Origin of the sequence: Microvirga sp. M2 (assembly GCF_047497095.1) — a bacterium.
Lineage (GTDB): Bacteria > Pseudomonadota > Alphaproteobacteria > Rhizobiales > Beijerinckiaceae > Microvirga.
This window is the reverse complement of the sequence record NZ_CP134064.1, coordinates 295,515-353,185: the sequence shown is the minus strand read 5'-3', so window position 1 is coordinate 353,185 and position 57,671 is coordinate 295,515. Positions and strand designations below refer to the sequence as shown.

Annotated in this window: 52 protein-coding genes and 1 pseudogene (2 of these 53 cut by a window edge); 22 read left to right on the top strand and 31 right to left on the bottom strand. The window is 62.5% G+C overall.

All coding sequences use genetic code 11. The features are described from left to right. Positions 1-740, top strand: partial view of an ABC transporter ATP-binding protein gene (locus RE429_RS21420; protein WP_414475876.1) — the final stretch only. 1,078 nt of this gene lie to the left of the window's left edge; the window shows 740 of its 1,818 coding nt (coding positions 1,079-1,818); its start codon lies off the left edge, out of view; the stop codon is at positions 738-740. Between the two features lie 264 nt (positions 741-1,004). After that, entirely contained in the window at positions 1,005-1,451 is a 447-nt protein-coding gene (locus RE429_RS21415; RefSeq protein ID WP_414475363.1) for a DUF1801 domain-containing protein, read from the top strand. Positions 1,452-1,742: 291 nt separating this feature from the next. On the opposite strand, the pseudogene RE429_RS21410 reads toward RE429_RS21415, so the two are convergent. Continuing rightward, positions 1,743-2,042, bottom strand: a pseudogene (locus tag RE429_RS21410) (GntP family permease); the annotation flags it as partial. Between the two features lie 596 nt (positions 2,043-2,638). Here RE429_RS21410 and RE429_RS21405 point away from each other — a divergent pair. Continuing rightward, on the top strand, positions 2,639-3,493 hold the full coding sequence (locus RE429_RS21405; RefSeq protein WP_414475362.1) for a universal stress protein: 855 nt from the start codon (positions 2,639-2,641) through the stop codon (positions 3,491-3,493). A 141-nt stretch (positions 3,494-3,634) separates the two neighbouring features. Here the strand turns inward: RE429_RS21405 and RE429_RS21400 are convergent, their stop codons facing one another. The 3 genes from RE429_RS21400 to acnA form a co-directional block, all read right to left on the bottom strand. Further along, a complete protein-coding gene (locus tag RE429_RS21400; RefSeq protein ID WP_414475361.1) occupies positions 3,635-4,555 on the bottom strand; it encodes a GntR family transcriptional regulator in 921 nt (306 codons plus the stop codon). 117 nt (positions 4,556-4,672) lie between these two features. Next, complete coding sequence (locus RE429_RS21395) at positions 4,673-5,593, bottom strand: Bug family tripartite tricarboxylate transporter substrate binding protein (protein WP_414475875.1); 921 nt, start codon at positions 5,591-5,593, stop codon at positions 4,673-4,675. Positions 5,594-5,692: 99 nt separating this feature from the next. Continuing rightward, positions 5,693-8,383, bottom strand: a complete 2,691-nt coding sequence (gene acnA / locus RE429_RS21390) for an aconitate hydratase AcnA (protein WP_414475360.1) — start codon at positions 8,381-8,383, stop codon at positions 5,693-5,695. 635 nt (positions 8,384-9,018) lie between these two features. Here acnA and RE429_RS21385 point away from each other — a divergent pair. After that, positions 9,019-9,447, top strand: coding sequence for a nuclear transport factor 2 family protein (locus RE429_RS21385; protein WP_414475359.1), 429 nt, complete (start codon positions 9,019-9,021; stop codon positions 9,445-9,447). A 105-nt stretch (positions 9,448-9,552) separates the two neighbouring features. Here RE429_RS21385 and RE429_RS21380 read toward each other — a convergent pair whose 3' ends face one another. From RE429_RS21380 to RE429_RS21365, 4 genes are all read right to left on the bottom strand, one after another. Beyond that, a complete protein-coding gene (locus RE429_RS21380; protein WP_414475358.1) occupies positions 9,553-10,098 on the bottom strand; it encodes a hypothetical protein in 546 nt (181 codons plus the stop codon). A 101-nt stretch (positions 10,099-10,199) separates the two neighbouring features. Then, on the bottom strand, positions 10,200-10,799 hold the full coding sequence (locus tag RE429_RS21375) for a hypothetical protein (RefSeq protein ID WP_414475357.1): 600 nt from the start codon (positions 10,797-10,799) through the stop codon (positions 10,200-10,202). Positions 10,800-10,939: 140 nt separating this feature from the next. After that, positions 10,940-11,632 carry a hypothetical protein gene (locus RE429_RS21370; RefSeq protein ID WP_414475356.1) on the bottom strand — a complete coding sequence of 231 codons (693 nt, stop codon included), beginning with the start codon at positions 11,630-11,632 and terminating at the stop codon, positions 10,940-10,942. Positions 11,633-12,489: 857 nt separating this feature from the next. Then, positions 12,490-13,500 (bottom strand): YeiH family protein, encoded by a 1,011-nt coding sequence (locus RE429_RS21365; RefSeq protein WP_414475355.1) that lies wholly within the window; start codon positions 13,498-13,500, stop codon positions 12,490-12,492. A 453-nt stretch (positions 13,501-13,953) separates the two neighbouring features. Between RE429_RS21365 and RE429_RS21360 the strand changes: the two genes are divergently transcribed. From RE429_RS21360 to RE429_RS21320, 9 genes are all read left to right on the top strand, one after another. Further along, complete coding sequence (locus tag RE429_RS21360; RefSeq protein WP_414475354.1) at positions 13,954-15,900, top strand: methyl-accepting chemotaxis protein; 1,947 nt, start codon at positions 13,954-13,956, stop codon at positions 15,898-15,900. Between the two features lie 4 nt (positions 15,901-15,904). Further along, entirely contained in the window at positions 15,905-17,386 is a 1,482-nt protein-coding gene (locus tag RE429_RS21355) for a chemotaxis protein CheW (protein ID WP_414475353.1), read from the top strand. Further along, positions 17,383-18,480, top strand: a complete 1,098-nt coding sequence (cheB, locus tag RE429_RS21350) for a chemotaxis-specific protein-glutamate methyltransferase CheB (RefSeq protein ID WP_414475352.1) — start codon at positions 17,383-17,385, stop codon at positions 18,478-18,480. The genes RE429_RS21355 and cheB overlap by 4 nt, the downstream gene beginning before the upstream one ends. Beyond that, complete coding sequence (locus tag RE429_RS21345; protein WP_414475351.1) at positions 18,477-19,334, top strand: CheR family methyltransferase; 858 nt, start codon at positions 18,477-18,479, stop codon at positions 19,332-19,334. The genes cheB and RE429_RS21345 overlap by 4 nt, the downstream gene beginning before the upstream one ends. After that, the gene (locus RE429_RS21340; RefSeq protein WP_414475350.1) at positions 19,327-21,318 is read left to right on the top strand and encodes a chemotaxis protein CheA; all 1,992 of its coding nucleotides are present in this window, start codon (positions 19,327-19,329) and stop codon (positions 21,316-21,318) included. Before RE429_RS21345 ends, RE429_RS21340 begins: the two co-directional genes overlap by 8 nt. Beyond that, complete coding sequence (locus tag RE429_RS21335) at positions 21,315-21,584, top strand: hypothetical protein (RefSeq protein ID WP_414475349.1); 270 nt, start codon at positions 21,315-21,317, stop codon at positions 21,582-21,584. The genes RE429_RS21340 and RE429_RS21335 overlap by 4 nt, the downstream gene beginning before the upstream one ends. Before the next feature lie 102 nt (positions 21,585-21,686). Then, positions 21,687-22,070 (top strand): response regulator transcription factor, encoded by a 384-nt coding sequence (locus RE429_RS21330; protein WP_414475348.1) that lies wholly within the window; start codon positions 21,687-21,689, stop codon positions 22,068-22,070. Position 22,071: 1 nt separating this feature from the next. Then, on the top strand, positions 22,072-22,710 hold the full coding sequence (locus tag RE429_RS21325) for a chemotaxis protein CheX (protein ID WP_414475347.1): 639 nt from the start codon (positions 22,072-22,074) through the stop codon (positions 22,708-22,710). Positions 22,711-22,758: 48 nt separating this feature from the next. After that, the gene (locus tag RE429_RS21320; RefSeq protein WP_414475346.1) at positions 22,759-25,524 is read left to right on the top strand and encodes a PAS domain-containing protein; all 2,766 of its coding nucleotides are present in this window, start codon (positions 22,759-22,761) and stop codon (positions 25,522-25,524) included. Here the strand turns inward: RE429_RS21320 and RE429_RS21315 are convergent. Continuing rightward, on the bottom strand, positions 25,521-26,429 hold the full coding sequence (locus RE429_RS21315; protein ID WP_414475874.1) for an IS481 family transposase: 909 nt from the start codon (positions 26,427-26,429) through the stop codon (positions 25,521-25,523). The genes RE429_RS21320 and RE429_RS21315 overlap by 4 nt on opposite strands. A 59-nt stretch (positions 26,430-26,488) precedes the next feature. Between RE429_RS21315 and RE429_RS21310 the strand changes: the two genes are divergently transcribed. Then, positions 26,489-27,529, top strand: a complete 1,041-nt coding sequence (locus RE429_RS21310) for an MFS transporter (RefSeq protein ID WP_414475345.1) — start codon at positions 26,489-26,491, stop codon at positions 27,527-27,529. 533 nt (positions 27,530-28,062) lie between these two features. On the opposite strand, the gene RE429_RS21305 is transcribed toward RE429_RS21310, so the two are convergent. The 4 genes from RE429_RS21305 to RE429_RS21290 form a co-directional block, all read right to left on the bottom strand. Beyond that, entirely contained in the window at positions 28,063-29,454 is a 1,392-nt protein-coding gene (locus RE429_RS21305; protein WP_414475344.1) for an MmgE/PrpD family protein, read from the bottom strand. 80 nt (positions 29,455-29,534) lie between these two features. Further along, complete coding sequence (locus RE429_RS21300; protein ID WP_414475343.1) at positions 29,535-30,455, bottom strand: transporter substrate-binding domain-containing protein; 921 nt, start codon at positions 30,453-30,455, stop codon at positions 29,535-29,537. Positions 30,456-30,502: 47 nt separating this feature from the next. Beyond that, entirely contained in the window at positions 30,503-31,255 is a 753-nt protein-coding gene (locus RE429_RS21295) for an amino acid ABC transporter ATP-binding protein (RefSeq protein ID WP_414475873.1), read from the bottom strand. 63 nt (positions 31,256-31,318) lie between these two features. Continuing rightward, on the bottom strand, positions 31,319-32,236 hold the full coding sequence (locus RE429_RS21290) for an amino acid ABC transporter permease (protein WP_414475342.1): 918 nt from the start codon (positions 32,234-32,236) through the stop codon (positions 31,319-31,321). Positions 32,237-32,429: 193 nt separating this feature from the next. Between RE429_RS21290 and RE429_RS21285 the strand changes: the two genes are divergently transcribed. Both RE429_RS21285 and RE429_RS21280 read left to right on the top strand, forming a co-directional pair. Further along, positions 32,430-32,756 (top strand): helix-turn-helix domain-containing protein, encoded by a 327-nt coding sequence (locus tag RE429_RS21285; protein ID WP_414475341.1) that lies wholly within the window; start codon positions 32,430-32,432, stop codon positions 32,754-32,756. Between the two features lie 242 nt (positions 32,757-32,998). Beyond that, positions 32,999-33,286 carry a hypothetical protein gene (locus RE429_RS21280; protein ID WP_414475340.1) on the top strand — a complete coding sequence of 96 codons (288 nt, stop codon included), beginning with the start codon at positions 32,999-33,001 and terminating at the stop codon, positions 33,284-33,286. A gap of 151 nt (positions 33,287-33,437) precedes the next feature. On the opposite strand, the gene RE429_RS21275 is transcribed toward RE429_RS21280, so the two are convergent. The 8 genes from RE429_RS21275 to RE429_RS21240 all read right to left on the bottom strand — a co-directional run bounded on the left by RE429_RS21275 (position 33,438) and on the right by RE429_RS21240 (position 40,796). After that, complete coding sequence (locus tag RE429_RS21275) at positions 33,438-34,811, bottom strand: MmgE/PrpD family protein (RefSeq protein WP_414475339.1); 1,374 nt, start codon at positions 34,809-34,811, stop codon at positions 33,438-33,440. 63 nt (positions 34,812-34,874) lie between these two features. Further along, positions 34,875-35,696, bottom strand: a complete 822-nt coding sequence (locus RE429_RS21270) for an HpcH/HpaI aldolase family protein (protein WP_414475338.1) — start codon at positions 35,694-35,696, stop codon at positions 34,875-34,877. A 47-nt stretch (positions 35,697-35,743) separates the two neighbouring features. After that, positions 35,744-36,622, bottom strand: a complete 879-nt coding sequence (locus RE429_RS21265; RefSeq protein ID WP_414475337.1) for an isocitrate lyase/PEP mutase family protein — start codon at positions 36,620-36,622, stop codon at positions 35,744-35,746. Positions 36,623-36,676: 54 nt separating this feature from the next. After that, entirely contained in the window at positions 36,677-37,471 is a 795-nt protein-coding gene (locus RE429_RS21260) for an HpcH/HpaI aldolase family protein (protein ID WP_414475336.1), read from the bottom strand. Between the two features lie 66 nt (positions 37,472-37,537). Next, positions 37,538-38,287, bottom strand: coding sequence for an ABC transporter permease (locus tag RE429_RS21255; protein ID WP_414475335.1), 750 nt, complete (start codon positions 38,285-38,287; stop codon positions 37,538-37,540). 50 nt (positions 38,288-38,337) lie between these two features. Beyond that, positions 38,338-39,156 carry an ABC transporter ATP-binding protein gene (locus RE429_RS21250; RefSeq protein ID WP_414475334.1) on the bottom strand — a complete coding sequence of 273 codons (819 nt, stop codon included), beginning with the start codon at positions 39,154-39,156 and terminating at the stop codon, positions 38,338-38,340. A gap of 79 nt (positions 39,157-39,235) precedes the next feature. Continuing rightward, positions 39,236-40,255 carry an ABC transporter substrate-binding protein gene (locus RE429_RS21245; protein ID WP_414475333.1) on the bottom strand — a complete coding sequence of 340 codons (1,020 nt, stop codon included), beginning with the start codon at positions 40,253-40,255 and terminating at the stop codon, positions 39,236-39,238. 232 nt (positions 40,256-40,487) lie between these two features. Continuing rightward, entirely contained in the window at positions 40,488-40,796 is a 309-nt protein-coding gene (locus RE429_RS21240) for a DDE-type integrase/transposase/recombinase (RefSeq protein WP_414475332.1), read from the bottom strand. Positions 40,797-40,843: 47 nt separating this feature from the next. On the opposite strand from RE429_RS21240, the gene RE429_RS21235 reads away from it, so the two are divergent. Next, a complete protein-coding gene (locus tag RE429_RS21235) occupies positions 40,844-40,981 on the top strand; it encodes a hypothetical protein (protein WP_414475331.1) in 138 nt (45 codons plus the stop codon). Further along, complete coding sequence (locus RE429_RS21230) at positions 40,978-41,142, top strand: hypothetical protein (protein ID WP_414475330.1); 165 nt, start codon at positions 40,978-40,980, stop codon at positions 41,140-41,142. The genes RE429_RS21235 and RE429_RS21230 overlap by 4 nt, the downstream gene beginning before the upstream one ends. A 453-nt stretch (positions 41,143-41,595) precedes the next feature. On the opposite strand, the gene RE429_RS21225 is transcribed toward RE429_RS21230, so the two are convergent. From RE429_RS21225 to RE429_RS21180, 10 genes are all read right to left on the bottom strand, one after another. Continuing rightward, on the bottom strand, positions 41,596-42,474 hold the full coding sequence (locus RE429_RS21225) for an isocitrate lyase/PEP mutase family protein (RefSeq protein ID WP_414475329.1): 879 nt from the start codon (positions 42,472-42,474) through the stop codon (positions 41,596-41,598). A gap of 4 nt (positions 42,475-42,478) precedes the next feature. Beyond that, complete coding sequence (locus tag RE429_RS21220; RefSeq protein ID WP_414475328.1) at positions 42,479-43,654, bottom strand: ABC transporter ATP-binding protein; 1,176 nt, start codon at positions 43,652-43,654, stop codon at positions 42,479-42,481. Further along, positions 43,647-45,413, bottom strand: coding sequence for an ABC transporter permease (locus tag RE429_RS21215; RefSeq protein WP_414475327.1), 1,767 nt, complete (start codon positions 45,411-45,413; stop codon positions 43,647-43,649). Before RE429_RS21215 ends, RE429_RS21220 begins: the two co-directional genes overlap by 8 nt. A 241-nt stretch (positions 45,414-45,654) precedes the next feature. Further along, a complete protein-coding gene (locus tag RE429_RS21210; RefSeq protein ID WP_414475326.1) occupies positions 45,655-46,770 on the bottom strand; it encodes an extracellular solute-binding protein in 1,116 nt (371 codons plus the stop codon). A gap of 196 nt (positions 46,771-46,966) precedes the next feature. Next, on the bottom strand, positions 46,967-48,181 hold the full coding sequence (locus tag RE429_RS21205) for a M24 family metallopeptidase (RefSeq protein WP_414475872.1): 1,215 nt from the start codon (positions 48,179-48,181) through the stop codon (positions 46,967-46,969). 132 nt (positions 48,182-48,313) lie between these two features. Next, entirely contained in the window at positions 48,314-49,060 is a 747-nt protein-coding gene (locus RE429_RS21200) for a creatininase (protein ID WP_414475325.1), read from the bottom strand. 361 nt (positions 49,061-49,421) lie between these two features. Further along, the gene (locus tag RE429_RS21195; protein WP_414475324.1) at positions 49,422-50,123 is read right to left on the bottom strand and encodes an IS6 family transposase; all 702 of its coding nucleotides are present in this window, start codon (positions 50,121-50,123) and stop codon (positions 49,422-49,424) included. Positions 50,124-50,410: 287 nt separating this feature from the next. After that, entirely contained in the window at positions 50,411-50,713 is a 303-nt protein-coding gene (locus RE429_RS21190; RefSeq protein WP_414475323.1) for a LuxR C-terminal-related transcriptional regulator, read from the bottom strand. A gap of 125 nt (positions 50,714-50,838) precedes the next feature. Then, complete coding sequence (locus tag RE429_RS21185) at positions 50,839-51,849, bottom strand: helix-turn-helix domain-containing protein (protein WP_414475322.1); 1,011 nt, start codon at positions 51,847-51,849, stop codon at positions 50,839-50,841. A 549-nt stretch (positions 51,850-52,398) separates the two neighbouring features. Further along, positions 52,399-53,943: a flavin-containing monooxygenase gene (locus RE429_RS21180; RefSeq protein ID WP_414475321.1), complete on the bottom strand. Its 1,545-nt coding sequence runs from the start codon at positions 53,941-53,943 to the stop codon at positions 52,399-52,401. 136 nt (positions 53,944-54,079) lie between these two features. Between RE429_RS21180 and RE429_RS21175 the strand changes: the two genes are divergently transcribed. The 4 genes from RE429_RS21175 to RE429_RS21160 form a co-directional block, all read left to right on the top strand. Beyond that, positions 54,080-54,550 carry a hypothetical protein gene (locus tag RE429_RS21175; protein ID WP_414475320.1) on the top strand — a complete coding sequence of 157 codons (471 nt, stop codon included), beginning with the start codon at positions 54,080-54,082 and terminating at the stop codon, positions 54,548-54,550. Beyond that, positions 54,547-55,887, top strand: coding sequence for a GAF domain-containing protein (locus RE429_RS21170; protein ID WP_414475319.1), 1,341 nt, complete (start codon positions 54,547-54,549; stop codon positions 55,885-55,887). Before RE429_RS21175 ends, RE429_RS21170 begins: the two co-directional genes overlap by 4 nt. Before the next feature lie 417 nt (positions 55,888-56,304). Then, positions 56,305-56,775 carry a MarR family winged helix-turn-helix transcriptional regulator gene (locus tag RE429_RS21165; protein WP_414475318.1) on the top strand — a complete coding sequence of 157 codons (471 nt, stop codon included), beginning with the start codon at positions 56,305-56,307 and terminating at the stop codon, positions 56,773-56,775. A 134-nt stretch (positions 56,776-56,909) separates the two neighbouring features. Continuing rightward, positions 56,910-57,671, top strand: the 5' end (the start) of a protein-coding gene (locus RE429_RS21160; RefSeq protein ID WP_414475871.1) for an MFS transporter. It continues 807 nt past the right edge of the window; only the first 762 of its 1,569 coding nucleotides appear in the window; the start codon lies at positions 56,910-56,912; its stop codon lies beyond the right edge, outside the window.

The window sequence follows — 57,671 nt, the reverse complement described above, 5'->3', positions numbered from 1 at the left end:
CCTTCCACTATGCAGGCCACGATACACCCCTCTACAGGGATCTGTCGCTGACCATTCGCGCTGGCGAGCGTGTGGGGCTTGTGGGGCCGTCCGGGTCGGGCAAGACCACGCTCGTCAAGCTGATCCAGCGCCTCTATGATGTGAATGGTGGCGAGATCCTCATTGATGGGCGCAACATCGCCGATATGCACCAGGCGTCCCTGCGTTCGCAGATCGCGATCGTACAGCAGGAGCCGATCCTGTTCCATCGCTCGCTTTCCGAGAACATCGCCTATGCCAAGCCCGGGGCGGGCATGGAGGACATCGAGCGCGCGGCTCGCCTTGCCAACGCGCATGATTTCATCACCGGCCTGCCGAAGGGCTATGCGACGCTTGTCGGCGAGCGCGGGGTCAAGCTCTCGGGCGGCGAGCGCCAGCGCGTCGCCATCGCGCGGGCGTTTCTCGCCGACGCGCCGATCCTCATCCTGGACGAGGCGACCTCGGCGCTCGACTCGGAGCTGGAGGTGCAGATCCAGCAGGCGATGGAGCGGTTGATGGTGGGGCGAACCTCCATCGTCATCGCGCATCGCCTGTCCACCGTGCGGAGCCTCGACCGGATTCTCGTGTTCGAGAGGGGGCGGATCGTGGAGGAGGGCAACCACGACAGTCTCTATCGCAGAGGCGGCCTCTACCGTCGACTGTGCGAACATCAGGGGCTTGACTTCGCAGGCGGCAAGCCGGCGGAGCTTGCGGCGGAGTGAAGTGGTGTCGCATGGTGGGGCTGGAGAGCGCCTTGTCCTCTGAATGGATTCGGTCAGACACTGCTGCTACGAGTTGAACGAAGGAATGTCATTCTTGCGTGACCGCAATGGTGCTTTCCTTGAGGGGCACGATGCCTCCGCTCACAAGTGGGTACAGGTGGGGGCGCTGATGCGGCGCTTGCGCAAGAGGGCCGTAGGGAAGGGGTAAGCAAGGTGACTGACAAGATACATGAGAAGTCGACAAGGCGCGCAAAAGCAACTGCGATGGAGACAGACAAACTGCGCAAGATGAGGCCAAAGCCGCTGTCCGGTGAGGTTGTGCTTCTCTCAGGCGGCAATCCCCAAATCGCCAAGGGATACGGCGACGCTCCGGTGCGAGCCTACATCGCGGCCATGCCGGGTTGGAAAAGCGACATTGGGTGTCGCCTCGACGCCCTCATCGAGCGCACCGTTCCTGGAGTGAGCAAGGCCGTTAAATGGAATTCGCCGTTCTATGGCATCGAAGGCAAAGGATGGTTCCTCAGTTTTCATTGTTTCACAAAGTATATAAAGGTCGCATTCTTCAATGGCGCGTCGTTGAACCCTCTTCCGCCTGGAAAGTCATCGCAAAGGAGAGTGCGCTACCTCGATATCTACGAGGAACAATTCGATGAAGCGCAGTTCGCCAACTGGGTGAAGCAAGCCAGCGAATTGCCGGGCGAAGAAATGTGAGCGACCAGATGCGCGCATTTCCATTGGTACTACAGCATCGGACGCGCGATCGAGCCCACATCGGATGCTGTAAGCCTATGGTTTCGCGCAGCTTTTCACGCGAACCGGTTCCCACTTCCTGCGTTCGATGCTCTGTTCTATCGTGGGAGCATCATTCCCGTCATGCCCGGCCTTGACCCGGGCATCCACGTCTTCAAACCGCAATGGCTCCCAAGACGTGGATGGCCGCAACGGGTGCGGCCATGACGAAAAGGGATGACGAGAGGTGCGTTGTGACCATCTCCCGCGCCCTCAGAAGGTGCCAAACAGTGAGCCGAGGCCGATCACCGCGGCCAGCGCCAGAAGCGAGCTGACGATCCCGACCATGACGATGTCGAAATAGCTCTCGCGGTGGCTCGAGCCGCATAGGGCGAGCAGGGATACCACCGCGCCGTTGTGCGGCAGGATGTCGAGCATGCCGGAGCCGATGACCGCGACGCGATGCAGGAGGGCGGGATCGATGCCGAGCTGCGCGGCCAGGTTCATGTAGGTCTCGCCGAGGGCGTCGAGCGCGATCGTCAGACCGCCCGAGGCGGATCCGGTTGCTCCGGCGCCGCCTCATCCACTCGTCGAACGGCAGTCCCGTGTCCACCGACGGACCGCACCGGCACCGGCCGCCTGCAAGGCGAGCGAGGAGCTTGACCTTTACCGCTCGCTTTGGCTACGGGGAAAACTCCGAACTCGTGCGGTGAAAACACGGGGGCCGAGCCGGTTTTGTCCCTGCCAGTGCAGGCCTGTCGGTGCTTGGGCTTTGCACCCGTGGCATTCGTTCTTTTCCTCGTCGCCCGGCTCTGGTCAGTGCAGAAAGAGTCCGGTCCGCTTCGACGCCTCAAAGCTGACCCGGTTGTGTGGTCGGACTGTGAAAGCTTGCTCCTGACCCCCATTTTGGAGCCTCTCTTCGGATTCTGGTCGGGCAAGACGTCGCCGCGAAGGGGATATTGACCTACAGTTCTTCAGTCCTGAAGAACGATGCGCCACAGCTGCCAACGGCAGCGATAGGATGATACCGTCCCAAGCGCATCGAACGCGGGAAGTGGGAACCGGTTTTGCGGGGTGAGATGCTCAAGATCATAGACCGACTGCATCGGATGCGGGCTCGATGCCACGTCCGATGCTGTGGATGAGCCGAAACCATAGGAGACGGACCCATGCACATCCTCGCGGCAACGGACTTCTCGACCCGCTCGCAGCTGGCTGTGCGGCGGGCTGGCCTTCTGGCGCGGGACAATGGTGCCGAAATCACCCTTGTGCATGTCGTCGACGACGATCAGCCGCAGGACCTCGTCGCGCTCGAAAGGCGTGAGGCTGAACGGATCCTTGGCGAACAGATCGGCGCGATCGCCGAGCTGAGCGGGATTCGCTCGCACGCTCTCGTCGTCGCAGGCGACCCCTTCGACGGTATCCTGCGCGCTGCCGCATCGACGAGGGCGGACCTCGTCGTCATGGGAGCTCACCGCAAGCAGCTTCTGCGCGATATCATGGTCGGAACCACCATCGAGCGTGTGATCCGAACCGGCCCGTTCCCGGTCCTGATGGTGAACCGGGAGGTGGATCAGACTTACCGCACGGCCTTGGCCGCAGTCGACATGTCCGAGCCATCCCTCAACGCCATCAAAACCGGCATGGCTCTGGGATTGCCCGGCAAGGCTCAGCTCGCGCTTGTTCATGCCTTTCTGCCGCTGGCGAAAGGGAAGTTGTCTTATGCGGGACTCAGCCGGGAGACGATTGAGAGGTACGTTGCCGACGCGCGCGTCCGGGCCACCAAGGAGCTGATCGCGTTCCTGGATGCGAACGGGCTTGATGATCACCGGCGATCGATGCGTATCGAGGAGGGCTCCCCGTTCGAGGTGATTGCCGCGGTCGTGGAGCAATCGAAGCCTGATGTTCTGATCGTTGGAACGCACGGTCGCTCAGGCATCGCCAAGATGCTCCTGGGAAGCGTGACCGAGGAAGTCCTGCGGTCGCTCGATATCGACATCCTCGCCGTTCCGCCCCTCCGCTGAGGTTCAAGATGCCGACGCGTGAGCGGGTGTCCCGGCTTGCGCTTGCGGGAAACCCGGCGGCAACGACGGCTGTCCAGGACCCGTCGGGCGCAGACCGCGACCGCCCGCGTGATGCGCTTCGGAACCGACCCATCCGCCGGGTCAGGGCTCCAGGATCGGCCTGATCTTCTGGAGGTTGCCGATGGTGTGCTGCAGATGGCGGCGCAAGGCCTGCGACGCCTCTTCGTTTTTTCGCTGCTCAAGCAGGTCGAGGATCTCGAGGTGCTCCTCGCATTGCTGGCGGTAGCGCCGGCGGTCGACCATCGAACGATACGACAAAAGGCGCCGGACGCGGTTGATGCGCCGCACCGCCTCCAGGAAGAAGGGATTGCCGGACGCGCCGATGATCGCCTCGTGGAAGCGCACGCCGCGTTCGTGGAGCGCGTCGGCGCTGTCCGTCTCGATGGCGCCGGCGAGCAGCCGGAGTTCTGCTTCGCGGCAGCGGGCGGCGACATCCGGATCGAGGCGATAGGTCGGCTCCAGGAGGGCGGCAGGCTCAAGGGCCAGACGCACCCGATAGGTCTGCTCCAGGCTCTCGGGCGTCGTCAGCATAGGCGAAAAGGACCAGCCGTAGCCGGGGCGGCGCTCGGCCCAGCCCTCCTGGGCAATCCGTCCCAGAACGGTGTTCAGCTGCGCCTTGGTGACTCCGTAGGTCTCCTTGAGATGGGCCTCCGAGGCAGGATCGGGGAGGCGTCCGTGAAGGTGATCCTCGGCAATCCGGAAGTAGGCGCTGGTGGTGTCGTCCCGGGCGGCGAGGCCCAGGCTCTCCGGCGAGGCGTTCCCAATATCGCAGACGAAGTAGCCGCGGTTGGGCCGATGGGTGAGGACCCCCTTGGCGGCGAGCAGCTGCAGGGCTTGGCCGATAGGAAAACGGGACACGCTGAAGCGCTCGGACAGTTCCTGCGCCGTCAGGTGGGTTCCCTCGGACAGTCCGCCTCCGCGGATATGCTCCAGAATCTGCGCGGCGAGCCCCTCGGTCAACTCTCGCTTTCCGTTGACCGCACGCTCTCCGACTGAAGTCATGAGCATATCCTCGCACCCGATCCCAAGACGGCTTTTCTCTCCTTTATCCGATTTGCCGGGTTCATGGTATCCTCGGGCCGGCCCGAGGATACCGTACCTGTCGTCCCGAGCCGGGTTTCAGGACTTCACGAGACCGACGGATTTCAGCACGTCGCCGACGCGAACCTGCTCTTCCTTGAGAAAGTCCGCGAAGGGGGCGCCGGCGAGATAGAAGTCCTCCCAGCCGCGCTGTTTGAGGATCTCGGCCCATTCCTTGGACTTGACGAGCTTGTCGACGGTCCCGGTGAGGGCCTGCTTCTGGTCTGCCGTGATGCCGGGGCCCGCCATGATGGCGCGCCAGTTCACGACCTCCACGTCCATGCCCTGCTCCTTGAGGGTCGGGGTATCGGCATTGGCAAGCCGCTTGCCGGACGAGATGGCGAGCGCCCGCAGCTTGCCGGCCTTGATCTGGCTCTCGAACTCGCCGTAGCCGGAGATGCCGGCCGTCACGCGTCCTCCGAGCATGGCCGCCAGGGCCTCGCCGCCACCCGAGAACGCGATGTAGTTCACCTTCGCCGGATCCGAACCGGCCGCCTTCGCGAACAGTGCCGCGAGGATGTGGTCGGCGCCGCCGGCCGAGCCGCCCGCCCAGGTCACCTTCGCGGGATCGGCCTTTACGGCATCGGCCAGCTCCCTGATCGATTTGATGGGCGAGTTCTCGGGCACGACGATCACGAGCGGATCGCCCGTGAGACGGGCGATCGGCGTGACCTGATCGAGCGTGACCGGGGCCTTGTTGGTGAGGATCGCCCCGACCATGGTGATGCCGTTGACCATGAGCTGGTTCGGATCGCCCTTCGCCTGGTTGACGAACTGGGCAAGGCCCACGGTGCCGCCCGCGCCGGTGACGTTCACCACCTGGACGCCCTTGGCGAGACCCGTCTGCATCAGCACCTGCTGGATCGAGCGAGCGGCTGAATCCCATCCGCCGCCGGGTCCGGCCGGCGCCATGATCTTGAGCTCCTGCTGCGCGAAGGCCGACGATGCGACGAGCGTCATGGCGGCGATGGCGACGCCGCGGACCGTCTTGGTAAAGTGGCTCACGAGTTCCTCCCTTGGTTTGCGTGAGGTATTGAACGCGAGAGCGGACGTTGCCGCTCAGCGTCTGATGCTCGGCGAAGCCTCTCGCCGATGGTTCTCGCCGCTGCCGGCGAACACGGATGCATCCGTCGTGCGGCTTGTGCCCGCCGCCTCGGTGACGCGATGCAGAATGAGCGGAATGATGCCGCCGCCGCGCAGGATCTCGACCTCGAGCCCCGTTTCGATGGCGGCAATAGTCGTGAAGGTTTCGCTTGTTCCCGACACGCGGCGAATCGTGACCGGAACGGCGCCTCGCGGGCCGATCCTCGCGGGATCGGCCTCGATGACGAGCAGGTCGCCGGGCCGCAGATTCAGGTGGCTCGGGTGGCGTTCCGCCGGAAGGCGAAGGGGCAGGATGCCCATGCCGATCAGGTTCGAGCGATGAATGCGCTCGAAGCTCGAGGCGAGCACGGCGCGGGCACCGAGCAGGGCGACGCCTTTTGCGGCCCAATCGCGGGACGAACCCATGCCGTAACGTTCGCCTGCGACGACGACCACCGGGACCTCTTCGGCCGCATAGCGTTCGGCCGCGCGCCAGAGAGGAAGCGGCTCGCCCAATCCTGCATGGATCGTGAAGCCCGGTGCGATGTGAGGATCGAGGAGATTGCGGACCGATTTGTTCGTGAACAAGCCGCGCACCATCGCCTCCCAGTTGCCGCGCCGGGATGCGAAGACGTTCAGATCGCCAGGATCGTCGCCACGCTCGATCAGGTAGCCGGCGGCTTCGCTCATGGGCGGGATCTGTCCCGCCGGGGAGATGTGATCGGTGGTCACGTCGTCTGCGAGAACGAGCAGCGGATGCGCCGCATAGGTTCCGAGAAGCGTGCCCTTGCCGAAGCCCGCAAAGGGAGGACGCCGGATATAGGTTGAATTGTCGTCCCACGGAAACAGATCCGTCGCCGGCGCATCGAGCCCGTGCCACGTCCGGCTGGCTTCGGCCGCGTCGTACGAGGTATCGTAGTCGCGCGTATCGATGGCCTGGGCCAAGGCGGCGTCGATCTCGTCGCCGCCGGGCCAGAGTTCCGCCAGACGGATCTCCTCGCTAAGGGAGGAGCGGCCGATGGGATCGGCCAGGATGTTGCGATTGACGTCGCCCGCGAGAGCGAAGGCGACGACCAGCGGCGGAGAGGCGAGAAAGCCCGCTTCGAGCTGCGGATGGACGCGCCCCGGGAAATTGCGGTTGCCCGAGAGGACCGCCACGGGAAGGATCCCTCGCTCGGCCAGGGCCTCCTCGATGACGGAAGGCAGCGGGCCCGAATTGCCGATGCACGTCGTGCAGCCGTAGCCGACGATGCCGAAACCGATGGCTTCGAGATCCTCGAGCAATCCGGCGCGACGCAGGTAGCGCTCGGCAGTGGGCGAACCGGGCGCGAGAGACGTTTTCACCCAGGCGGGCGGCGTCAGGCCGAAGCGGCGCGCCTTGCGGGCGAGCAGGCCGGCCGCAATCAGCAGCCTGGGATCGGACGTGTTCGTGCAACTCGTGATCGCGGCGATCGCCACGGACCCGTTGCCGGGCTGCTGGGGAGAGGTCGTGATGGGCCGTTCCGCCAGCATCGGTGCGAGCGCCGCGACGGTCGTCCCGGCCGGAATGCGGTCCTGAGGGCGCCGGGGACCGGCGAGGCTGACCTCGACCTCGCCGAGGTCGATTGCGATCGTGTCGCTGAAGCGCGGAGCGGCCTCCGGATCGAACCAGAGGCCCTGCCGCTTCGCATATTCCTCGACAAGCTGAACGTGCTCCGCGGAGCGGCCGGTCTCGCGCAGGTAGCGCAGCGTCTGCCCGTCGATGGGGAAGAAGCCCGAATTGGCGCCGAATTCCGGGGCCATGTTGGCGACGACGGCCCGGTCGCCCGCCGACAGCGTCGAGACTCCGCTCCCATAGAATTCGACGAAACGATCCGCCAGATCGATGCGCCGGAGGCGCTCCGTGACGGTCAATGCAAGGTCGGTCGCAAGCACGCCCGGCCTCAGGCGTCCGGTCAGGCGAACGCCGACGATGTCCGGCACACGGATCATCACGGGCATGCCGAAGACAACGCTCTCCGCCTCCAATCCGCCGACGCCCCAGCCGAGCACGCCGATACCGTTGATCATCGGCGTGTGGCTGTCGGTTCCGATCAGCGTGTCGGGCACGGCCCATGATACGCCGCTGCGCTCGACGGTGGTGACGACGGTCGCCAGCCGTTCAAGATTGAGCGTATGCATGATGCCGGTGCCCGGCGGATGGACGCGCACTCCGGTGAGGGCGCGTGTCGCCCACTTCATGAAGCGGTAGCGTTCCGCATTGCGCCCGAACTCGCGCTCCATGTTGCGCCGGAGCGCGTCGGTCGTGCCGAATACGTCGACGGCGAGGGAATGGTCGGTCGAGACGTCGACGGGCAGGACGGGATTGAGGCGGCTCGGATCGACCCCCGCCTCGGCCAGGGAAGCGCGCATGCCGGCGATGTCGACCAGGGCTGGTCCGCAGGTGGTGTCGTGCATCAGGATGCGGCCCGGCAGGAACGGGATCTCGTCTTCGCTGCGTCCGCTGCCGAGCCAGTCGAGGATCGCCGCCTTGGCCCGAGGTGAGTCGTCGCCCGCGTTCCGCAGCACGTTCTCCAGCATGATCCGCAGGATATGCGGCAGCCGCTTGAGGCGTCCTCCGGCTGCTGCGCGAAGGTCGACGATGCGATGGTTTCGTCCGGTGCTCGTCATATGGGCGGTCGGAGGCATGGTTCAGAACATTGTTCTCGGGAGGCGGGAGGGGCAAAGGCGGCATCGGCAAGAACCGGCGCCCGGTCCGTCCAGAGCGCGGTGCGACCCATGCGCACCGTCAGGAGACGAAGCATCGACAGGGGCCGGCAGGGACGGACCGCGGTGCCCGAACGCCTCGTGGATCCGGAAGGCTCCAAGCGCGCCCATCACGACGGTCGCCATCAATCGCTCCTGTGTTTGCCTGGCTCATTCACGGCACGGCCGAAGCTGCCGTGAGCCATCCGCCGCGCAAAGCATCATTGCATAAATGATTCTATAAATGCAATAATGATTGCATTTATAGAGCAAAATATGTACATACCTCCCGCGGCCATCGGAGCCACGACCGCGATAGGCAGGGGAAGAACTGTGCTGGGCCGCATGGCCGGGTCCGGGCTCGCATCGCGGCTGGAGAGGCCAGCAGGCGTGTCGATCCGAACTCCTGGTGTCGGCGAGAGCGCCGATAGGTCTTCGGCTACCTCTTCATAGTGCGTTAGCCCGCCGGGTCTTCGAACCTATCATTCGACTCGGCAGCCGTTCCGCCCCAAGCAGGTCGCGCTCTGCCGAAGGGGTTCGACGGTATCCTGAATCGATGGGGCTAGCAGGAGGCTTCCATGACGATCGAAAGCGAGAATGTCGCGACCCTCAAAGAAGTTTATGAGCGATGGTCGGGGCAGAAGGGCGTCGATAACGAGTGCTGGATGGAGATCATGTCCGACGACATTTCTCTCGACTCGCTGGCAAACGGCGCGCCGGAAATGCCCTTTTCGGCGCGCCGCAGCAGCAAAAGCGAAATCCTCGATTATCTGGAGGGGCTGACGCGGGATTGGGACATGGTCTCCTTCGACATGAAGGATTTCATTGCCCAGGATGATCGGGTCGTGGCGATCGGCCGGGTGGCGTGGCGCCACAAGACGACCGGCAAGGTCGCAGACACCCCGAAGGTCGACATATGGCGATTCCGGGACGGGAAGGCCGTCGACTTCGTCGAGTTCTACGACACGGCCCGTGCATTCGCCGCCGCAACGCCCGGGGACAAGTGAGCGAGAGCATCGGCGAGGATCGCCTGGATCAGGCCATCCGGCCGCCTCATCGCGCGGTCCGCGACGAAACCGGCCGGGCAGCGGTCTTCCGCCCCATTCTCCCGATCAACGGCGCAGCCCTCCACCCGCTACGGCCGTGGCATTCGACGAGGAGCTTGAACTGGTCGAAGAGTTGGACGAAACGCTTCCGGCGGAACCGCCGTTATTGAGTGTCGCCGAACTTGCGACATTGCCGCTGTTGCGACCCCAGGCGGCGCCGATGCCGTTCTTGGTGATCGTGTCGAAGCGCGTATCGCCCCAGATGTAGAATTCGTTCTGTCCGCTGTTGGTGACAAAACCCGTTCCGGAGCGGCCATCGGTTCTGCGTGACATGTTCGTGGTGCTGGTCGTCGACGCGTTCGACGTCGTCCGCATGCTCGCATGGGCGTTCGAGATGGCGTAGGACTGCGTATTCGGGCCGATCGCCTGTTGGGAGGCCCGGACACCTTGCTCCCATAATTGGCCCGCCACGAGGTTCTGCGAATTCGTCAGCGGCAGGTTCCCGAGGAAGACTCCCAAAGTGCCGGAATGAGGGCGGGCGCCGGCCGTCTGAGCTTGAGCCGCGCAGTTCAAGACGAGAAGACCGATGGCGGACAGGATGGCGCTTCGCATGGTGTGTCTCATGTCGGATACTGCTGATTGTTCGATTGCGTCGGAACGTTCCTTTGCGAAGGAAGGGCAGGGACTGAAGCCCTGCCCTGATGGCGACGCGGTTAGTTCCGGTACGAAATCGCACCGCCGGCGCCATAGCCGCTCGCATTGGACTGCGAAGCGCTGTTGTAGGTCACCGAGCCATAGACAGAGCCCGTATAGGTGTTGGTATTGGTGTAGCTTCCGCCGCCCGAGAAGCCGCCCGAGGTCGAGCCCTGTGCCTGACCGGTGCTGGGCGTCAGGACGTTGCCGGCGGCAACGTTGCCGACCTGAGCGAAGCCGCCCTGATCCGTGATCGAAGCGTTGCCGGCAGCCGCACCCCTCATCATGCCTTCATACGACGAGGAGGCGGCCTGGTTGGCAGCACCCTGCGAGTTCGCCGCCGCGACGCCATTGTTCGCCGTCGCCTGGAACTGATGTGCGCCATTCACGGTCCAGGAGGAACCGCCCGATTGCGTATGGCTGACCGTTGCGTCGACATAGGCTGTCGCATTCATTTGACGAGCATTGGCGACTTCACGGTTGTAGAGATAGCCATGGGCGCGGGCATTGACGTCCGGCTGATTGTTCTGCGGGCCGTGGCCGGGGCGTGACGACTGTCCCGCCAGGGCGGCCCCGGTCAGGGCAACGAGAGCCACAGATGAAAGAATGAGCTTACGCATCAGATATTTCCTTGAATGGGAAGATGGTCGCAAATTGAATGCGATCGTTTCGATTGCACCGGTGACGGAAGTCTTGTCCGCACCCTGAAAGGGTCGCCGGGCGCGGTTCATACACCCGTGCCCCTTCAGGCTGCGCCGCCTTATTGAGGCGCACCGATGCCAGTGCAGAGCGACGGGTTGTAGGTGCGGGGATTGAAGCAAAACGGTGGCGCTGCGAGAGCGGCCGATCCGATCGACCCGGTGGTGGAGGCATATCGCGCCCGAGTGTCCGCGCTGATCGGGATCAGCGGCGCGCCACCCTGACCGTTGGCCGGGATGTAGCGCGTGCCTGCCGAATGACCGGAGCCGTCACCGTAATAGACGACGGGCTGTCCGATAGCCGCAGCCTGTGCCTGTGCCTGCTGGATCGCAGCACGCTGTTGAGGGCACACGACACCCGTTTGATTGAGAGCTGTCTGAACCTCCGGGTTGTTGCATACGAGGGCGAGAGCGGCAGCGTTCTGCCCCATGCCCATCAGCGTCGCCGCGTAAGCACGCCGGTTGCACTCCTGCATTTCGTAGGTCGCTCCCGCTCCGAAATTGAAGCCGACGCCGCCGACGCCGATCGATGCGGAGCCGGCACATGAATGGACGCCTGCCGCTGTAAGGCCGGGCGCAATGCCTGAGGCCGTGGAGGCAATTCGCTGCCGCGTCTTTGCAGGGTTGTAGATGGTGTCTCCATTCACGATGGCTGTAGCACCAGAATTGCTGGTCGAAGTGCCGGTCGATTGTGCGAGCGCCGGTGTTGCGAGCAGCGCAGCAGCCGACGCGGCGGCAAAGAGGATCCGCTTCATGTGTGTTCCCTACCGTTCAGTTTTGAAAGGTGCTGATGTTGAATAAGGGGAGAGGTGCTGGAAGATTTCTCGAAAGGCAGATGATGAAAAAATCAAATGCCGGAAATGTAGAAGCAGCGTAAAACGGCACGTCTCCTCCTTTGCGATCTTTGTTTCGCCATCATTACGCCGTGGCGTGGCCAAATTCATTGGTTTGATAGCAACATCTCGGGAGATTGGGGCACTCTAGAAAGGATAGTATGCTTGATGGCTACTTCCTTTTGCCGAGGGCCAGACGCCGCTGCTTCAAGCGAGTTCATCTCGAAACAGGATGTATGAACGAAATCGGCATGCCGTCATGTCCGATGCTCGCGGCACAGGAATTCGCGCCTGCAACGGAGATCGTTCGTCATGCGATCCGGTGTCGCGCCTGTGCATTTCCGCGGCCATCGCCTGTTAAAAAAGCGAAGCAGCGATAACGCCATGCTGTGGGAAGAGACCAGCCGTCATCCGGATATCGCGACGGAAGATCCGGCGTTACGCGCGTTGATCCGTGAGACGTCCCAGGACACAAGCATGCGAATGCCATGAGGCTTGACCTGGCGAACCAGATCGGACCGCCCAGTCTTCGCGGAAACCGCAGCTCACACGCTCAGATCTGCGGAGTAACTCGAAGGCATGGCCGTTTGCCGATCTCGGAAGGATAGCTCACTCAGTCGCCATTCCGGGTATCGCGGATGAGCTGCGTCTTATGCCTGCCGTTGGAGTGTCAGGCATCACGGAACGACAGTGGCGACTTCATGGATCCTCATCGCTCGTCATCTTTTGCGAGATCCGACATCGCTGGACCAGCTGAGGCTCTCTCATCCGGCGATGCGCTAAGCCATGTTGAGAAGCCGGATGAGGCCCAGGCTGACGGCCAGCAGGGCGAGAAGCGAGAGGGTGACGGCAAGGGTCACTCGTCCGCCGACCCTGCCGAGCACCTTGAGGTCGACGCCGAGTCCCAGGGCCGCCATGGCGATCACAGTCAGGAAGGTCGTCAGCGGCATGATGGCGCGTAGCACCATGTCGGGGATCAGGCCGGTCGAACGCAGGGCCGCCAGGACCAGGAATCCGATGATGAACCACGGCACGAAACGATTGAGGGAGAAGCCCGGCCGGCTCGTCCCGTTGCGGCCCATGGCGAGCGAAAGGCCGATCACGACGGGACCCAGCATGAGCACCCGGACCAATTTCACCAGGGTCCCGAGCTGGGTGCTGACCAGGCCGACAGGCAGGGTCGCGGCGAGCACCTGCGGCACCGCATAGACGGTCAGGCCCGCGAGAACGCCGTACTGCGTCTCGGACAGACCGAGGGCCGGTACCAGGAGGGGGAGGCTCAGCACCACGATGACGCCGAGGATTGCCGTGAAGGCGATGGAGGACGCGACATCCTCCGACTTGGCGCCGATCACCGGCGCCACCGCCGCGATGGCCGAGTTGCCGCAGATGGAGTTGCCGCAAGCCACCAGCACGGCCATGCGCTTGGGCAACCCGAGCCCGCGGCAGAGGCCGTAGCTCGCCGCGATGGCGACCACCACCACGACGGCGATGCCCAGGATGAGGCCTGGACCCGCCTGCATCACGGCCTGGAAGCTGATCGAGGCGCCGAGCAGCATGACGGCGATTTCGAGCAGCATCTTGGCCGAGAAGCCGATTCCGGGAGCGAAGCGGGCGTCAGGGGTCCAGGCGGTGCGGACCACCGTTCCGAGAAGGATCGCTATGACGAGCGCTTCCAGCCACGCCCGCCCGGTCCAGGCCTCCTCCAGGTGTTGAAGGCCAATGGCCGCGAAGGAAATTGCCGCGCTCAAGGCAATGCCGGGGAGCAGGCGCATCAATCGGTCGTTCATCGGATCACGGTACCTTCATCAAGGGTGTCCGGCTGTCCTGCTCCTCCGGTTCGGATAACGCAAATACATAAATCTCATAATTTTATAACTCAATGTTATAGGACTTCGACCTGAAGCTCGGGAAACCTCCGGTCGTTGGATCGGGAAGCTGCAGAGGGGCGGCGCCGGCCGCCGGAACCCTGATGCTCGCGGCAGGGAGAGAGCGGCGATCGCGATGCGGTTCGGACGTTGTCGAACGGAGCAGAGACGAACGAGGTGCGGTGGGGGGCGGGGATCCGTTCGGAGATCCTTCACGCTTCATTGCCTGGGATGAGTTGAGGCGACGCCTTGCTCAGACGGGATCGGCAACTATAAAGGTGACACTTCCTCTATCCCGTTGCGACGAAGCCAGCAGGTGGCTTGCCGGTCGAGGCGGTGCGGCCGAACACCGTTTACAGATTTCAAGGGACCTCAATGGCACTGGTCAAGACGTCCGAGCTTCCGGGCAAGGGCAGCCCACGTCCGGTCGGTGATGAGCCGCCTGCTAAGAATGGATCTCCTGCCGACACGCGGGGAGCGACATCCCAGCGCCGGGCGGTCGAGCGGGTTCGAGCCCGGCAGCAGCAGGCAGCGGAGCGGATCGGCGCCGCCACCGAGGAACTCGCCAGCGGCGTTGCCGAGGCTTCGTCGGCCGCGGAAGAGTTGCGGCGCTCCATGGAGCAGATTGCCAGCGGAGCCGAGGAGGCGGCCGGCGCATCGCAGCAATCCCTGGCAGCCATCATGAGCCTCGGCGCTCAGTTCGCACAAGCCCGCGGACATGCGGAATTCTCACGCGTGAAGACCTCCGGTCTTCAAGCCCTTCTGATCGAAACCGGGGCCCAGATCGACGCCTCCGTCGGGGCCGTGGAGGCCAATGCCGCCCGCCAGAAGGCGATGGTCGACGTCATCGCCCTCCTGGAAAAGCAGGCGGCCGATATCGGCGAAATCACCCGTGCGGTCGGTGACATCTCCGACCAGACCAACCTGTTGGCCCTCAACGCCGCCATCGAGGCGGCCCGTGCGGGGGAGAACGGGCGAGGCTTTGCGGTCGTGGCCGACGAGGTGCGTGCCTTGGCCGGGGCTTCGGAGAAAAGCGCGCAGGACATCCGGACGATGGCGGACGGTATCGTCAGCGACGTTCGGGTGGTGGCGGAAAAAATCAGAACCGTGGCTGAAACAGCCAGCACCGAGGCTCAGATCGGCCGTACCGTCGTGGCGGCTCTGGACAAGATCCGCACGGACGTATCCATCCTGGCCGAGGGCAGCCAATCCATTCTCGTGACTGCCGTCGAGGCGGAGGTTGCGATCCGCGAGGCTCAGCGTGGTGCCGAGCAGGTGGCGAGCGCCGCCGAGGAACAGGCTGCGGCCGCTGCCGAGGCTCAGCGGGCCGTTCAGCAGCAGAGCGCATCCCTGGATCAGAGCCAGCAGAGCGCACAGGCGCTGGCGGTCCTCGCGGACGAGCTGCAGTCCAATACGGCAGGGTCGACGGCGGCCGAGCAGGTCGCATCGGCGGCCGAAGAGCTGTCGGCCGCCATTCAGGAACTATCGGGGGCCGCCGGCGAGATCATGACCGCTGTCGGGCAGATCGGCCGGGGTGCGCAGATGCAGGCCACAGCCACCCAGCAGGCCAATACGGCCATGGAGCAGATCGAGCAGGCGACCAGCGCTTCGCGCGACGTGGCCAATGCCGCCGTCAAGCGAATCGAGACCTTGTCGGCGGATCTGTCGGACAACCGGAGGGCCACGTTGCGGCTGGCTTCCGGCGTCGAGGAGGCATTGAGGGAGACACAGGCCGTCATCGGCCTGATGGGCGGCCTCGACGAATCCGGCCGGCGCATCGAAAAGATCGTGGACAGCATCGCCCTGGTGGCGGTTCAGACCAACATGCTGGCCGTAAGCGGATCCATCGAAGCCGCCCGGACCGGCGAGGCCGGCCGCGGCTTTGCGATCGTCTCAGGCGATATCCGTCATCTGGCGCGGGATGCTTCCGAGAATGCCGACCGCATCAAGGAGGTCGTGCGCCAGATCCGCGATCAGATCGCCGCTGTGCGGCGTGATCTGGAGCAGAGCGCCATTGTGGCGGACACGGAGGTTGCGAAGAACGCCCTGACGGCCGAGAGACTCGGGGTCGTCGAGGCGGACGTCGAGGCGATCCGGCAGGGCAGCGCCGCCATTCTCTCAGGCTCGGAGACGATTTTGACGGCTGTGCGCGAGGTGAGGCTGGGCACTCAGCAGATTGCGGTCGTGGCTGAGCAGGCCGGCAGTGCCGCAACTCAGGCCGCCACCGCAGCGCGTCAGCAGGCGCGTGGCGCCGAGGATCTGGCGGCGGCCATCGAGGAGATCGCCTCCCTGGCCGACGAACTCCAGATCACGGGGTCTTGAGACAATGTCCGGGGCGGCCCCTTCGGCTGCGGCGCAGACGTTCCTGACGGTGCAGGTGGGGGACGAGCGCTTTGCCTTGCCTGCATCCGATGTCGCCGAGGTAATCCGCCCTCCGGCCGTCACCCGCGTGCCGCTCGGCCCCTCAAGCCTCCTGGGGCTTGCCAACCTGCGCGGCGCGGTCATGCCGGTGGTGGCGCTGCACAGCCTTCTGGGATGCGCGGGCCGCCCTTGCGCGACCGCCCGCGTCGTCGTCGTCGATCGCGGCGCCCCGGTCGGCCTCGTCATCGACAAGGTGGTGTCCCTGGAGGCGGGCGGCGCGGCGCCTGCCGACACGACCGGCATGGGTGTCGAAGGTGGCCCGCGTGCGCAGCCGATCGATCTCGATGCACTGTTGGGCAAGGATTTCGGGAACTTCGCCCGTCCCATGCAGCACAGACAGAGTGCGGCTCCTCTTGAGCTTCAGGCGCCGAGCGCCGTCGTGCGGGACGAGGTCGCCCTCGTGTGCTTCGCCGTGGCCGGGCAGGATTTTGCACTGCCGCTCACCGCGGTGCATGGGATCGTGGCGTTGCCCGACGAAGTCGCAATCGTCCCGCGGACGGATGGCGTCATGCTGGGGGTCATGTCGCTGCGCGGACAATTGCTGCCACTGGTATCGCTGCGCGGGCTGCTCGGCCTGCCCGCAGGTGGGCAGGGCAGTGTCCGGCCCCGAGTGGTCGTGGCGCGGATCGGCGCGGGTCTGGTGGGATTGGCCATCGACGGCATGAGGGAGATCCTTCGGGTTCCCGCCAGTATCATCGACCCCGTGCCGGCGATCCTCACCCGTGGCAATGCGGAAGCTCAGATCCAGGGCATCTGCCGCCTCGATGGCGGACGGCGTCTGGTCTCGGTGCTGTCGACGGACCATCTGTTCCGGGATCAGACCCTGATTGATCGGATGATGCCGCAATCGGAGACACGCTACGACATGGATCGCGACATGGACACGGCCGATGGACACTTGAGCGATGACGAGCAGTTCATCGTGTTCCGACTCGGCGGCGAGGAATATGGTCTGCCCATCGGATCCGTCGATGAGGTGGTACGCCTGCCCGACACGCTGGCGCGTTTGCCCAAGGCTCCTGCCTTTATCGAGGGCGTCATGAATCTGCGCGGCCGCGTCGTTCCCGTGATCGATCAGAGGCGGCGCTTCAAGTTTGAGACCCGGGGCGAGCGGCGGCGGGAACGCATCGTGGTCGTCAGAATCGACCACATGCAGGCCGGCTTCGTCGTCGACACGGTGTCGGAGGTTCTCAAGATCCCTCAGAACCAGCTTCGCCCGACACCCGAACTCGCGGCAGACGGGAGCCAGATCATCGACCGCGTCGCGAATATCGAGGTCGAAGGACGAATGATCCTTCTGCTCAATCCACGCGAATTGCTGGACAGGGCTGAAAAGGACCTGCTCGCTGCGATGACCGAGGACAATCCGGAGCGGGCCGCTTCGTGATCCGGCTGCTCATCGTCGATGATTCTCCTCTGATGCGACGCCTCCTCGGCCGGATCTTCACGGCCGAGGGCGATTTCGAGATCGCCTATGCCCGCGACGGGTTGGAGGCTCTGGAGCAGCTCGCCGCGTTCGAGCCGCACGTGATCACGCTCGACGTCCACATGCCCGAGATGGACGGCCTCGCATGTCTCGACCGCATCATGCTGCTGCGACCGTGTCCGGTGGTGATGGTGTCGTCCCTCACGGAGGCCGGCGCCGATGTGACCCTTCAGGCTCTGGAGCTCGGTGCCGTCGATTTCATCGCGAAGCCCGTGCGGGCGGTGTCTTTGGAGATCGAGGCGCTTGCCCCAAGGCTCGTCGAGAAGGTGCGTGCCGCGGCACGCGCCCGCCTGCCCGGCAGCCTGCGGCTGGCCGAGCGGGTGCGTCTGCGCAGTGGCTTGAAACGTGTCCCCGCAGCGGCACCGCCGAGGCACCCTGCGGCGGCGCCATCGAAGCGGCGGATCAAGGGTGCTCCGACTCATGGGCTCGTTCTGGTCGGCACCTCGACGGGAGGCCCGCCGGCGCTCGACGCCCTCCTGTCCCGCCTGCCAGGCGATTTCCCCTGGCCGGTCGTGGTAGCCCAGCACATGCCCGGCTCATTCACCGGCCCCCTGTCCCGTCGCCTCGACAAGCTCTGTGCGCTCACCGTCACGGAGGCCACTCAGCCGATGCGGCTCGCATCCGGCCATGTCTATATCGGCAAAGGTGATGCAGACATCATCGTCAGCGTTCGCCCGGACGGTCCGATCGTGATGCCCGCACCGTCGCTGCCGGAATACCGCTGGCATCCGAGCGTCGATCGCATGGTGGACAGCGCTCTGCAGGACTTCGCGCCCGAGCGCCTGATCGGCGTGCTGATGACCGGGATGGGAAGCGACGGTGCCGAAGCCATGGCGCGCCTGCGGGCGAAGGGCGGCCGCACCATCGCGGAGGCGGAAGAGAGCGCCATCGTGTGGGGCATGCCCGGCGAGCTCGTGCGGCGCGGCGGTGCGCAAGTGATCGCTCCCTTGGAGAAGATCGCCGACCGGCTCATGGACATGGTGGACCGCTCATGACCGGCCCCCGCAAGGTTCAGGCGCTCACGGTCGACGAGATCAGCCGCCTCTGCGAATTTCTCTATTGTCGCACCGGGATGATCTTCGGTGAAAGCAAGCGCTACTATATCGAACGGCGCATTGCGGAGCGCATGGCCTCTACGGGGATGCGCACCTTTTCGGCCTATCTCGCGCATATCGAATCCGCCGTGGACGAGGTCGAGCGCCTGATCAACGTCTTCACCGTCAATGAAACGTATTTCTACCGCGAAGAGCATCAGCTTCTCTGTCTGAGCAGCACGCTTCTGCCGAGCATCGTGCGGACAAGACGGCCGGGTGATCTCGTGCGCATCTGGTCCGTGCCGTGCTCCACCGGCGAGGAGCCGTATTCCATCGCCATCTGGCTGCTCGAGAACTGGCCCCTGGTCGATGCCTATCATATCGAGATCGTCGGTTCGGATATCGATACGCGGGCTCTGTTGGACGCGCGGGCCGGAGATTATGGAGAACGCGCTCTGTCGCGCCTGCCGCCCGATGTGATCGAGCGCTATTTCGAGCCGCTCCGCGACGGACGGCGCCGTCTCATCCAGGACCTGCGGGAATCGGTGACGTTCACCTCCGTCAATCTGGTCGATGCCGCGTCGGTGGCGGAGCAGGGGAAGTTCGATATCGTCTTCTGCCGTAATGTTCTGATCTACTTCGACGACGCCTCCCGTCTTCTGACGGCCAACAATCTCTATGATGCCTTGCATCCGGGAGGTTACATCTGCCTCGGCCATACCGAGTCGATGACCCGGATCTCGAAGCGATTCGATCTGTGTCGCTTCGAGGATGCGATCGTCTATCAGCGGCCGGGGAGGGACAGGGATGGATGATCTTCTCCAGCACTTCATCGTCGAGGCGCGCGAGCTGACCCAGCAGGCCACGGACGACCTCCTGGCTCTCGAGCGCGAACCCCATACGGGCGCGCATCTGGAGAGCGCCTTTCGGGCCGTTCACACCCTCAAAGGATCCGTAGGGCTGTTCGACTTTGCGCCCATGGGTCTCGCGCTGCATGCGGCCGAGGATCTTTTAGGCGCAGTTCGAGCAGGCCGTGGGAGCCCTGGCAGCAACGCGATCGACACCCTTCTCGAGTGCCTCGCTCTGTCGGAGAGCTGGGTCGACGCGATCGCAAAGACGGGTCAGCTCCCGCCCGACGCTGCGGAAAAGGGACATCGTTTGGCGCAGGCGCTACGCTCGACGCTGGACGAGGAACCGAGCCGGCCAATCCCTACGATGCCCGAGGCCGACATTGCCTGGATCGAGGCGTTGCTGGAGCGAAGCGCCGAACCGTCAGCGCTGCAGACGCAGAACGTGCCCCTGGTGGCGATCCGGTACCTGCCGCGCGCCGACTGCTTCTTCGCAGGCGATGACCCGATGGCGCTTCTGCGCGCCGTTCCAGACCTCGTGGCCGTCCGCGTCACGAATCGCGATCCATGGCCGCCTGCCGCACAGATAGATCCCTTCTCCTGCAATCTGAAAGTCGAAGCCCTGTCCAGGGCAGGGCTCGATGCCGTGAAGGCGGTCTTCCGCTTCGTCCCGGATCAGGTGACGTTCAAGGCGATTGCCGGAACTGCGGGAAGCAAACTTGCCGAAGAATCCGATGCGGCTCCTCCAGGTGCCGCGACGGGCGCCGGCGAGGGAAGCGGTGCGCGGACGCTGCGCGTCGACACGGCGCGGATCGACCGTCTGGCGGATCTGGTCGGCGAGATGGTCGTCGCCAAGAACGCCCTTGCGCATCTCACGAGCCGGTCCGGCGACGGATTGGACAAAAGGGAGCTGGTTCAAGGCCTTCTCGCGAGCCAGGCCGCCATCGACCGGCTGGTGGCCGAGATGCACCAGGCCGTCATGGATGTTCGCATGATGCCCATGCGGGATATCTTCCGCCGTTTCCCACGGGCTGTGCGGGACATCGCAGGTCAGCTGGGCAGATCCATCGACTTCTCCATGGAAGGGGAGGATGTGGAGGCGGACAAGGCCGTCGTGGAAGGTCTTTTCGAGCCTCTTCTCCACGTGCTGCGCAACGCTGTCGGACACGGGGCCGAATGCGAACAGCGACGCCGTGAACTCGGAAAACCCGGGAGCACCCGGGTCGTGCTCCGGGCCCGTCGCGAAGGCGACCGGGCCGTGGTCGAGGTGGAGGATGACGGGCGCGGCATTGATCCCGTGGCAATCCGCAGAGCGGCCCGCGAGCGTGGGATCACATCGGCGGACGAGATCGACCGCATGAGCGATGCGCAGGCTACCGAGCTGATCTTCGCTCCCGGCTTTTCCACTGCTGCGGAGGTGACTGATCTCTCGGGGCGGGGCGTCGGCATGGACGCGGTGCGCTCTGCCGTCGAAAGGCTGGGCGGCCAAGCCGGTGTCGAAAGCCGGTTGGGGCGGGGTACGACGATCAGCCTGTCGCTGCCGCTGACGATCGTCATGACGCGGGTCGTGGCGGTCCGGGTCGGCTCCGATCTTTATGGCATCCCCATCGACAGCGTCATCGAGACGGCTTTCGTGCCGACAGCCGGCATTCTGCCAGTCGGAGGGGCAGAGGCTTTCGTCCGGCGCGACCGGACCCTTCCGCTGGTCAGGCTCGCCGATCTGCTGGACCTACCCCGCGCTGCGGAGTCTTCCATGGGCACGAAGGTCTTGGTGATGGCAGTCGGCAACGAGCTCGTCGGAATTGCCGTGGATGGATTTGCCGAACGGATGGACGTTCAGATGCGGCCCATGACGGGAATTCTCTCCGGCATGCCCGGCATCATGGGGACGACGCTCCTCGGCGACGGCAGTGTCCTGATGATCCTCGATATCCCGGAGCTTATCGGATGAGCGTGCGTTTGGATGGAGATGTCATCGTTCTGGAGGGACCGTGCCGGGTCGAGGATGCCGAGCCTTTGTTGGGCTACCTGCAAGCCGATCGGAGCCGGATCGTGGACCTGACGGAGGCCGAGCACCTCCACGCGGCCGTTCTGCAGATCCTGATGGCTTTGAGACCCGCTCTAAGAGGAAGCGGCAGGAATTCCTTCATGCGGGACTGGATTACCCCAGCTTTGATGACGGGGCGCGCCGCCGACATGGCACCACCGCGCGGCTGAACGGTTGTCATTCTTCCGGCATCCTCTAAAAGAGCTTGATAGCACTTACCATTTAAGCCGATCCGGTCGTTCCGGGCAGCCCATCCCTGGCGGAGTACCTGAGTGGCAATAACCGTTCTGATCGTCGACGACAGCAAGCTGGCCCGAATTGTGGCGGCCAAGGCCCTGGCAGCGCTGCATCCCGAGTGGGAACGGGTCGAAGCCGGCAATGCCCAGGATGCCTTGAGGATCCTGAGCGAGCGGTCCATCGATCTTGCCATGATCGACTTCAACATGCCGGAAATGGATGGGCTTGAGCTTGCGGCGGAAATCCGCTCCCGTCATCCCACCATGCCGATTGCGGTGATCACGGCCAATATCCAGGATGAGGTGATCGCCCGCGCCCGCGACGTGAATGCCACTTTTGTCAGCAAGCCTCTGACGGAGGACGGGCTGAGGGGGTTCGCTTCCGGAGCGGCTCTGCGCCTGCGGTCAGGCGGCATGTGACATGATGGCCCACGACATAGCTCTCACGGAGCTCGAACGCGACGCCCTGACCGAACTCGTCAATATCGGGGTCAGCCGCGCCGCCTCAAGTCTGCGCAAGATGATCGGCGAGGAAGTGCTCCTCTCCGTGCCGTCGGTTGAGATCATGGCTCCGCAGGAGGCCGTCCGCCTGATCGCGCAGCGCGAACCGGACGAACTCGTCGCTATCCAGCAGCAGTTCGAAGGCGCATTCTCCGGTCGCGCCCTGCTGATCTTTCCGCAGGCAACCAGCCTGGATCTCGTTCGCGCCATCATTGGCGGAGACGTGCCGCCCGATCAGATTGCCGAGATGGAGCAGGAGGCCCTGGCCGAGACTGGCAACGTGATCCTGAACGGCTGTCTCGCGACCATGGCGAATATGCTCAAGCGATCCCTCAACATCTCCCTGCCGGAGGTGGTTCGGGGCGACGGGTCCCGGTTGCTGACGCTGACGCAGGAGCGATTGGACAGCGGGCTGGTGCTCTTTCTCTACATCAACTTCTCTGTGCGCAGCAAAGATATCCGGGGTTACATCGCGGTGCTCATGGATCTACCCTCGCTTGCAGCCTTGAAGGAACTCATTGCAAGCTTCATCGATCGGGTGATTGGAGACGGGGTTTGAAGCGATGGCGCCTGAGAAGAAGCGAAGCTCAATCAAAACCCGCTCGGCATGAACGCCCGAACTCTTCCATACGACACGGTCGAACGGACTGTCCAAGCTGCGGTGGATGAACTGCGGCAGGTGGCCGGCCCGATCTTCTTGGCGCTGCAGCGATCGGGCTTGTCCGTGGTCGCGACGAACCCGCGGTTGCCCGGCAACCCCATCGTGTTCGTGAATGAAGCCTTCTGCCGGACGACCGGCTATTCCACCGAGGAGGCTGTCGGCCGCAACTGCCGCTTCCTCCAGCCGCACGAAGCGAGTGAGGATTCCCGCCGGCAAATCCGCGAGGCCCTGAGTGATGGACGCGCCATCTCGATCGAGATCCTGAACCGGCGCAAGGATGATACCCGGTTCTGGAATCATCTTTTCATCACGCCGGTCGGTGACGAGAACGGCAAGCCGCTCTTTTTCCTTTCGACCCAAGTCGACGTCACGCAGGCGCATCAGGCAGGGGAGATGCAGGCGGCGCTTCGTGCGAGCCAGAAAGAGCTCGATCAAACGAATGAGCGGCTGCGGCAGACATTGACCGTCGCCGGAACGGGCGGCTCCTGGGATTGGGACATTGCCAATCACCGGTTCACCGCCGATGCGCGTTTCGCAGCGCTCAATGGCCTCGATCCCGCTGAAGCCGCGAGAGGCCTGCCGGGCGAAGCCTTCTTCAAAGCCATTCATCCGGATGATCGTATCCGCATCCGCCTCGCCGTTGCAGGTATTCTCAACGGTGCCGAGGTCTTCTCCAAGGAATATCGTCTTCTGGCCCCCGAAGGCTCCGTACGGTGGGCTCATGCCCGGGGGCGTTGCCATTTCGGCGATGACGACCAACCGGTGCGCTTCACCGGTGTGGTCGTCGAGATCACCGAGCAGAAGCATGTGGAGGAGCGTCTTCGCATCGCGCAGAGCGCCGGCGGGATCGGAACCTTCGAATACGTGGACGGCTTCGCGACGGTCAGCGTATCGGACGAATTCTGCCGTCTGCTCGGATTGCATCCCACCAGCGATCTGCCGGTTCGTACGATCAACGCCCTCGTCGTCCCGGGAGATCCCGCCGTGGTCGAGCAAGGAGCGGAGGACCAGGGCGCAGCCTATGCAGAGTGCCGGATTCAAAGACCCGACAATACGGAGATTCGCTGGCTGGCGCGCAGGGGCGAGTATGTCCGCGACACTGAAACAGCAGGCCTGCGTTTCATCGGCGTCATCTACGACATCACGGCCGCGAAGCAATCGGAAGAGCGGCTGCGGGAACTCAACGAGCGGCTGGAGAGCCGGGTCGAGGAGCGTACCCGAGAGCGTGACAGGCTCTGGAGCCTGTCGAGCGACCTTTTCAGCGTCTGCGATGCCGATGGTTTCCTCAAAGCCGTCAATCCTGCCTGGATGGATCTGCTCGGCTACAGGGAGGACGAGGTTGTCGGCACCCGGTTCGAGACCTGGATCCATCCGGAGGATCGGACATCGAGCCATCATCTGCTCCAGGTCCTGCAGCGTGGCGAACCGCTCAAGGACTTCGACGTCCGCATCCGGGCGAAGGACGGGTCCTATCACTGGATCAGCTGGACCTTCGCACCGGCTGAGGATGTGTTCTATAGCGTCGGTCGCGATGTCACCCAGCGCAAGCAACTGGAAGAGCAGCTCCGGCAGAGCCAGAAGATGGAGGCTGTCGGTCAGCTCACCGGCGGCATCGCACACGACTTCAACAATCTCCTGACCGGCATTGTCGGCTCCCTCGATCTTCTGAAGACGCGCATGGGAGCGGGCAGATACGAGAGACTCGATCGCTACATCCAGGCTGCAACGACATCGGCCAACCGGGCTGCCGCCCTGACGCATCGTCTTCTTGCCTTCGCGCGGCGACAGCCGCTCGACCCCAAATCCGTGGACGTGAACCGGCTCGTCATGTCCATGGAGGATCTCCTGCGGCGCACCACGTCAGAGGCGATCGAACTCATGATCGCGACATCGGACGATCTGCCTTTGACCTTGTGCGATCCCAATCAGCTGGAAAGCGCGATCCTCAATCTTGTGATCAACGCCCGGGATGCCATGCCTGAAGGCGGCGATCTCATCATCGAAACAGCCCTGATTCATCTCGACATCGCCTCTGCGGCGGCCTCACAGGAGATCGCGCCAGGTTCCTATGTGACCATCCGCGTTTCGGATACCGGAACCGGAATGCCGCCCGATGTGCTGGCTCAGGTCTTCGATCCCTTCTTCACCACCAAGCCGATCGGGGAGGGCACCGGTCTCGGCCTGTCCATGGTCTACGGCTTCGCCAAACAATCCGAAGGCCATGTTCGGATTGCCAGTCAGGTCGGCCGGGGCACGACCGTGACGATCTATCTTCCGGCTCATGAGGGCGAGATTTCGGAGGCCGTTGCGGCGCCAAGCTTAAGCGAGGCGCACCGGGCGGAGGCCGGTGAGGCGGTCCTGGTGGTGGAGGACGAGCCGGTCGTCCGGGCTCTGATCCTGGAGATTCTGGCCGATCTGGGCTACCAGGCCCTTGAGGCGGTGGACGGGCCGTCCGGCCTTCAGATCCTCGAATCGAAGCGACGCATCGACCTGCTGGTCACGGATGTCGGCCTGCCGGGCCTGAACGGACGCCAGCTGGCCGACCAAGCGCGACTCGTAAGGCCCGATCTCAAGGTCCTGTTCATTACCGGCTACGCCGAGCAGGCCACCATGGCGTCGGGCTTCCTGGCGCCCGGCATGGAAATGATCACGAAGCCCTTTGCCATCGATGACCTGGCCGTGCGGATCCGCGAAATCATGGAGCGGGACTAGCTGTCGTTGCCAAGCAGGTTGTTCAGCCTTTGCCAGGGCGGCATGTGGTTCAGGGCGGAGTGCGAGCGTTGCGTGTTGTAGTGGGTGAGCCACGGCTGCATGGCGGCGGTTCTCTCGGCCGAGGAGGCATAAGGCGCGCCATAGATCCATTCGCGCAAGCTCGTCTGGATGAAGCGCTCGGCCTTGCCGTTGGTTTGCGGCCGATAGGGGCGCGTGCGGTTGTGCCGGATGCCTTTGGCGGCCAGGGCGGCACGGAAGGCGCGGCTTTTGTAGGCGGATCCGTTGTCGGTCATCACCCGCTCGACCGTTACGCCATGGCGCGCGAAGAAGGCGAGCGCCCGCTCCAGGAAGGCGAGCGCGCTGTCTTGCGTCTCGTCGGCCAGGATCGCCGTGTAGGCCAGCCGCGAGGCATCGTCGATGGCCACATGCAGCGCCTCCCAGCCGGTGCCGCGCTTGGCTGACTGGCCCGTGCGGTCGCCGGCGATGCAATGGCCGATCCCATCGATGCGCCCGAGCCGTTTGGAATCGATGTGGATCAACTCGCCGGGCTGCGCGCGTTCGTAGCGCAGGACCGGCTCGCGTGGGGTCAAGGCGCTCAGGCGGTTGAGGCCGAGCCGGCGCAGCACAGCGCCGACCGTGGAGCGCGGCAGGCCGAGGATGCGGGCGATCGCCGGACCGGACAGGCGCTGGTGCCGCATCACGCGCTTGAGCGCCATGATCCGCCTCGATGATATTCTATAGATGTCACGGTAGCTGATGCCGTACTTACAATACCAGCGCGCGCACAGCAGGATGATCTCGGCCGGAAAGCGGCGGCGCTTGAACAGAGACACGGGATCGGCTCTTCGATGAACCGCTCCTTGTTGTACGGCCGGGGTTAATGCAACGGTCCCGATTGATGACAGGGCTGCGTCTGTATGTTAAGAAACGGCGCGACTGATGCTCGATGTCGCATCGGTCCCCAATGTTTCTCGCTCTTCTCGTTCCCTATCTGCTGAGTCAGTTCTACCGCGCCTTTCTGGCCGTGGTAGCTGGCGACCTGTCGCGCGATCTCGGGTTCGACGCCGCTGGGCTTGCGAGTATGCAGGCCGCTTTCCTGCTAACTTTTGCGCTGTCGCAGATCCCCGTCGGGCTGGCGCTCGATCGCCTTGGCCCACGCCGGACGCTTGCCTTCGGCATGTGCTCGGCCGCGATCGGTAGTGTGTTCCTAGTTATTTCGACGTATCCTTGGCACGGAATGCTAGCGATGGCTCTCATTGGAGCGGGCTGCGCACCTGTTCTGATGACGGGCTTCTACCTGATCGCCCGGAGCTATCCGCCCAACCGGTTCACGACCATGTCGTCGCTCCTCCTGGGGCTCGGGTCGCTCGGTGATCCATTGAGCGGTATGCCGCTGGCGCTTGTGGTCGAGGCGTTCGGCTGGCGGCCCACTATGCTCGGAATGGCGGGCATCACGGCGGCGAGCCTGGCCTGCGTCTCAATTGTCCTACGCGATCCGGCCCGCCCCGCAGCGCCTAGCGGCTCAATCACGCCCTGCGCCGGGGCGAAGCAGATCCTAGTGATGCGGGCGCTCTGGGCGATCTTCCCGCTTGCGCTCGTCAGTTATGCTTGTGTGATTGCGGCACGCGGGTTGTGGATCGGGCCTTATCTGGAAGCGGTCCACCACTTCGGGCCGAATGCATTGAGCCTTAGCGCGACTGCGATGGGTTTTGCGATCGCGGCAGGTGCGCTGCTCTACGGCTCTCTGAACCGCCTGTTCGGCAACGCCAAAGACACAGTCGCGGCCGGTACGGCGGCTACCGTGGCAGGGTGGTTGCTGCTGGGCCTTCTCGGAAACCACTCCGGCGCGGTGGCGCTCGGGCTCCTGCTCCTTGTCGGAGCCTGCGGCATGAACTTTGCTATCGTGATGGCGCATGCCCGCTCGTTCATGCCCACCTACCTCCTGGGGCAAGGCGTGACGATGATGAACTTCGTCTTCTTCCTCGGGGCAGGACTAGGGCAGTGACTGTCTGGGCGCTACGTCCGAGCGGCCGAACTCGCCTCAGTGGCGCCTGCAGATACTTATGGGCGGCTGTTCACCGGGTTTGGGCTAGTACTTGGGGTTGCGCTTGCAGTCTACCTCTTTGCGCCGCGGGAGCGTCGGCAACACCCGTGAAAGGGCGAAAGAACGAGGGAGCAGCCGGATTTCAGATTTTTCTCTGCCCGCTACGAGGAAGGTGGCGGGGCGGCCGCGATAGCTAATGTCCAGCTTGAAAGTACGTTTAGAAAGCGCTGTGGGATGCGGCTGTCGAGCAGATATGCTTACCGTTCCTCAGGATGCGAACCTCATCGCCAACGGCGACCTATGCCCTACACTGATCCCAAAAGCGCTTCAACTGTCAGATCAAATACCAGCTACTACGTCGGGTACCAGAGCGCTCGATCTGCCGCGACGGCTGGCCTGGTACAATCAGCAGCGCCCGCATGGGAGACTTGGCTGACGAACACCGGCTCAAGCCCTCGCTGGAACAACCTGATCAGAACCCATATCGAGCGAGTTCAGCCCGCATGCGCCGGTGCGAGGTCGCGCAGGAATGCCAACCCATCCTTGTCGCCCGGGGCGCTAGGCGCCTCGCCGAACCTCCACACCATCTGTGCGAGCCGCAAAGCCGCCTGTTGTCCGAGCACCGGCTCGGTCAAATCGAGGAACTTGGCCTCGAGCGCCTGATCATCGACTGGGTTGGCTGGATTTCCCAGCGGCTCGCTCACTGTCTCGCTCATCGTGACGCCGCCGCCGACGACACTGACCCGCGCGGTAGACCGCCCCGCTGTAATCGATGGGTCGTCCGATGCGCTCACCTCAATCCGCTCGACGAGCGCGCGGATCCGCGAATCGCCGCGCGTGTTCTCCCCGAAGTGATCGAGTCGGGGTGCACCGAACAGCAGCGCGGCGGCAACGCCGTAGCCAATGCTCATCTGGGCAGCGGACATACTATCGAACGTCCTGCCGTCGAGGCGAGCCGATTCCGTAGAGGTCTCCACCAGGATGCGGTCGATCGCCTCGACGCAGGAGGCTAGTTGCGGTCGCAGCGCCAGCACGGCGTCGATGACCGAATGCAGCCTCCGGCAACAGGGATAGGGCTTCACATAGGTCTGCAGCATCAGCCAGTGCCGCCCGAGGCCACGGAGTGCCTGTTCGCCATCGAGCGCGCCGTCCGTGAAGGCAGTGGCAAAGCCGCGCGGGCCGTGGAAGATATCAAGCGGGCCGGCAATGCCGGCGTCCGCGAGGTGCGCGCAGACCACCCCATTGCGGGCAGTCCGGCCGACATTGATGCACCAGCTGTCGAGCCAGCCGCCGTGATAGTCGAACAGCCCGCCGGCGTCGGAGCCGGCCATGCCGAGGGCATGTGCGATGGCACGGGCCTCGCTGCCGAGGATCTTCGATGTGCCGGCTGCTGCGCCGAACACCCCGATCAGCGGCGTTGCGTTGAAGCCGCGTTCGGCCGACTTGCGCGTGGCGATCGCGAGCCGTGCCGCGACCTCATAGGCGGCGGCTGTCGCGACGACAACGTCGCGGCAGGAGGCGCCCCGGGCCTGCGCCGTGGCCATGATGGCCGGTATTGCGGTCGCCCCGATGTGAATGGCTGCCTGAGCGTGGCCGTCGTCGAGTTCGAGCACGGAAGCCGCAGTACCGTTGGCGAATGCTGCGTTGGGGACGGAGAGCGCCATTTGCGTCCCCGGAAGCGACGCTTCGCCGGGACCCTCCGAGGACAGCAGGTAATTCCGGACTGTCCGCGCGATGGGCGAACCTGCCCCTGCAATCGTCACTCCCAGATGATCAAGCAGGCAGCGGCGCACGTGATGGACGGTTTCGGGCGGCAGGTCCTCGTAGCGTAGCGTCGCGATCCAGTGGGCCAGTTGTTCCGATAGTGTCACGTCCGCGGCGGGCATCCGATACTCCACAAATCTAGTGTCGACGAAGCCGGGCTCCGGAGCCGCGATGCGCTCGTCGGAGCCCGCCGGTTGCAAGGTCAGTTGAGGCCGGTATCGGGCAGCGCCTGGTTCACGACCACAGTGTCAAGCAGCATCTTGTCATCGAGGCCGTACAGCTGGAACACCTTCTTCATCGTGCCGTCCACCAGGAGGGAGTTGACGGCCGCGCTCAGGGCCTTGGTCAGCTCCTGGTTTTGCTTGAGCACCAGCAGGCCGTGCATCTGCAGGTTCCAGCCTTGCGGTGCCGTTTCTGGCGCGACAACCATCACCTTGCCGCCCTCGATCGCCTTCATGGCGCCCAAAGCCGTCGGCGTCGACACGAAGGTGGCATCCGCCGCGCCGCTGCGCACCGCCAGGATGGTGTCGGGCGTGTTGGGCAGGGTGCTTATGTTCACGGCGGGCAGGCCCCTCGCCTTGCAATCGACACTGAGGCTGTCGAAATAATCCGGCGGCGACCAGCCCTTGAGTACGGCGAGCCGTTTGCCGCAGAGATCCTTTCCGTTTGAGAGGTTTTGAGGATTGCCTTCCCTCACCACCAGAGAGACGCCGTACTTCATGTAGTCGATCATGTTGACTACCTTCTGCCGGCCTTCCGTGTCGGCATCGGTGCCCAACATAAGATCATAATTTCCGGCCTGAAGTGCCGGGATGATGGAATCATGCGTCACGCGGCCAAGCGTGATCGTGGTGCCGAGCCGCGCGGCGATCGCATTGCCGAAATCGATGAGCACCCCGTAGGGCTTGCCAGCGTCGTCGAACATCGAGAAGGGGGGCTGAGGCGGGTTGTATTCCGCGCGCAGCCCCTTCTCCTTGTTTTTCTCCGGCAGGAGCTTGGCAATCTCAGGATCCTTCTGGATCACCGTGCCGGCGACGGTGACGCTGTCGGCCGCACGGGCTTGCCCAGCCGCAATGAGTGCGACGGCCAGGGTAGAGGCGATCATCGTCAAACGGGTCATCATCAGTCATTCCCCTTCCGTTCTGGTTTGAACTGCCGCGATGGCGGCGCCTAGAGCACACTGGAAAGAAAGGCCCGGGTCCGCTCGTCCCGCGGCGAGCCCAGGATTTCGCCAGGGGGCCCGATCTCAACGAGGCGGCCCGAATGCATGAACGCCACGCGGTCGCAGACCTCGCGGGCGAAGCCGATCTCGTGGGTCACGACGATCATCGTCATGCCGTCCTCGGCAAGCTCCCGCATGACGCGCAGCACGTCGCCCACGAGTTCTGGGTCCAGCGCACTGGTCGGCTCGTCGAAGAGGAGCAACTTCGGGTTCATCGCAAGAGCCCGCGCGATGGCGACCCGCTGCCTCTGCCCGCCGGAAAGTTCGGAAGGATAGGCGTTGGCCTTTTCCACCAGCCCGACGCGCTCAAGCAGCGCGAGCGCCCGCTCCCGGGCCTGCGCGCGGGGCTGCCCGAGAACACCGACGGGCGCCTCGATGATATTCTGCACTGCTGTCATGTGGCCGAACAGGTTGAATGACTGGAAGACCATGCCGACATGCCGGCGCATACGGCTGACCTCGCGCGGATGGAGTTCACGCAATATATTTCCCGTGCGCACATAGCCGACCATTTCGCCGTCGACGGAGATCATGCCGCCGTCGATGCGCTCAAGGTGATTAATGCAGCGAAGGAAGGTGCTTTTTCCCGAGCCGCTCGGCCCTAGAAGGGCCAGAACTTCGCCTCGCGCCACCTCTAGATCGATCGATTCGAGAACGTTAAGAGCTCCGAACGACTTGCTCACGCTGATCGCTTCGACCATGGGGCGTACGGCCGTTTGGGCAGGTGCGACTGCATTCAGGGAAGGCAGGCCGGTGGTAAACATCTAGACGCGCCCCCTGTTCTGCAAGGCGACGCCCCGGCCGTAGCGCCGCTCAAGCCAGCTCTGCGGGAAGGCGAGGAGACTAGTGAGGAAGAGGTACCAGAGGCTGGCGACGATCAGCAGTGGAATAACCTGGAAGTTTTCCGAATAGATGAACTGGACCGTCGTCATGAGATCCTGCCCGCCGATGACCGAGACCAGCGACGTGGTCTTGAGCATGCTGATGACATCGTTGCCCATGGGCGGGATGATCGTGCGCATGGCCTGGGGCAGGACGATGCGCCGCATGGTGCGCAAGGGCCCCATGCCAAGCGAGTGAGCCGCCTCGCTCTGCCCGTGGTCCACGGAGAGAATGCCGGCGCGAATAATCTCGGAGGCGTAAGCGACCTGATTGAAGGTGAGCGCCAGCAGCGCCGCCATCATCGGATTGATCAGATCGGCGGTCTGCGCCGACCAGAACACCGTTCCGGTAAACGGCACGCCGATGCTGATCATGGGATAGACGGCGCCGGCATAGGCCCAGAAGATCAACTGCACGAGCATTGGCGTGCCACGGAATATCCAGACGTAGAATCTCGCAATGCCGGACAGCACGACATTGTCGGAGAGCCGCATGATGGCCAACACCACGCCGCCGGCGACGCCGACGGCGATGGCGACGACGGTTAGGTAGATCGTCACGAGAACACCTTTCAGTATTATCGGCGCGAAAATGTATTCTCTGACCAGATCTATCTGGATATTGGGATTGTTGACGAGTGACCAGGCGACCGTGGCGAGCACCGCGAGGGTCAGGGCTGCTGAGAACAGCTGCCAGGGGCGGCGCCGCCGCAGAACACGCAGCTCGGCATGCTCCGTGCCCGGTACCGCACGACCGCCGATTTTGCCTGAAGCGCCGACAAGGACAGTCCCATCTGCCACCAGTCATCTCCTGTCCGTGCAGTTGGACAATAGGATTTTGAGTTGAACGCAGTTGGGATAACCTTGCCAATTTTTTATACGAATGGCCAAATAAGCGGACCTTATACCCATCCAGAGAATTGCAGACTCCGATTTGAATTGACCTTCCTGGCATGATTCCCTGGTGGCGGGCGCGAGGTTGCGGGAGAGCAGCATGGCCGGGCTCTGGATCCGCCAGGACTGCTCGCCCTCGGATCTGCTGTCGCGGGCGGCCCATGAAGAGGACTGTCGGGCTGCTCTGCATCTCCTGGCCATTGCCAATGCACTGGAGGGTATCACCCGGGCGGAAGCCGATCGGCTCACCGGGATGGAGGGCCAAGCCCTGCACGATGTCATCCAGCGCTTCAATGCCGACGGTCATGACGGCCTGCACGACCGCCGCCGGTCCGGCTGTCCGGAACGGCTCACGCCCGGGCAGCAGGCGGCGCTCAAAAAAGGAACTGCCCTCAACGCTGCACGCCCTCGCGGCGAAGCATCCTGACACCCGCCTCCAGCTCTGGTGTCAGGACGAGGCGCGCTTTGGCTAGAAGATCCGGACGACACGGGTCTGTACGAACGTGGCGCGCATCCGTCTGGGGTGGTCGATCAGCGTTTCTACAGCCTGTATCTGTATGCCGCCTACCGCCCCAGCACGGATGAGACCCTCGCGTTGATTCTGCCGCAGGTGAATGCTGAGACAATGGATGTCTTCTGGAACACTTCGCCCGGCAGCTGGCACCGGGCGTGCGCGCGGTGCTCGTGCTGGATCAGGTCGGCCGGCACGACGTGCGGGCCTTGCACGTGCCAGCGACCATCACGCTCGTGCCGCTGCCGTCAGCCTCTCCCCAGATGAACCCGGTGAAGCGGGTCTGGCTGTGCCTGCGTGAGCGCTATCCCTTGCATCGCGTGCCCGACGATTATGACGCGGTGTTGGACGCGGTCGGTCATGCCTGGAGCCGTCTCCTCGACGAGACAGGCCGTCTCGCAACATTGACGGCCTACCCATATCTCACCGCGCTAGCAATTTCCTGAACGGGTATGATGTGCCTTTTACTGAGGAATTTGATTGAGCGACAAGCACGACAAAATGTATCCGACCCACGGATTCTGAGCCATACAAAATTGTCGTTCTTGAAGTATGGGGGTCTTCAAGTGGGTGTTGCTTTGTCCACGTGTATCTTCGTCAAGCTGTCCCGTTCAAGAGGTACATTAGTTGCGCATTGCCGCGGCCCTCGCCCAGAGACAAGGTCGCAGCGACAATCTGCTGCGCCGCCTCGCTGCCGACGACCGGATCAGCCAGGGAGCGGAACTTACCGATGAGCGCCTCGTCGCTGACAGGCCGGGCCGGTTCGCCGGTGGCCGCGTAGATGGTTGCCTCGCACGTGGTTCCGCGCGCTGTCACCTCGACCCTGGCTGCGAATCGGGTGGGATCGGCGACCGTAGGATCGTCAGCCGTTCTCACCTCAATCCGCTCGATCAGGTGCAGGACTCGCGAATCGCGGCGTGCCTCTTCCTCGAAATGATCGAGGCTCGGCGCGCCATACACCAGAGTGGCGGAGGCACCGTAGGGGATGCTCATCTTCGCCGCGGCCGCGCTCTCGAAGCGCCGGGCGTCCAGACGGGCCGACTCGGCGGACACCTCCACCACGATCCGGTCCACAGCAAACGGATCGTGGACCTGCCCGTCCTTGAGCGACAGCACGGCGTCGATGATGGAGTGCAGTCGCCGGCAGCATGGGTAGATCTTCACTGCCGTTCCGAGCAGCAGCCAGTCCTGCCCGAGACCCTGCCGAATGACGGCCGGCTCAAACGCCGGACCGGCGAAGGCGAGGCCGAATCCTTTCGGTCCTTCGAAGATGTCGAGTGGTCCGGCAACGCCATGCTCGGCTAGCGACGCGCACAACAGGCCCTCGCGCGCCACCCGGCCGGCGTTGATACTCCACGCGTCCAGCCAGCCACCATGATAGTCGAACAGACCGCCGGCATTGGAGCCGGCCATGCCCAGCGCGTGCGCGATCGTACGGGGGCCGCTGCCGAGGATCCGGCAGGCGCCGAGGGTTGCGCCTAATACGCCGACCGCCGGCGTGCAATGGAAGCCGCGCTCGCCCGCCGCCGGGCAGAGTGCGATGCCGAAGCGCGCGGACACTTCATAGGCGAGCGCGATCGCTGTAACGATGTCTGCGCCCGAGGCGCTTTTGGACTGGGCGGCGGCCAGGATGGATGAAATGCAGGTGGCGCCCGGATGGATGGTCGCCTCTGCATGGCCGTCGTCGAGTTCCAGCACCGAGGCGGCCGTCCCGTTGGCGAGGGCCGCTCCAGCCGCGGACAACGATAGGTCCGTGCCAATCACGGCCACCCCGCTGCCGCCGTCCGTCTCACGCAGATAGGAGCGGACCGCGCCTGCGAGCGGGGATGTCGAACCTCGCAGGGTGACACCGATATAATCCAGCAACGCTCGCCGGGCCTGGTGGAGTACAGCCTGCGGAAGATCCTCGTACCGAAAGTCCGCTGACCATTGCGCCAGCGTCGTCGACAGTGTTTCGTTCTCGGCCTGCATTCACGGTCTCCAGCAGATGGGAGGCCTGGCCGCACATGGGCCGCCAGGCTCTGCGCTTCTCGATTACAATGCCAGTGCAGCCGGCCGCTTCGCGCCAGCGCCAACGACGCTGCCAAAGGCGTGACGGATGCGGTCGGCCGCGATCTGGAAATGCATCGTATCCGTCCCGAACAGGACTCCCGACACGCCGTCTTTGAACATCTCGGCCATAACGGTGCTGGGGTCCCGCAGCTCGAGTGGGATCGCGAAGACGTAGACGCCGTGCTTCGCTCCGGCGTCGCAGACGCGTCGCAGCGCGTCGCGCGTCTTCCCTACAATGGCGTCGGTGAAGCCCTCCTGCGCGGCGCCGATCGAAACGCCGAAGTCGCCGGGCCCGAAGAGGACGGAGTCGATGCCCTCGACCTTCATGATGGCGTCGATGTTCTCCACCGCGACTATGTCCTCGATCAGCGGAATGATCGCGACATGGTTAAATGGGTTCTTGGCATAGTCTTCCCATACCTCGTTGCGGTAGCGAGTTGCCCGCACGTCCGGGCACATGCCACGAACCCCCATTGGAGGGAACGCCGCGGAGGCTGCGGCCCGACGCGCCTGCTCAGGCGTGTTGATCCGAGGAACAATGACGCCCTGAGCGCCGCGATCCAGTGTCTTCATGATGAGGACTTCGTTCAACCGTTCGACGCGGACCACCGGCGACAGGCCGAACGAGTCGGCGGCCCGGATCAGATGCGCAATGTGGCCGGTGTCGTATTCCGTATGCTCGGTATCGAGCATCGTGAAGTCGAACCCTGTCTCGCCGAGAATCTCGACGTTATGAGGCGATCCGGAATACAGCTCAAGGCCGATCATCCTTTTCTTCGCGCGAATCTTGTCTATCAGTTTCATCGGAATCCTCCAAAGTGGAACGAGGTAAAGGAGCAGGCCCCGCCGGCTTACAGCATGTTGAACCGGTCCCTTAGCGTCTGCCATTGCTGGATTTTCGCGAGGGATTGTATCTCGCCGAGCGGGGTGTTGTTCTCGACGAGGTCGTCGGACGAGATGTGACGCTGGCATCTCAACTTCCCGAAGCTGTTCTCCATGCCGCGATACGCTGCCGACAGGCCCAGCGCGCAGTAGACCAAGGCTTTGTAGCCCATCGCCTCATAGGCCGAGACGGGCAGGCAACACGCAGCGTTCTCGGGCACGTCTCCAACAAAGGCGATCACCCGGCCGGGAAACGCGTCTGCAACATCACGAAGCTCCTCCTCGGTCTGCTGCTCGCAGAAGATGCAGTAGTCCGCCCCCGCGTCGAGATAGGCGCCTATCCGGCGCTTCAGCCCCTCGAGACCCTCCGTGCTCTTGGAATCGGTACGCGCGATGAGCATGAAGTCAGGATTTGAGCGTGTCTCTACTGCTACCTTGACCTTGGAAACGGCGTCCGCGAGCGGGATTACCGCACGGTTAGTCTGCTGCGAGCATTTCTTTGGGAAGGGCTGATCCTCAAAATGCACAGCCGCAACGCCCGCATTCTCGTAAGCGTGAATTGTCCGCGCGAAATTGGTGAGGGCGCCGAAGCCCTGGTCGATGTCGCACACGACAGGAATGTCGAGGACGTTGATTGCGTTCACGGCAACCGACAGCACCTCGGTCATGGTCGTGAAGCCCCAGTCGGGATATCCAGCCATGCTCGCCGAGATGGAGAACCCGCCGAGATAGGCGGCGGAGAACCCGGCCTTCTGCACGAGAAGGGACGACAGGGCATCATAGCCGCCGGGAATGACGACCGTTTTTTCCTGCGCGAAGACTTCGCGCAGCTTGCGTGCGTTGCTCATTGTAGAACCCTCATTGTTGGCAGCGGCAGGGCGTGGACGGGACGCGGCAATCCATCAGGCTTCGGTGAGGCTGCGGATGCCGCCCATGATGCTGCGGCATTGCCGTGAGAAAAGCAGCGCGTCAGCATCGTACATGACCATGCCGACGCCCATCGCCAGCAGCTTGCGCACCGACTCGGTGGGGTCGTCCCCAATGACCGGCATGCCTTTGAGAACAACATTGTGCCTGCGAGCAGCCTCGCGCACCTTCTCGAAGGCTTTCTGGACGATCGGCTCAGCGAGGCCTCTCGCCCCCACGCCGAGGCTTTGACCGAGATCCCCCGCACCGAAGCCGATCACGGAAACACCCGGAAGCGCGCAGATCTCGTCGATGCTCTCGAGCGCCGAAGCATTTTCGATAAGCGGAATGAACATAACTTCCCTCTGCATCCAGGCGAGGTAGTCACTCCAGACGGCATCGTCGAAGCGCGCGACCCGGGTGACGGGGCACATGCCACGCCGGCCCTTCGGCTCATAGTAGACCGCGTCTAGCGCCTTCTGCACGTCCGCCGCGTCGATTACCTGCGGTACGATGACGCCATGCGCGCCAGCCTCGAGCACGCGGCTGATGTCCTTCGGATTGTTCTGGGCGACCCGAACGAGGCTCGTCAGCCCAGTGGCATCCGCGGCGCGGATCAGGTTCTCGATGGTCTCGATCCCGAACGGAGTGTGTTCCTGGTCGAGCTGCACGAAATCGAATCCGGCCCAGCCGACCATCTCGACAATGCGCGGGCTGTCCAGCATGATTTCGAACCCGTAGGGTATCTGCCCTGCCGATATCTTCTTGAGAACTCTGTTTTCTGACCACATCACGTGAACTCCGATAAGAAACGATGGACAGCAGTGTCTGGCGGATCGGCCGCTGCAATGCCGCTGTCAGGCGGCGGGGCGCCAGCGCAGTAACCTGCGCTCGAGCCTTAGCAGCAGGACGTCGCAGCAATAGGCAATCGCCATCACGATGATGACAGCGACGAACACGTCGCGCAGGTTGAGTAGTGCCGCAGCGGCACTGACCATGTAGCCGAGGCCGCCGTTGCCCGCGACCATCTCGGCTACAACGGCGCCGCCGAAGGCGTTTCCAACGCAGATCCGTGTGGCAGCGAACAGCCACGGGATAGAGCTCGGAATGATAACCTTCTTTTGAATATCCCTCTTACCGGCGCCAAGAAGGCGCGCAACCAGGACAAGCTCTCGATCGACGCTTTCGATGGCGCTGATCGTATTAACCAGAACGACGAAATAGCAGATCATGAAGACCATCATGATCTTCGACGGTGAGCCGATACCGAACCAGACAATGAAGAGTGGAATCAGCGCTAGGCGAGGAACTGCGTTCATAACCCCGACGAAGGGGTTGAGAACGGCTTTGACGTACGCTGACCTCGTGATCAGGAACCCTGAGACAACACCCAAGACCATGGCAAGCGCGAAACCAGCGGCTGCCTCGTAGAAGGTAACACCTACCGCGTACCAGCCTTCCGGTGAAGAAAGATATCGGACAGCTTCCGGGAAGATCTTACTTGGCTTGCTGATCCAGAATTCGTCAACGATGCCGAATGTTGCAACGAGCTCCCACAGAATGACCCCGCCTATGGCCAACAAAACTCTGACCAACGCTATGGGCATGTAGAGCCCCCTGGAAGTGGGCGCTATCGCTAGGGATGGGGATGCATGTGTCATGACGCCTTATCGAGCTCCTGCGCGGTTACTTCAGGGCGGAGTTCTTCCCATAGTTGCAGATACAATTCCTGCGCGGTCGTATTGAATCGCGTTTCAATCAACGAGCGTGGGCGTTCTATTGGCACCGTAACCAAAGACTTGATGTAGGTTGGGCGCGCCGACATCACGACGACTCTGTCGGCAAGCGTTATTGCTTCGGTCAGATCGTGTGTCACGAACAAGACGGTGGTGCCTCGAGCATCCCGGATGCGCATGAACTCTTCCTCGACCAGCACCTTGGTTTGCGCATCGAGCGCTCCAAAAGGCTCATCCAGCAGGAGAATTTCTGGGTCCTGCGCAAGCGTCCTCGCGAGCGACGCGCGCTGGCGCATCCCATGAGATAGCTGCGACCGATATTTATACTCTGATCCTGCAAGTCCCACGAGCCTGAGGAGTTCGAATGCCTTCTCCTTTCTGTCTGGGTCGCCGCGCAGTTCCGGACCGAGCGAGACGTTTTCCCACGTCGTACGCCAGGGAAACAGTGAGTCGTTGGCAAACATGTAGCCTACGCCCCGGTCCGGATTGATGCCATCGACCTGGCGTCCCTTTACCCGGACCGATCCACGGTCCGGCTTTATGATGCCGGCAACCATGTTCAACAGCGTCGACTTCCCACACCCGCTGGGACCGATGATGGCGATGAACTCGCCCTTAGCAATGTTCAAGGTGACGTTGTCGACGACGGGCACGGGGTCCAGTGAAGCGTCATGGGATGGGAATGAATGGCTAACGGAGTTGAGTTCGACGAAAGACATCAAATCAGGTGTAGCGTTCATTTTACTTTCCATGCAGAGAATTCTGCTAAGCGCACGCGGGTTCGGTCCGACCACGGGCCGAACCCTACTTTTGCCTGACTTATTCTTCCGCCGCTAAGCCCGCGACAACCTCTTCGTAGGGTATCGACTTGATTCCCAGGACCGTGAAGGAGCGCCTCACGTCGTCCCGGGTGATGACGATCCTGAAGGCCGGAATCATGCTCTTGACCTGCTTCTGCAAGAGATCATCGGGCGTATCGAGCTTGAGATGCTTGCGAGTGATGTCCGCGAGGTATTTGGTGTCGGTGCTCGGGTCCTGGATAAACTTAATCCCTTTGGCGAGAGCTCTGCTCGCGCGGATGATCCGGTCCTCTTTCGCAACTGGGGCCTTGGCGAGCCAGATGTCATAAATCAAGCCGTCGAGCCCAACGGACGCAGCTCCTTCCTTCGTTCTCAGATCCAGAACCACTCGTCCCTTTTTCAACTGATCGGTGAGCATAGAGATGTAAGGCTCACTCTGAAGTACCGCATCAAGTTGATCTGCAGCCATCATTACCGAGGCGGAACTGCCTGATTGAACCTGGGTGAGGACGATGTCATTGAATGTCATGCCTGCGCCCTCGAGCAAATGCTTCATGACGATATAGGAGTTCGATCCGATTGTGCTTGCTGCTACCCTCTTTCCGCGCAGTTTGTGCATGATGGCAGGGTATCCGTCAGAAGCGACCGGCCCAGGCAGATCGCTGCGAACTTGCAAAGCGTATGACAGGCTGGTGTGGTTCCCTGCGATCACGCGCAGATCCTGGCCCTTCTCGTTTGCCGCGGCTAGTGCTGGCAATGACAGATCCGTCATATCAAAGCTACCGCCCAGAAGGGCGGCCATCGTTTGCGCGCCGCCGCCGCCAACATTGATAAAGGTCGGTTTGACATTCTCCTCGGCAAAGAAGCCCTTATCCTCAGCAACCCACAGGGGAAGGTAGAGCGCCAGTCCCGGCAATAGTCCAAACTTGACCTCATCAGTTGCCTTCTGCGCACGGGACGGAGTTGCGGCGAAGGAGATTGCGAGGGTAGCGGCGACTATGAGGGTTTTAGCGGCTTTGCCGATGATAGATCGTGGCATACTTGTTCCTCCTGATGCTGCGCATTGCTTGTTCTTCTTCTTATTCTTTTCTCAAGGTTAGCCTCTCACGGCCTAAATCATTTCGGAAATTAATTCAGGCAATGCAGGTATAATGACGGCTTATCGTAGCGCACCCTCGTTCCCTTGCCGCTCCAAGACACCATCACGTTATCGGAGAAGGCAACTTCTATCCTGGGTATAGGTCCCAATCAGACGACACTCGCGATACTGGTCACCTCGGCTCAACCCTGAAAGGTCCGATCACGATCCCGACGATGTCCGCGGCATTGGTATTGGCAGGACGACGGAATTGGTTCGCGACCTGGTCGTGGGCCGAGAGGAAGCGCGGAGCCTGCCCGGTTGATTTGAAGCGCTTCATGATCTGGTCCCGTCGGCGGATCGGCCGATGGCTGCTCTCGGCTCGATTGTTCAAACCCCGGTGCTGTCGATGTTCGATACCCGGCATCACAGCCTTCTTCGCGGAGGCATCGTTGGCCAGCTTATTGGTGAATGTCACGCGAGGCGGGAGGGACCGTTGCATTAACCCCGGCCGTACAACAAGGAGCGGTTCATCGAAGAGCCGATCCCGTGTCTCTGTTCAAGCGCCGCCGCTTTCCGGCCGAGATCATCCTGCTGTGCGCGCGCTGGTATTGTAAGTACGGCATCAGCTACCGTGACATCTATAGAATATCATCGAGGCGGATCATGGCGCGCTCAAGCGCGTGATCCGGCCGACGCGCGGCTTTCAAAGGATGAAAACTGCCGCCGCAGCCCTGGGGGGCTTTGAAGTCACGCGCATGATCCGCCGGGGCCACTGCCTCCTCACACAGCCAGGAGCAACAGGCGAAATCCGTCTCGTCAACAAGCTCTTCTGTCTTCCCGCGTGACGAAGCACACGAGGTGAGGATTGTTGTGCGTTATCCAAGTCACTGCAACGGAGCCGTGCAGTGAGCGCAGACTGGTGCATCGTGCGGACCCGGCGGGCCGCGCTGCGAAAAGTGGACCTGGTTCTCGCTAACGCGGCTCTTCGGGTCAGCCCGCAACGATGCGCGTGGTCTAAGAAGGGAGCATCGGTTTCAATCCCAAAAGCGGATTCCACTTTTGCGGCCGATGCTCTAGGGGGCATGCAGAAACAGATGAAAGGCAAATGGCACCAGCACCGCATCGTCGCCAACGCAGATCGCCATTTTGGCGTGTATGGCGAGCTACCTTGTCGCTACGAACTCAGACATCCGTGCGCTTGAATCCGTTGGATGCCTCAGCCGTTGCGCCAACTGGCATCAGGCTAGACAGTTCGCTTTCCCTGTCGAGGGCATGAGCATTGCTGGTTGCCATTAGCCTCAGGAGGTCCTAGCGGCGGTCAAGCGAATACCATCCTCGAAATCGCGCAGCGCCTCGATGCCTACGATCTCGTTTAGAGTCTCGAGAGTGACCGCAGACCGAGCGATGTCGCGCACGCTCCGGGACTCACGGACGCGTTGAAGCATCGAAGTCACGGCAAAGGAAGAAGTCCGCAGAATGCTGCTCGGCAAGGCGGCGAACTGAAATCCGATCCTGAAAAGCTCGTCCACGGCGATGTCATCTGTGAACTCGCCTTCTCCGATCGAGACCACGTGCGGGCCCTCGATTTCCGAGGCGAGAATTCTGAGATCCTCGATCGAGCGGGGACTGTGCAAACATACCATGTCCGCTCCGGCGGCCTTGAACGCTTTGCACCGGCGCAGCGCCTCCTCGAAGCCGAGCACGTCACAGGCGTCGGTCCGCGCCATGATTACCAGTTCGTCGTTGCGACGGGCCCTCACGGCCGCCTCGATTTTGGCAACCGCGGCACCGATCGGCTCAACCATTTTGTTCTGCATGTGGCCGCAGCGCTTCGGCCAGCTCTGATCCTCGATCTGCAGGGCCGCGGCACCTGCATTCTCGAACTCGCGCACCGTCTGGCGCACGTTAAGGATACCGCCGTAGCCAGTGTCACAATCGACAATCACTGGAAGTGAGGTAACGCGGCACACCGCATTTACCACCTCGCACATTTCCCCGAAGGCAATAAGCCCGATGTCGGGTAGCCCGTATCGCTGCGCGGCGACTGAGTAGCCGCTGAGATAGGCGGCCTTGTAGCCGGCCTGCTCGACCAAGAGGAGATCAAGCGGGCCGCCGCCCCCGGGGGCGAAGACGATGTCGTCACTGTCGAAGAGGGCGCGCAATGAAGGTCGATTCATGGCATCACTTTCCTGGTACTAAAGTGTCAATATCCGCGTGAGATGCTCGTGCGTTAAGAGCTCGAGCGGCTTGCGCTGGCCCGGGTGAGCGGAGGCCAGCTGCGTCGTAGGCGATGAGCGAATCAGGCGAGATCTCCAGAAAACAACGGCCGTACGCGCTCGGCGCAGCACCATAGGCCTCGATCACTGAATTCCCGCACCGAAACTTATACTCATAGCGGAAGCCCACATATGCTTGTTCGACCAGTTCGGCCGTCAGCGCGTTAAGTGGACGAGTACGGTTGCCGGACTGTTTGACGACAGCTTTCTCCGGCCGGAAGGCGAGCACAACTTCGATGCCGGCGGCGGAGCTCGCCATATTAGGTACGAGAAGCTCTTCATTCGTGCCCTCAATCTGCACCGAGGCCTTTTCGCCGTCGACGGAGGATACCGTACCGTGTAGAAAGTTCATGCGGCCGACGAAGGCGGCGACGTCCATCGTGGAAGGTGTCTCATAGACTCTGCGGGGATCGGCTATCTGGCGCACGCGTCCGGCGGACATGACCGCGACATTGTCGCTCATCGCGAGCGCCTCTTCCTGGTCGTGCGTAACATAGACCGTGGTTATGCCTAGCTCCTTTTGCACTCGCTTGACCCAGGTGCGGGCTTGATGGCGAAGGCGGGCATCGAGATTCGAGAGCGGTTCGTCGAGCAAGAGGACAGTGGGCGAGTAGACCAAAGCCCTGGCAAGTGCCACCCGCTGCTGTTGTCCGCCTGATAATTCGTGCGGATAGCGATGCCCAAAGGCACTGAGGTCAACCACCTCGAGGGCATCCCCGATCATCCGCTTGCGGGCATCATGCGGTACCTTTCTTATGCTCAGCGGCAGCGCCAGGTTCTGGGCCACGGTCATGTGCGGCCAGAGGGCGTATGATTGAAACATCATTCCGACATTACGCTCCTCGCATGGAACTGCAATCCCCGCCTCCTTGTCGAAGATAGTGCGCGCACCGATGCTAATCCGACCATGGCTTGGCGTGTCGAGGCCGGCAATGCAAGCAAGGGTCGTCGACTTACCGCAGCCGCTCGGTCCGAGCAGAGTGAAGAACTCTCCGTCGGCGATATGAATGTCTACATTGTCAACGGCGCAAGTTCCGTCCGGAAAGACGCGGCTCAGTCCCGAGATAACGATATCAGGCATGGTGTTTCTTTCCCGTGAGTGCCTTGACGATGATGACGACGCTGGTGCTGAGAATGACCTGCACCACGGCGAGAGCGCTGACCGGCCCTGTGCTCCCTTGTGTCCACAAGGACAGCAGGGCGCTGCCGATAACCTGGGTGTCCGCAGTCACTAAGAAGACGGCGGTGGCGTATTCCTTCATCATGATGACGAAGGCCAGTAGCATTGCGGCCACAAAGGCAGGGCGCAGCAGTCCGAACAGCACCGCACCAAATATCTTGACCCAGTCGGCACCTGAGACCCGTGCGGCGAAGTCAAGTTCCTCGTGAATTTGCATCAGCGATGACGCGACGGAGGAATAGGCGACCGGCAGGGCGCGAATGCCGAACGCCACAATCAGTGTGAGAATGCTGCCGGTGACGATGTCGCCTCCCCAATTCTGTGGGATACTGCTGAAGGCCCAGAAGAGACCGATGCTGAGCACGGTGCCGGGCACGGCAAGCACGGATAGGATAAGGTACTCGGTGAGGCGCCCCAGCTTGAAGCGCGAGCGACGTGCGACCACGGCGGCGACGATCGCCAGCCCACTGATGAGGATGGCGCCAATGCCGGAGACGACGAGGCTCGTGGTGATCGGCTCGTGATAGGCAGGCACGGTGTAAAGAACAGCGTAGTTCTCAAGGGTCAGCACGCTGAAGGGGTTCATCAGTGGGGTGAAGACCTGGGTGAAGGAGCGAAAGATAAGGGCCGCAAGCGGCACGACGGTTGCAATGAGCAAATAGGCTGAGATCGCAGCAAAGGCGATCCAGCGAAGCCATCCCAACGGCAGCACATGTGGGCGGGGCACCTTTCCGCGCACGGTGATGAACCGTTGAGACCGCTTCAGAATGAGACCTTGGGCAACCACCAGTCCGCCAAGAACGATGAGGACCAATACTGATGCGGCGCCGAGTACGCTGAAGTCGGGATCCACAGAAGTAAGCCCGTATTGATACAGGAAGCTCGAGAACAGGTTGATGCCGTTTGGCATTCCCAGCAATAGCGGGACGCTGAGGGCCTCAATGCTCATGCTGAAGATCAGCAGCGCGCTGTAAACCACCGGCGGACGCAGCATCGGTACCATGATGCGCCGCAGAATCTGATAGGGCGAGGCGCCAACCGACCGTCCTGCCGCCTCCAATGATGAATCGAACTGGCGAAGGCTATTGGCGCAGTAAACATACGCGATTGGCGCAAGGCCGGCGGATTCAACCGCGGCCATACCAGGGATGCTGTAGAGGTTCCATGGAACGAAGCCTAGCAGATCTTTTGCATACGTACTTGCGAAGCCGGCCGGCGAGTAGATAAGGATCCAGCCGAAGGAAAGAACCAGGGCCGAGATGAAGAACGGCCATTGCATGAAGAAATCGAGCAGCGCGCGGCAGGGCACGTCCGTCTTCACGACCAGAATGGCCATAGGCACTGCGACGATCAACGCAAAGAGCGTGCTGAGGACAGCGAACAAGACAGTGTTGAGAATGACTTCTGCGAATCCGGCTTCACTGAAGAGGCGGGCATAAGCATCCAGCGTGAAGTGGATGTCCGGCTCGTATAGTGGGCGGTCGAGGAGGGACTGTAGAAGTATCGGGACGATCGGTGAGAGGACGAGCAGGAGCACCAGAAGGAAGGTGCCATAGATGGCGATGGCGCTTCGCGAAACGCCGAGAACGCGACGGCCTTTCGGGGTCCATTCCCGCAGGTTCGAGGCGCTATCAGTGCGAAGGGGTGCTGCAAGCGTCATTCGTGTGCCTCAAGCAGGTTGCTGGATTGTATCAAGCAGTGGAGATCCGCACCGATACTGGGTAAGCGTGCGCCGCTTCGGAACATTCGGCAGCCGCAGTTCATGCCGGTGCGGTGGGTCGTGAGAACGCTTCGACGCATGGGGATTCCCCGCGCGAGCCATGCCTGGCCGAGCGGAGATCCCTATTGTTGGGGTCACAGTGACGAGCGCATCGACGCAGCCTTGGGTGCAGGCCAGATTCCTATTTGAGAAGGCTGCTCCAGCGCTTCGTGAATTCCTCGGTTTCGTCGCGAGGGATCTCAGTATAGGGCACGATGGCGACGGCCTCGGGCGGGATCGCCTTGGTCGCCTCCTCGAAGGAATAAAGCCCTTCGACCTTGGCGAGGCCGCTGCGAACCGCTGGCCGCCCTCCTTGAAGGATGGCCTGCTGACCTTCCTGTGACAGCATGAAATCCAGGAACAGCTTCGCCGTATTGGGACGGCGCGAAGAGGCGGCGATCGCCACGGATCCACCTTGGAAGGGCGTTCCATCGTTTGAGATCACGGCAGCGAGAAGGCCTGCGCTCTGCTTGATGGCCGGCAGCATGGTCGCGTCTGACATAAAGACGGCGGCGGCGTATTCGCCGGTCTGCAGCTTGGTCAGCAGTGAGCCGGAGGATCCCTCCGGCTTTGCATGGGGCAGGATCGTTTCGAACTCGGTCCAGAGCTCTGGTCGTTTACGGAGCAGCGTGTAGTAGCTTGAGAAGGCGAAGGCCGATGCGATATTACGCACGCCGATGGTCAGGCCAGCGTTGCCAGGTGCCCGGAGCTGATCGGCTATATCCTTCACGGAAGTTATGGGCTTTGGGAGCACCTTCGTATTGTAGCCGATTACCAGCGCGCTGATGGCGTATTGGTAGCCGTTGGGGTAGGGCTCAATGATGTCTTTTGGATACTGCGAAGCTTCTGGCGAGCGATACGCCATCAAAAGATTCTGCTCGTTCTTCAGCTTTGCGCCAATGCTCGGCTCGATCTCCACGATGTCGCCGCTCGCTCGACCGCGAGATGCCTCAAGGCGCAACTTTTGGTACACTTCCTCACCTTCAACATCGAGGTTCTTCACGCTCTTGACGAAGGGGTAATTTTTACGAAAGGCGGTGAAAACCGGATCCCATGCCTGCTGATGATACGAGCTGTAGATCACCAACGTGCCGTCTTCGCTGCGGGCCCCTTCGATGATGTTTCGATAATCGGTTGGATAGTAGGAAGGGAGATCGATCTTCTCGTCGGCATGTGCACTCCCGCCGGCCAGAAACATTAATGCCGACAGCCCAAGAGCGGCGCATCGCGCCGTGAATACGGTGGCCTTATTTTTCATGCTTGCGTTCCTCTGGAAGGCGGTACCACAGCGGAAGGTAACATACCAATCATTATATATGTAGTTACCTTTGCTTGTCATCGTAAAGTCCCATCGTTGTTTGCGCAGACGAAGTCACAGGAAATACTTGCGCAGCTAATCACTGGCTCTAAAGGCGTCATATCTGACACTTTGGCGCCACTGGTTGAGGCTGGCCCTAGTGCCGTTTGATGATCATCTGTTCCGGCCCATAGGGAAAGTTCGTGATGTTGTCCGCCCCGGTCTCGGTCACGATGAAGATGTCGTGCTCGCGATAGCCTCCCGCGCCTGGAAGCCCCTCGGGAATCATGATCATGGGCTCCATCGAGACGACCATTCCCGGTTGCAGGACGGTATCGATGTCCTCGCGGAGCTCGACCCCCGCTTCCCTTCCATAATAGTGGCTCAAGACACCGAACGAGTGGCCATACCCGAAGGAACGGTACTTCAGGAGGTTCCATTGGCGGTACATGTCGTTCAGCTCAAGCGCGATCTCGGAACACTTCTTCCCGGGCTTGATCAGGTCGGACCCGACGCGCATGACCTCGCAGTTTTTCTGCCAGTAGTCGAGGTGCGCGTCGGACGCGTACTCGCAGAACAGCGTCCGCTCGAGGGCCGTGTAGTAGCCGAAGATCATCGGGAAGCAGTTCAGCGACAGGATGTCGCCCGCCCGCACCGTCCGGTTCGTGACCGGATTATGCGCCCCGTCCGTATTGAGGCCGGACTGGAACCAGGTCCAGCTGTCCATGAGCTCGACGAACGGAAACGATTTCCCGATCTCCCTGACCATGGCGTTGGTTGACGCAATCGCGACCTCGAACTCCGGCACGCCGGCCTCGACGGCATTCATGACGGCGCGTCCGCCGACGTTGCAGATGCGGGCCCCCTCACGAATGAGGCTGTGCTCCTCGGAGGACTTCACGGTCCTCATCCACATCGCGGGCTGAGCGATATCCACCAGCTCGACGCCTGGAAGCGCATCCTCGATCTGCCTGCGGTAATCGATCGAGACATGGTCGAACTCGATGCCGAGGCGCTTGACGCCTCCGGTGAGCGTCTGAACCGCCCGGAAGAAATTGTCCCGGCGCCAATCCGTATACGTGATGTTGTCCCCGAAGGTCCGACGCCACGGCTGGCCTCCATCGATGGCGGCGCTGATCGTCGTCGCGTTATGCGAGTCGATGACCATCCCGTACTTCCGGCCGAAGTAGCAATACAGGAAGCCGGAGTAGTAGCATATCCCGTGATAGGAGGTCATGAGCGCGGCGTCGATATCGTTCTGGGCCATATATTGGCGCAGGTCGTTGTGACGCCGGGTCATTTCGGCATCGGAAAAGGGCGACCAGTCCTTTTCCCCGTTGTGCCACTTCATGACGTGAAGCATGTCGCCCATGGATCCCGGCTCACCGTCGCCGCGGCGAAGCAGGTTTTGAGGCTCTTGGTACATGGTCTCTCTCCCTATCTGATGAATTTAAAGTTCTCTGACGGCCCGGGTGCAGGCGCCCGGGGGCCATGGCTTCGCTCCTCAGGCGAATTCCGCTTTGAGAGCGCCGACGATGCCCGCTGTGCAGACCTCAAGGAGGATCTCGCCCTTCCCGGCGCTGGCCTCCTTCGGAGAGGACAGCGTTCCGCTCGCCGGCGTCCATTCCGCCTTGACGGGATAGACGTCGTAGGGCGGGAAGGTCGCGGGCGGATGATCGAGCGCACGCTCGAGCTGAACAAGTTCGGGATGAAGAGCGAGCATCAACGATGTCTCGAGCACGCCTCCATGTTCGACGGCCCACCCCGGGAATCCGCCAGGATAAAGGCGTGCGATCGTTTCGTCGTTCACGAAGTCCCAATAGGACAGGACGACGACTTTGACCCCTTCGACGCGGTCCCAGCGCAGCTCCTTGAGGGCAAGATCGACGCCCTCCGTGATGAACCACGAGTTCTCATAGTGTCCGTTCACGAGGGCGAACCTGCGGACGCCGTGGCGCGCGAACTCGGTGATGAGGTTCTTCAGGGCGTTGACCAGCGTCGCTCCATCGAGGCTGGTCGTTCCGGGCAGGTGATTGCCGCCGCCGCATTTCTGCTGAGACTTGTATCCATACGTGAATGGAGGGGCGACGAGGCCCCCGATCTGGCCTGCCGCGCGGCGTGCGAACTCCGTCGGAAGCAGTACGTCCACGTGCAGAGGCATATGGTGGCCATGCTGCTCCATGGATCCGAACGGGATAAGGATGGGTGTGTCTCCGTCGCGGACCGCGGCATCGTAGTCGGGCCAGGGCATCTCAGCGGCGAAGACTGTTTTTGCTCGGCACCGATACCTCCAATGGAAATTGATCCTGGAAGCATCTTGATCTTGAGCCGATAATAAGAAAAATAAATTCGGATTATAGTTCCATAAGCAAGGCGGTGATCGGATGCGCTCACAAGACCCTGTCGCAGGAACGCCGGATAGTTCAGGCCGCGGCGCGTTTGGGCAGGGCCATGTCGTACGTCTCCTATATACCCAAGACCCGGCCCGGATAACGCATGAGGCGGAACTGGACTGCATAACCTAGCCGATTGTGAGTGAGGTGGCTCGGTTTGTCCGAACGGCGATGTCACGGTAACCTGAAGAACCCGCAATAGACCCTGCTTTGTTGATTTCAGGCGAGCACGCCCGCTGCGGCTTTCCAAGTGGCCATGGCCTGAAGGCGGTGAAGGTGGGTAGCGAGGACAGAGCGGCGGGAGTGGGGTAGAACGAACAGGTTTCTGGCAGCCGAGAAGGCTGAGGTGAACCGCTGCAGGCCTCCTGGGGACCGAAAGCCCTGCATCATCCGCTCCCGCTTTCGCAGCGGTACATGCGAATTTTCGGCCCTGTTGTTCAGGCCTTTGTGGGACCGGTGCTCCACTTTGGGCATGACTTGGCGTCTGGCGGCCCCATAGGAGGGCGGCTTGTCGGTGACGATGCGCTCGGGTACCATGCCCTGCTTCTTCATCAGACGGGCCAGCAGGCGCTTGGCCGCCTTGGTGTTGCGGTGGTTCTGGACGATTTCATCGAGCACGTACCCGTCCTGATCGACGGCCCGCCACAACCAATGCTTCTTGCCCGTGATGCTGACGACCACCTCGTCCAAATGCCAAATGTCAGTTGGACATGGCCGCTTGCGACGGAGGCGCCGGGCATACTCTGGCCCGAACTTCCTGCCCCACCGGCGGATCGTCTCGTAGGAGACGATGATGCCGCGCTCGAGCAGCATCTCCTCCACAAGCCGGAGGCTCAGAGGAAACCGGACGTACAGCCAAACGGCATGAGCGATGATCTGGGGTGGGAACCGATGGCGCTTGTAGCTGACAGGCTTGGTCATGCTCGAGCTCTTAAGCCACAAGCCGCTGCCCAAAGGTTACCGTGACATCCCCGGTAAGACCGTTCAATCCACTACTTAGGCTAACGTCAGGAAATGGTACGAGGCGGAAGCGGACCAAGTGTCTGCTCCAGCAAAGAACAGCAGACGTTTCAGGAGCGTAAGGGATCGTCAGTGCGTGACCCGGTACAGACATTTGTTGATTTTGATCGTTGGTCAGGGGTGGCAGCAGCACGGGATTGTTGAAGAGTCTTCCAGCGACTGACCGGGCTACGCGTGTCCCGTTCAACTTACTTGCTCACGGGCCTACCGGACGGCGGCGGAGTTGTTCTTGTCTTTAGCTTGCGCAGGATGAACCTGATGTGCTCCTTGACGGCAGCCTCGTCGATCTTAACCAGGTCCGCAACGGCCGCCGCGTTTTTGCCAGCAGCCAGATGCGTGATGATCTCGGTTTCTGTTGGCGACATGCCTGAGGGGGCGAGGTGACGGTTCTCGTTCGCGGCCTTCGGATAGGAGAACTGAAATCGACAGTACGCAGCTTCGATGATGCTGCCGGACGGTTCGCTCCGGCGCCGAATGATCTCTGCGGTCATCCTGTCCCCCTGCAACGGATTAACCCTGTGGTCTTTTTAGCTGATCAGGTGGGGAGATACTTTGCAGTTTGCCTCAAGTTCTGCGCCGTTTGCCTCACGCGCGAGAGCAAAGGAGGTAGGATCCATCAGACACGAAGGTACTGGATCCACTCCGCCAGGATCGGCTGGCCCGATCTATTCGAGCCAGGATGAAGGTGTTTGATCGTCCGATGGGCCAAAGCGCCCTCGGCCCGCGCCTCCCGGGGCGATATATCGAACATTCCGCGGAACGTCCGGCTGAAGGCAGTTTCGTTGTTGAAGCCCCAGGAGTAGGCGATATCCGCAATGGAGCGATGAGCATGGGCTAATGACGTGATCTCGCCGAAGCAGCGGAGCATGCGTCGTGCCCGTATGAATGCCGCTAATCCACCCAGTGGCTCGAACATTCGGCCGAGCGTGGACCTTGAAAGTCGGAACTCGCGGGCAACGCTGTCCACCGTAAGCGATGGATCCGCCAGATTGGTGTCGATATAGCGCTTGATCGTCAGGATCAGTGCCGCGCGTTTGGCGACCGCGGTGCTCTCATGAGCGTCGGCCGCAGGGCCGAAACAGGCAGCGACAAGGCTGGCTGTCGCATTCGAAATTCGAACTCCATCTTCTGAACTGAGAGAGCCAGCGGCCTTATAGACGGTGATCAGATATGTAGCGAGCAGGTGGCCGAGAGCGGACTGCCCCGAGAGCACGCGGCCATGGAGCCCGTCGGGGTTCCTCACCAGAGGCTCCAACACCGATCGCGGGATCAAGAGGCTAAGGTTTTGAAAGGTCTCCGCCCTGGTATGCAGTGTCCGGGACAGATCAAGGATGCTGAGGTCGCCAGGGCGGACATGAATCGTCCGTCCCTCTACATCTCCCGCGTAGCCGCCTATGGGATAAAGCTGCACGAGGTAATGATCGACGCCGCTGCGCGCGATCGTCACCGGGGCGCGTCGGAACTCTTGACTGCTCGCTGCCACGCTTCCGAGGAGCAGCGGACCAAAGTGGTAACTGTCGATTCTGACCTGAAACGATCCGACGGCTTGCGTATCAGCGACCGCTACGTCAAACAGGGGCGAGACAATGGTGCGCCATATCCAGTATGCCTCCTCCGGCGAAGACACCAAGGATCCTTCGAAAGAAAAAGACGGCAAGCTTGGCATAGGCCTGAAGACGCCCCCTAGGCTCGTTGCTTAATGACTGCGAGCGTAAGAGAACACTAACAGACCGCAATGGAAAGGCGTGGATTTATATAGCGGTTAAGATGAACAACTTGTTACTTCGCCGCCTAAGCTTCATGCTCCCCTCGACAATGTTTGGGAGATTCTGAGCTGCTATTAGTCGTTTGTTCTTACGTTGCTTGGCTTCGCCTGCTTAGAGAAGGTGACCAGAGGCAGGTCCGCCAAGTGACCCGGCCTTCGCTGCGAGCTTGAACATATTAGGGTCACAGATCAAGCGTCGCCTAATGGCACTTCCCGGTAGAAGCGCTTTGGTCTGTTCATGAGAGGATGAGCTGACCTTCATTTCATTTGCGTTCGTTACTCTTTGAGCCGCTCCGGACCTTCATCATAGGTGCAAGGCATTTCATCGGCGAGATCGACTTCTTTCCAAGTTCCAGACCGCAAGGCGGAGCGATGACGCAGCCGCGCCCCGGCAACGCATCGCCCCATCTATCACGCCGCGTATGACTTATCGGTCCTTGTGACCAGATCTCTTAGCCCGCGCTCCTCATCGTTCATCTCCGGCGAGCGGATCGCCCCAAAGCAGGCCGCGGCAGCCACCGTCAGTGCCGGCGCATTCACAAGGCTGTCCGGCCCTTGCAGACGGAAGGACACGGGTGAGAGCGGACCGAAAAGCAGCGCCCGCTCCAGATCGGGCCAGCGGCCGAGGTCCGGCTCCACGCCAGCATTGCGGGCGAAGAGCAGCGCCAGCACCTGCATCGGAATGCTCTGAGGGCCTCCGCGTTGAGCACGGCTCCGGGCCAGGCTGGCAGCCAGGACTTCGCGGCTTGGTGCCGGGATGACACCAGCCCAGGTGTAGGCGATCCAGCGCCCCTGGAGTTCGAGCACCGGGAAGAACGGCCCGACCTGATCGTAGAGGCCTACGAAAGCGAGTCCGTCGAGTTCCGGATGGAAGGTATGATCGCACAGGTCAATATGGCTGTGGTCGAGCCCGAGCGTTGCGGCCACCTCTGGCGCAAGGAAGGGCAGCGATAGGCGGTAGCCCGTGCCGAACAGGAGCGCGTCGAACTCGCCCGTGCTTCCATCGGCAAAGCGGACGGAGCGTCCATCGACGGCCTCAATCCAGGGACGGACCGCAATGCGGCCTTCAGCCACGAGCGGCAGGAAGTTCTGCGACTGCGTAATGCCGGCGGCAAAGACGTTCTCGTCCGGTGTCATAGCCCCGAACTGGTCGGGCGACCCGGCTACGCGTAGGACCGTCGCTTTCAGCCCGGCTGCGAGGCTGTCCGGCGGCAAGGTTTCGCCTGCCAGTCCTGCCGCTCGGGTGAACATGACATGATCCGTCGGCACCCCAGCCAGCAGCTTGGGAAGGACATAGCGCTGCCGCCGGTAGCAGACGGTGACGCTGCGAGCGCCGGACAGGGCCATGTCAGAGGCAATTTCAAGCGCACTGATCGAGCAGCCAGCCACCAGCACGCTCTTGCCGCGATACGCTTGGGGCCCATCGTACTGGCCGGTATGGGCCGCCCCAAGCGCTCCAGTGAAGCTATTGAGCCGCGGCACCGCAGGCACCTCAGGGGCCACATAGCGGCCGGAGGCGACCACCACACGGGCGAAGCGCTCGGTCCGAACCTCGCCGTCTCGGCGCGAGCGAAGGAGCCATCCACCACCGTCGGCTTGTTCAAGCCGCTCGACTTGGGTGTGGCAGCGGATCCGCGGCACAAGCCCGAAGTGCTCGGCATAGCGCTCCAGATAGGTGTGCATGTCCTCGCGGCTGGGATAGACAGGCGTGCTCTCCGGATGGTCGAGATCCGAGAAGCGCGTCAGCACGCGGCTGGTGTTGGTGCACATGCCGCGCCAGGTGCCGCTCAGGGGTGAGGCCGCATTCCACTGGCCGCCGGGGTGGTCCGCCGCCTCGAACATAATGGGCTCAAAGCCATGGCTCGCCAGCCACCGGGCGGTCACCAGGCCGGCGGGTCCGGCACCGATGATGGCAACAGCGTTGGGGGGCACTTGTTGGGAGGCGGGATCGGTCATCGTGAGCTCCTGTCATGGGAGCCCGTGGATAAGCCGATCTGCGATCCGCGTTTCCTAAATGCTTCCTAAGCGCCCGGTGCCGGTTTCCTAAAAGATTGCTAAGCCGCTATGCTTCCTCGGCAGGAGACTTTGACGCGTGCTCATCCCCCAAGACCTTGCCGCCTTCATGGCCAGCCCGGTGATGATCATTCTGGGCACCCGCGATGATCCGCTCGTACCGGAGATCGCACGGGCCGTTGGAGCCGCCGTCCGCAGGGAGGAAGGCTGCATCGACCTCGTGGTATCGGAGTGGCAATGGCCAAAGACGGTGGCCAATGTTCGAGCCAATGGTCAGCTTGCCGCCACCTTCGCGCGACCGTCGGATTATGTCTCCTACCAAGTGAAGGGCCGCGCCGTGGTGGCCCCGACCTCGGCCGAGCACTTCAATCTGGCAACCCGCTATAGGGAAAGCATGGTGTCAACCCTGGGCGAGCTCGGCCTGGAGCAGCGGGTCGTCGCGCCCTGGCTTGTCGGCCGAGACTTGGTCACCTTGCACCTTTCGGTGCAGGAGATCTTCGTGCAGACGCCCGGCGCCAAGGCCGGCCGGCTCATCGAGCGGCTCCCATGACGATCCGGCTTCGCGACCTAGCCGCCTGCTTCGAGGGCGTCATCCCGTCCATCATCGCCACCGCGGCGCCCGACGGTACGCCGAACATCTCCTACCTGTCGCATGTCGTGCTGGTTGATGGCGAGCGGGTGGCCTTGTCCAACCAGTTCTTTTCCAAGACGGCGACGAACGTGCTGGCCAATCCCGCCGCTGCCGTGCTGATCGTCGATCCTCGGGATGGCGGGCAATACCGACTGGACGTGACGTTCGAGCAGACCCTGGACAGCGGCGAATTATTCGAGGAGATGGCCATCCAACTCCAGGCGACCGGCACCCAGGTGGGCATGGGCGAGGTCATGCGCCTGCGTAGCGTCGACATCTACCGGGTGAAGGCGGTGGAGACTGTTCCGTCGCTGGAGCCAAGTCAGGAAGCTTGCTCTCAACGAGCGGGCCTTCAGCTTATGGCAGCGGCTGCGGTCGCCCGCAGAGTGTCCGAGGCGGCCGATGTCAGCTCGGTCATCGATACGGTCTTGGATGGGCTCCGCGATAGGTTCAACTTCTGCCATACCATGCTGCTGCTGAAAGATCCGGCTGGCGAGCGGCTCGTGACCGTTGGCAGCCGCGGATACGAGCGAAGCGGCATCGGGTCGGAGGTGGTGGCGGGCGAGGGCATCATCGGCACGGCTGCCGCGGAACGCCGTCCTGTGCGGGTCAGCGACATGAGCCGGATCCGGCGCTTCAGCTCCGCGGTTCACGCCTCGTCGGACGAGGAAAACCGCACCCGAACCATCGCCCTGCCAGGAGTGCCGGATGCCATGAGCCAGGTCGCGCTGCCGATGCTCGCGCATGGCACCTTGCGTGGCGTGCTGTTTGTGGAGAGTTCCGAGCGGCTTGCCTTTACCAAGGAGGACGAAGCGGCCCTCGCGGTTGTCGCGATGCAATCAGCGGCAGCGCTCGCGCTCTCCGAGGCCGAGGTCGGCGAAGGAGCATCGAGCACGCCGGCCGCCACAGAGCAGCCTGTAATGACAGGGCGGAGCTTCCGCGTTGTCCGCTATGCGTACGATGACAGCATCTTCATCGACAATGAGTATCTGATCAAAGGAGTGCCTGGGCGGCTTTTGATGCACCTGCTTCGTATCTATCAGCGGGAAGGCCGCACGGAGTTCACCAATCGCGAGATCCGGCTCTCGGAGGAACTGCGCCTGCCGGACATCAAGGACAATCTCGAAACACGACTGCTCCTGCTGCGGCGCCGGCTTGAGGAGAAGGCCGCCCCTGTCCAGTTGCTACGAACAGGTCGCGGGAGGATTCGGTTGGAGGTAGCCGGATCTGCGGTATTAGAAGAAGCATCCGGTTGAACAGGAGGGGAGCGACAAGTAACGGCAGTGAAGCCGGGAGACTGCTCTTCCAAAGAATGTTCGCTTTCGAGAAGCGCGGAATGGCTCGTTTTGACACGAGGCAGACGAAAGCCGAATTTCCGTAGTCACAGGGTAAGCTGACCTTCATAAGGCATGCCTAAAGGCTCAGTTTGACCGATGCCGTTGAAAAACACTCGCAACGTCATTTTCGACAGGGGAATCATACCCGATGCTGTAGTCGCTCAAACATCTCCATGCGACTAACAGATGCCCGGAACCTCGAAGGTGAGTTCTGCAACAGCATCGACCTCAAGCTGCCGTTCGCTTGACGGATGATCCTCCATACTGGCCCACCTTCTCTTGCATGTCCTCCCGTTCGCAGGTAAGTAGTCGCCATATAGATAGGGACCTATCAATATGGCGCCTAAGCAAGATGTACTGACTGCCCTTCGGGCGGAGTTCCTCGAAGAGCTGGCGATTGCCAGCCGCAAGCTGCGAACCCTGTTCGACGCGCGGGTGCGGGCCAAGGGCCTGACGCTGGCCCGTGCCCGCACTCTGATGCACCTGGTCAGGAAGGACGGCATGACCCAGTCCGAGCTTGCCGAGATCCTGGAGGTCGAGGGGCCCACCCTGGTTCGCCTGCTCGACGGGCTTGAGGCGCAAGGGTTGACGGAGCGCCGGCCCGTCGAGGGCGACCGACGCGCCAAGCAGATCGCCCTGACCGAAGCTGGACGTGTGCTCGCCGCTGAAGTCACACGCCTGGCGGACAACCTGCGCGAAGAGGTGCTTGCTGGTGTTCCGGAGGCTGACCTGCTGGGTGCGACCGGGATCCTGCGGGCCATGACCGGGAAGATCGCCGTCGCTGGCTGTGAGACGGACGCCGCATGAGCGCCTCGGCTGCCCTTCGCAAATCGCACCAAGCGTTTCCTGACGCCGACGCTCCCGAGGTTGAGACCCCTTCGGATGCAGCAGAGGCGCGGGAGCCGCAGGCGCCGCCCCAACCTCCGGCGGCGCCTGCGCCCATGCCGCCGCTCCGGGCGGCGACCTTCATGGCGGCCGCGGTGCTCCTGGCAATGGCCCAAGGGCTCGGGATGAACCTCATCTCGGCCAACCTGCCCCAGATCCAGGGCGCGCTCGGCGCAACCACCAATGAGGCCCTGTGGCTGATGGCTGCCTACATGGCGCCCAACGCCAGCCTCTCGCTGCTCCTGATCAAGATCCGGACCCAGTTCGGCCTGCGTAACTTCGCCGAGTTGGCCATCCTGGCCTTCCTGCTCGTGTCCGTGATGCACCTGTTCGTCGACGACCTGCACTCGGCGATCATCGTGCGCTTCTTCAGCGGCATCGCGGCGGCACCCATGTCGTCGTTGGCCTTCCTCTACATGCTCGAGCCATTTCCGCCAGCCAAAAAGCTCAATCTCGGACTCTGCCTCGCCCTGACCAATCTCGCGCTCGCCCCTCCCGTAGCCCGGCTGATCTCGCCCACGCTCCTCGACATCGGCGGCTGGCACGGCCTGCATGTCATGGAGATTTCCATCGCCATGATCGCGTTCGCGGCCGTCTATCTCGTGCCCCTGGCGCCGCAGCCGCGCGCCAAGGTTATCCAGCCGCTCGACGTCGTCAGCTATCTGTTCATCGCCGTGGGCTTCGGGCTGGCTGCGATGGCGATGACCGTGGGCCGCTTCTATTGGTGGTTCGAGGCACCATGGCTCGGGCTCATGCTCGCCGGTGCGATTGTCGCGGTCACCTGCGCGGCGGTCATCGAGCTCAACCGCGCCAATCCG

Excerpts from the sequence above, each read along its gene's own strand:
- RE429_RS21415 (WP_414475363.1), top strand. The coding sequence starts at position 1,005 with ATGGAGACAGACAAACTGCGCAAGATGAGGCCAAAGCCGCTGTCCGGT.
- RE429_RS21405 (WP_414475362.1), top strand. The coding sequence starts at position 2,639 with ATGCACATCCTCGCGGCAACGGACTTCTCGACCCGCTCGCAGCTGGCT.
- RE429_RS21400 (WP_414475361.1), bottom strand. The coding sequence starts at position 4,555 with ATGACTTCAGTCGGAGAGCGTGCGGTCAACGGAAAGCGAGAGTTGACC.
- RE429_RS21395 (WP_414475875.1), bottom strand. The coding sequence starts at position 5,593 with ATGACGCTCGTCGCATCGTCGGCCTTCGCGCAGCAGGAGCTCAAGATC.
- acnA (WP_414475360.1), bottom strand. The coding sequence starts at position 8,383 with ATGCCTCCGACCGCCCATATGACGAGCACCGGACGAAACCATCGCATC.
- RE429_RS21385 (WP_414475359.1), top strand. The coding sequence starts at position 9,019 with ATGACGATCGAAAGCGAGAATGTCGCGACCCTCAAAGAAGTTTATGAG.
- RE429_RS21380 (WP_414475358.1), bottom strand. The coding sequence starts at position 10,098 with ATGCGAAGCGCCATCCTGTCCGCCATCGGTCTTCTCGTCTTGAACTGC.
- RE429_RS21375 (WP_414475357.1), bottom strand. The coding sequence starts at position 10,799 with ATGCGTAAGCTCATTCTTTCATCTGTGGCTCTCGTTGCCCTGACCGGG.
- RE429_RS21370 (WP_414475356.1), bottom strand. The coding sequence starts at position 11,632 with ATGAAGCGGATCCTCTTTGCCGCCGCGTCGGCTGCTGCGCTGCTCGCA.
- RE429_RS21365 (WP_414475355.1), bottom strand. The coding sequence starts at position 13,500 with ATGAACGACCGATTGATGCGCCTGCTCCCCGGCATTGCCTTGAGCGCG.
- RE429_RS21360 (WP_414475354.1), top strand. The coding sequence starts at position 13,954 with ATGGCACTGGTCAAGACGTCCGAGCTTCCGGGCAAGGGCAGCCCACGT.
- RE429_RS21355 (WP_414475353.1), top strand. The coding sequence starts at position 15,905 with ATGTCCGGGGCGGCCCCTTCGGCTGCGGCGCAGACGTTCCTGACGGTG.
- RE429_RS21345 (WP_414475351.1), top strand. The coding sequence starts at position 18,477 with ATGACCGGCCCCCGCAAGGTTCAGGCGCTCACGGTCGACGAGATCAGC.
- RE429_RS21340 (WP_414475350.1), top strand. The coding sequence starts at position 19,327 with ATGGATGATCTTCTCCAGCACTTCATCGTCGAGGCGCGCGAGCTGACC.
- RE429_RS21335 (WP_414475349.1), top strand. The coding sequence starts at position 21,315 with ATGAGCGTGCGTTTGGATGGAGATGTCATCGTTCTGGAGGGACCGTGC.
- RE429_RS21325 (WP_414475347.1), top strand. The coding sequence starts at position 22,072 with ATGATGGCCCACGACATAGCTCTCACGGAGCTCGAACGCGACGCCCTG.
- RE429_RS21320 (WP_414475346.1), top strand. The coding sequence starts at position 22,759 with ATGAACGCCCGAACTCTTCCATACGACACGGTCGAACGGACTGTCCAA.
- RE429_RS21310 (WP_414475345.1), top strand. The coding sequence starts at position 26,489 with ATGTTTCTCGCTCTTCTCGTTCCCTATCTGCTGAGTCAGTTCTACCGC.
- RE429_RS21305 (WP_414475344.1), bottom strand. The coding sequence starts at position 29,454 with ATGCCCGCCGCGGACGTGACACTATCGGAACAACTGGCCCACTGGATC.
- RE429_RS21300 (WP_414475343.1), bottom strand. The coding sequence starts at position 30,455 with ATGATGACCCGTTTGACGATGATCGCCTCTACCCTGGCCGTCGCACTC.
- RE429_RS21295 (WP_414475873.1), bottom strand. The coding sequence starts at position 31,255 with ATGGTCGAAGCGATCAGCGTGAGCAAGTCGTTCGGAGCTCTTAACGTT.
- RE429_RS21285 (WP_414475341.1), top strand. The coding sequence starts at position 32,430 with ATGGCCGGGCTCTGGATCCGCCAGGACTGCTCGCCCTCGGATCTGCTG.
- RE429_RS21275 (WP_414475339.1), bottom strand. The coding sequence starts at position 34,811 with ATGCAGGCCGAGAACGAAACACTGTCGACGACGCTGGCGCAATGGTCA.
- RE429_RS21270 (WP_414475338.1), bottom strand. The coding sequence starts at position 35,696 with ATGAAACTGATAGACAAGATTCGCGCGAAGAAAAGGATGATCGGCCTT.
- RE429_RS21265 (WP_414475337.1), bottom strand. The coding sequence starts at position 36,622 with ATGAGCAACGCACGCAAGCTGCGCGAAGTCTTCGCGCAGGAAAAAACG.
- RE429_RS21260 (WP_414475336.1), bottom strand. The coding sequence starts at position 37,471 with ATGTGGTCAGAAAACAGAGTTCTCAAGAAGATATCGGCAGGGCAGATA.
- RE429_RS21255 (WP_414475335.1), bottom strand. The coding sequence starts at position 38,287 with ATGCCCATAGCGTTGGTCAGAGTTTTGTTGGCCATAGGCGGGGTCATT.
- RE429_RS21250 (WP_414475334.1), bottom strand. The coding sequence starts at position 39,156 with ATGAACGCTACACCTGATTTGATGTCTTTCGTCGAACTCAACTCCGTT.
- RE429_RS21245 (WP_414475333.1), bottom strand. The coding sequence starts at position 40,255 with ATGCCACGATCTATCATCGGCAAAGCCGCTAAAACCCTCATAGTCGCC.
- RE429_RS21240 (WP_414475332.1), bottom strand. The coding sequence starts at position 40,796 with ATGCAACGGTCCCTCCCGCCTCGCGTGACATTCACCAATAAGCTGGCC.
- RE429_RS21225 (WP_414475329.1), bottom strand. The coding sequence starts at position 42,474 with ATGAATCGACCTTCATTGCGCGCCCTCTTCGACAGTGACGACATCGTC.
- RE429_RS21220 (WP_414475328.1), bottom strand. The coding sequence starts at position 43,654 with ATGCCTGATATCGTTATCTCGGGACTGAGCCGCGTCTTTCCGGACGGA.
- RE429_RS21215 (WP_414475327.1), bottom strand. The coding sequence starts at position 45,413 with ATGACGCTTGCAGCACCCCTTCGCACTGATAGCGCCTCGAACCTGCGG.
- RE429_RS21210 (WP_414475326.1), bottom strand. The coding sequence starts at position 46,770 with ATGAAAAATAAGGCCACCGTATTCACGGCGCGATGCGCCGCTCTTGGG.
- RE429_RS21205 (WP_414475872.1), bottom strand. The coding sequence starts at position 48,181 with ATGGGCGACATGCTTCACGTCATGAAGTGGCACAACGGGGAAAAGGAC.
- RE429_RS21200 (WP_414475325.1), bottom strand. The coding sequence starts at position 49,060 with ATGCCCTGGCCCGACTACGATGCCGCGGTCCGCGACGGAGACACACCC.
- RE429_RS21195 (WP_414475324.1), bottom strand. The coding sequence starts at position 50,123 with ATGACCAAGCCTGTCAGCTACAAGCGCCATCGGTTCCCACCCCAGATC.
- RE429_RS21190 (WP_414475323.1), bottom strand. The coding sequence starts at position 50,713 with ATGACCGCAGAGATCATTCGGCGCCGGAGCGAACCGTCCGGCAGCATC.
- RE429_RS21180 (WP_414475321.1), bottom strand. The coding sequence starts at position 53,943 with ATGACCGATCCCGCCTCCCAACAAGTGCCCCCCAACGCTGTTGCCATC.
- RE429_RS21170 (WP_414475319.1), top strand. The coding sequence starts at position 54,547 with ATGACGATCCGGCTTCGCGACCTAGCCGCCTGCTTCGAGGGCGTCATC.
- RE429_RS21165 (WP_414475318.1), top strand. The coding sequence starts at position 56,305 with ATGGCGCCTAAGCAAGATGTACTGACTGCCCTTCGGGCGGAGTTCCTC.